At 49.7% G+C, this 57,671-nt stretch carries 51 protein-coding genes (2 of these 51 running past the window's edge); 30 read left to right on the forward strand and 21 right to left on the reverse strand.

Features of this window, described 5'->3' with window-relative positions; translation table 11 throughout:
• Positions 1-2,140 carry the beginning of an alpha-2-macroglobulin family protein gene (locus GJJ30_RS07765; RefSeq protein WP_154174588.1) on the reverse strand. Its footprint begins 3,320 nt before the window's first position, so only the first 2,140 of its 5,460 coding nucleotides appear in the window; it begins with the start codon at positions 2,138-2,140; the stop codon falls past the left edge of the window.
• A gap of 168 nt (positions 2,141-2,308) precedes the next feature.
• Between GJJ30_RS07765 and GJJ30_RS07770 the strand changes: the two genes are divergently transcribed.
• Together GJJ30_RS07770 and GJJ30_RS07775 are read left to right on the forward strand one after the other, a co-directional pair.
• On the forward strand, positions 2,309-2,980 hold the full coding sequence (locus tag GJJ30_RS07770; RefSeq protein WP_154174589.1) for a putative polyvalent protein kinase domain-containing protein: 672 nt from the start codon (positions 2,309-2,311) through the stop codon (positions 2,978-2,980).
• Between the two features lie 236 nt (positions 2,981-3,216).
• On the forward strand, positions 3,217-3,741 hold the full coding sequence (locus GJJ30_RS07775; protein ID WP_154174590.1) for a pyridoxamine 5'-phosphate oxidase family protein: 525 nt from the start codon (positions 3,217-3,219) through the stop codon (positions 3,739-3,741).
• Between the two features lie 139 nt (positions 3,742-3,880).
• On the opposite strand, the gene GJJ30_RS07780 is transcribed toward GJJ30_RS07775, so the two are convergent.
• A complete protein-coding gene (locus GJJ30_RS07780) occupies positions 3,881-5,695 on the reverse strand; it encodes an acyl-CoA dehydrogenase FadE (protein ID WP_154174591.1) in 1,815 nt (604 codons plus the stop codon).
• A gap of 265 nt (positions 5,696-5,960) precedes the next feature.
• Here GJJ30_RS07780 and GJJ30_RS07785 point away from each other — a divergent pair, with 265 nt between their 5' ends.
• Complete coding sequence (locus GJJ30_RS07785; protein WP_154174592.1) at positions 5,961-8,078, forward strand: LysM peptidoglycan-binding domain-containing protein; 2,118 nt, start codon at positions 5,961-5,963, stop codon at positions 8,076-8,078.
• Positions 8,079-8,124: 46 nt separating this feature from the next.
• On the opposite strand, the gene GJJ30_RS07790 is transcribed toward GJJ30_RS07785, so the two are convergent.
• From GJJ30_RS07790 to GJJ30_RS07810, 6 genes are all read right to left on the reverse strand, one after another.
• Complete coding sequence (locus tag GJJ30_RS07790; RefSeq protein WP_154174593.1) at positions 8,125-9,300, reverse strand: acetyl-CoA C-acyltransferase; 1,176 nt, start codon at positions 9,298-9,300, stop codon at positions 8,125-8,127.
• A gap of 34 nt (positions 9,301-9,334) precedes the next feature.
• Positions 9,335-9,730 (reverse strand): type II toxin-antitoxin system VapC family toxin, encoded by a 396-nt coding sequence (locus tag GJJ30_RS07795; protein ID WP_154174594.1) that lies wholly within the window; start codon positions 9,728-9,730, stop codon positions 9,335-9,337.
• Entirely contained in the window at positions 9,727-9,951 is a 225-nt protein-coding gene (locus tag GJJ30_RS32015) for a hypothetical protein (protein ID WP_170299147.1), read from the reverse strand. Before GJJ30_RS32015 ends, GJJ30_RS07795 begins: the two co-directional genes overlap by 4 nt.
• Positions 9,952-10,171: 220 nt before the next feature.
• Positions 10,172-12,625: a 3-hydroxyacyl-CoA dehydrogenase/enoyl-CoA hydratase family protein gene (locus tag GJJ30_RS07800; RefSeq protein ID WP_154174595.1), complete on the reverse strand. Its 2,454-nt coding sequence runs from the start codon at positions 12,623-12,625 to the stop codon at positions 10,172-10,174.
• A 96-nt stretch (positions 12,626-12,721) separates the two neighbouring features.
• Positions 12,722-13,198 carry a MarR family winged helix-turn-helix transcriptional regulator gene (locus GJJ30_RS07805; RefSeq protein ID WP_154174596.1) on the reverse strand — a complete coding sequence of 159 codons (477 nt, stop codon included), beginning with the start codon at positions 13,196-13,198 and terminating at the stop codon, positions 12,722-12,724.
• Positions 13,199-13,328: 130 nt separating this feature from the next.
• Positions 13,329-14,366, reverse strand: a complete 1,038-nt coding sequence (locus GJJ30_RS07810; RefSeq protein WP_154174597.1) for a YCF48-related protein — start codon at positions 14,364-14,366, stop codon at positions 13,329-13,331.
• Positions 14,367-14,541: 175 nt separating this feature from the next.
• Between GJJ30_RS07810 and GJJ30_RS07815 the strand changes: the two genes are divergently transcribed.
• Together GJJ30_RS07815 and GJJ30_RS07820 are read left to right on the forward strand one after the other, a co-directional pair.
• Entirely contained in the window at positions 14,542-15,204 is a 663-nt protein-coding gene (locus tag GJJ30_RS07815) for a hypothetical protein (protein WP_154174598.1), read from the forward strand.
• Positions 15,205-15,560: 356 nt separating this feature from the next.
• Positions 15,561-17,003, forward strand: a complete 1,443-nt coding sequence (locus GJJ30_RS07820; RefSeq protein WP_154174599.1) for a S41 family peptidase — start codon at positions 15,561-15,563, stop codon at positions 17,001-17,003.
• A 134-nt stretch (positions 17,004-17,137) separates the two neighbouring features.
• Here the strand turns inward: GJJ30_RS07820 and GJJ30_RS07825 are convergent, their stop codons facing one another.
• The gene (locus tag GJJ30_RS07825) at positions 17,138-17,533 is read right to left on the reverse strand and encodes a gamma-glutamylcyclotransferase family protein (protein WP_170299148.1); all 396 of its coding nucleotides are present in this window, start codon (positions 17,531-17,533) and stop codon (positions 17,138-17,140) included.
• 88 nt (positions 17,534-17,621) lie between these two features.
• Here GJJ30_RS07825 and GJJ30_RS07830 point away from each other — a divergent pair, with 88 nt between their 5' ends.
• The 7 genes from GJJ30_RS07830 to GJJ30_RS07860 all read left to right on the forward strand — a co-directional run bounded on the left by GJJ30_RS07830 (position 17,622) and on the right by GJJ30_RS07860 (position 28,672).
• Positions 17,622-19,091 (forward strand): TonB-dependent receptor, encoded by a 1,470-nt coding sequence (locus GJJ30_RS07830; protein ID WP_154174601.1) that lies wholly within the window; start codon positions 17,622-17,624, stop codon positions 19,089-19,091.
• 249 nt (positions 19,092-19,340) lie between these two features.
• Positions 19,341-20,975 carry a sodium/sugar symporter gene (locus tag GJJ30_RS07835; RefSeq protein WP_154174602.1) on the forward strand — a complete coding sequence of 545 codons (1,635 nt, stop codon included), beginning with the start codon at positions 19,341-19,343 and terminating at the stop codon, positions 20,973-20,975.
• A 135-nt stretch (positions 20,976-21,110) separates the two neighbouring features.
• Entirely contained in the window at positions 21,111-21,755 is a 645-nt protein-coding gene (locus GJJ30_RS07840) for a hypothetical protein (protein WP_154174603.1), read from the forward strand.
• A 114-nt stretch (positions 21,756-21,869) separates the two neighbouring features.
• Positions 21,870-22,862, forward strand: coding sequence for an aspartate-semialdehyde dehydrogenase (locus GJJ30_RS07845; protein WP_154174604.1), 993 nt, complete (start codon positions 21,870-21,872; stop codon positions 22,860-22,862).
• Positions 22,863-23,100: 238 nt separating this feature from the next.
• Positions 23,101-25,818, forward strand: coding sequence for a TonB-dependent receptor (locus tag GJJ30_RS07850; RefSeq protein ID WP_154174605.1), 2,718 nt, complete (start codon positions 23,101-23,103; stop codon positions 25,816-25,818).
• Positions 25,819-25,942: 124 nt separating this feature from the next.
• A complete protein-coding gene (locus tag GJJ30_RS07855) occupies positions 25,943-27,565 on the forward strand; it encodes a M28 family metallopeptidase (protein WP_154174606.1) in 1,623 nt (540 codons plus the stop codon).
• Between the two features lie 63 nt (positions 27,566-27,628).
• The gene (locus GJJ30_RS07860) at positions 27,629-28,672 is read left to right on the forward strand and encodes an NAD(P)-dependent alcohol dehydrogenase (RefSeq protein ID WP_154174607.1); all 1,044 of its coding nucleotides are present in this window, start codon (positions 27,629-27,631) and stop codon (positions 28,670-28,672) included.
• Positions 28,673-28,735: 63 nt separating this feature from the next.
• On the opposite strand, the gene GJJ30_RS07865 is transcribed toward GJJ30_RS07860, so the two are convergent.
• The 3 genes from GJJ30_RS07865 to GJJ30_RS07875 form a co-directional block, all read right to left on the reverse strand.
• A complete protein-coding gene (locus tag GJJ30_RS07865) occupies positions 28,736-29,452 on the reverse strand; it encodes a hypothetical protein (protein WP_154174608.1) in 717 nt (238 codons plus the stop codon).
• Between the two features lie 437 nt (positions 29,453-29,889).
• The gene (locus GJJ30_RS07870) at positions 29,890-30,828 is read right to left on the reverse strand and encodes a sugar phosphate isomerase/epimerase family protein (RefSeq protein ID WP_154174609.1); all 939 of its coding nucleotides are present in this window, start codon (positions 30,826-30,828) and stop codon (positions 29,890-29,892) included.
• A gap of 5 nt (positions 30,829-30,833) precedes the next feature.
• Positions 30,834-32,123 (reverse strand): Gfo/Idh/MocA family protein, encoded by a 1,290-nt coding sequence (locus GJJ30_RS07875; RefSeq protein ID WP_229313025.1) that lies wholly within the window; start codon positions 32,121-32,123, stop codon positions 30,834-30,836.
• A 226-nt stretch (positions 32,124-32,349) separates the two neighbouring features.
• Between GJJ30_RS07875 and GJJ30_RS07880 the strand changes: the two genes are divergently transcribed.
• On the forward strand, positions 32,350-32,778 hold the full coding sequence (locus tag GJJ30_RS07880; RefSeq protein ID WP_154174610.1) for a hypothetical protein: 429 nt from the start codon (positions 32,350-32,352) through the stop codon (positions 32,776-32,778).
• A 90-nt stretch (positions 32,779-32,868) separates the two neighbouring features.
• Here GJJ30_RS07880 and GJJ30_RS07885 read toward each other — a convergent pair whose 3' ends face one another.
• Positions 32,869-33,777, reverse strand: a complete 909-nt coding sequence (locus GJJ30_RS07885; RefSeq protein ID WP_154174611.1) for a sugar phosphate isomerase/epimerase family protein — start codon at positions 33,775-33,777, stop codon at positions 32,869-32,871.
• A gap of 286 nt (positions 33,778-34,063) precedes the next feature.
• Positions 34,064-35,545: a M48 family metalloprotease gene (locus GJJ30_RS07890; RefSeq protein WP_154174612.1), complete on the reverse strand. Its 1,482-nt coding sequence runs from the start codon at positions 35,543-35,545 to the stop codon at positions 34,064-34,066.
• A 503-nt stretch (positions 35,546-36,048) separates the two neighbouring features.
• Between GJJ30_RS07890 and GJJ30_RS07895 the strand changes: the two genes are divergently transcribed.
• From GJJ30_RS07895 to GJJ30_RS07940, 10 genes are all read left to right on the forward strand, one after another.
• The gene (locus GJJ30_RS07895; RefSeq protein ID WP_154174613.1) at positions 36,049-37,398 is read left to right on the forward strand and encodes a tyrosine-type recombinase/integrase; all 1,350 of its coding nucleotides are present in this window, start codon (positions 36,049-36,051) and stop codon (positions 37,396-37,398) included.
• Positions 37,399-37,408: 10 nt separating this feature from the next.
• Complete coding sequence (locus GJJ30_RS07900; RefSeq protein ID WP_154174614.1) at positions 37,409-38,323, forward strand: aminotransferase class IV; 915 nt, start codon at positions 37,409-37,411, stop codon at positions 38,321-38,323.
• 99 nt (positions 38,324-38,422) lie between these two features.
• Entirely contained in the window at positions 38,423-38,707 is a 285-nt protein-coding gene (locus tag GJJ30_RS07905) for a helix-turn-helix domain-containing protein (RefSeq protein WP_154174615.1), read from the forward strand.
• Positions 38,704-39,000, forward strand: a complete 297-nt coding sequence (locus GJJ30_RS07910) for a hypothetical protein (protein ID WP_154174616.1) — start codon at positions 38,704-38,706, stop codon at positions 38,998-39,000. The genes GJJ30_RS07905 and GJJ30_RS07910 overlap by 4 nt, the downstream gene beginning before the upstream one ends.
• Positions 38,997-40,640 (forward strand): primase-helicase family protein, encoded by a 1,644-nt coding sequence (locus GJJ30_RS07915; RefSeq protein WP_154174617.1) that lies wholly within the window; start codon positions 38,997-38,999, stop codon positions 40,638-40,640. Before GJJ30_RS07910 ends, GJJ30_RS07915 begins: the two co-directional genes overlap by 4 nt.
• A gap of 119 nt (positions 40,641-40,759) precedes the next feature.
• Positions 40,760-41,941: a BT4734/BF3469 family protein gene (locus GJJ30_RS07920; protein WP_154174618.1), complete on the forward strand. Its 1,182-nt coding sequence runs from the start codon at positions 40,760-40,762 to the stop codon at positions 41,939-41,941.
• Between the two features lie 16 nt (positions 41,942-41,957).
• The gene (locus GJJ30_RS07925; protein ID WP_154174619.1) at positions 41,958-42,443 is read left to right on the forward strand and encodes a helix-turn-helix domain-containing protein; all 486 of its coding nucleotides are present in this window, start codon (positions 41,958-41,960) and stop codon (positions 42,441-42,443) included.
• A gap of 24 nt (positions 42,444-42,467) precedes the next feature.
• Complete coding sequence (locus tag GJJ30_RS07930) at positions 42,468-45,575, forward strand: coiled-coil domain-containing protein (protein ID WP_154174620.1); 3,108 nt, start codon at positions 42,468-42,470, stop codon at positions 45,573-45,575.
• A 1-nt stretch (position 45,576) separates the two neighbouring features.
• Positions 45,577-46,017 carry a hypothetical protein gene (locus GJJ30_RS07935; protein WP_154174621.1) on the forward strand — a complete coding sequence of 147 codons (441 nt, stop codon included), beginning with the start codon at positions 45,577-45,579 and terminating at the stop codon, positions 46,015-46,017.
• Positions 46,017-48,056: a hypothetical protein gene (locus GJJ30_RS07940; protein ID WP_154174622.1), complete on the forward strand. Its 2,040-nt coding sequence runs from the start codon at positions 46,017-46,019 to the stop codon at positions 48,054-48,056. The genes GJJ30_RS07935 and GJJ30_RS07940 overlap by 1 nt, the downstream gene beginning before the upstream one ends.
• A gap of 94 nt (positions 48,057-48,150) precedes the next feature.
• Here GJJ30_RS07940 and GJJ30_RS07945 read toward each other — a convergent pair whose 3' ends face one another.
• The 6 genes from GJJ30_RS07945 to GJJ30_RS07970 form a co-directional block, all read right to left on the reverse strand.
• Positions 48,151-48,765: a flavodoxin gene (locus GJJ30_RS07945; RefSeq protein ID WP_154174623.1), complete on the reverse strand. Its 615-nt coding sequence runs from the start codon at positions 48,763-48,765 to the stop codon at positions 48,151-48,153.
• 43 nt (positions 48,766-48,808) lie between these two features.
• Positions 48,809-49,612 carry an SMP-30/gluconolactonase/LRE family protein gene (locus GJJ30_RS07950; RefSeq protein ID WP_154174624.1) on the reverse strand — a complete coding sequence of 268 codons (804 nt, stop codon included), beginning with the start codon at positions 49,610-49,612 and terminating at the stop codon, positions 48,809-48,811.
• A gap of 24 nt (positions 49,613-49,636) precedes the next feature.
• Positions 49,637-50,806, reverse strand: coding sequence for an aldo/keto reductase (locus tag GJJ30_RS07955; protein WP_154174625.1), 1,170 nt, complete (start codon positions 50,804-50,806; stop codon positions 49,637-49,639).
• 24 nt (positions 50,807-50,830) lie between these two features.
• Positions 50,831-51,271 (reverse strand): nuclear transport factor 2 family protein, encoded by a 441-nt coding sequence (locus tag GJJ30_RS07960; protein WP_229313026.1) that lies wholly within the window; start codon positions 51,269-51,271, stop codon positions 50,831-50,833.
• A gap of 61 nt (positions 51,272-51,332) precedes the next feature.
• Positions 51,333-51,797: a cupin domain-containing protein gene (locus GJJ30_RS07965; protein WP_154174627.1), complete on the reverse strand. Its 465-nt coding sequence runs from the start codon at positions 51,795-51,797 to the stop codon at positions 51,333-51,335.
• A gap of 12 nt (positions 51,798-51,809) precedes the next feature.
• Complete coding sequence (locus tag GJJ30_RS07970; RefSeq protein ID WP_154174628.1) at positions 51,810-52,661, reverse strand: aldo/keto reductase; 852 nt, start codon at positions 52,659-52,661, stop codon at positions 51,810-51,812.
• A 156-nt stretch (positions 52,662-52,817) separates the two neighbouring features.
• On the opposite strand from GJJ30_RS07970, the gene GJJ30_RS07975 reads away from it, so the two are divergent.
• The gene (locus GJJ30_RS07975; protein WP_154174925.1) at positions 52,818-53,714 is read left to right on the forward strand and encodes a helix-turn-helix domain-containing protein; all 897 of its coding nucleotides are present in this window, start codon (positions 52,818-52,820) and stop codon (positions 53,712-53,714) included.
• Between the two features lie 260 nt (positions 53,715-53,974).
• Here GJJ30_RS07975 and GJJ30_RS07980 read toward each other — a convergent pair whose 3' ends face one another.
• A complete protein-coding gene (locus tag GJJ30_RS07980; RefSeq protein ID WP_154174629.1) occupies positions 53,975-54,244 on the reverse strand; it encodes a hypothetical protein in 270 nt (89 codons plus the stop codon).
• A gap of 139 nt (positions 54,245-54,383) precedes the next feature.
• Here GJJ30_RS07980 and GJJ30_RS07985 point away from each other — a divergent pair, with 139 nt between their 5' ends.
• The 6 genes from GJJ30_RS07985 to GJJ30_RS08010 all read left to right on the forward strand — a co-directional run.
• The gene (locus tag GJJ30_RS07985) at positions 54,384-54,542 is read left to right on the forward strand and encodes a hypothetical protein (protein ID WP_154174630.1); all 159 of its coding nucleotides are present in this window, start codon (positions 54,384-54,386) and stop codon (positions 54,540-54,542) included.
• A 106-nt stretch (positions 54,543-54,648) separates the two neighbouring features.
• Positions 54,649-54,861, forward strand: coding sequence for a helix-turn-helix domain-containing protein (locus tag GJJ30_RS07990; RefSeq protein WP_154174631.1), 213 nt, complete (start codon positions 54,649-54,651; stop codon positions 54,859-54,861).
• 203 nt (positions 54,862-55,064) lie between these two features.
• On the forward strand, positions 55,065-55,682 hold the full coding sequence (locus GJJ30_RS07995; RefSeq protein ID WP_154174632.1) for a hypothetical protein: 618 nt from the start codon (positions 55,065-55,067) through the stop codon (positions 55,680-55,682).
• Between the two features lie 21 nt (positions 55,683-55,703).
• Complete coding sequence (locus tag GJJ30_RS08000) at positions 55,704-56,123, forward strand: LytR/AlgR family response regulator transcription factor (protein ID WP_154174633.1); 420 nt, start codon at positions 55,704-55,706, stop codon at positions 56,121-56,123.
• Positions 56,124-56,126: 3 nt separating this feature from the next.
• On the forward strand, positions 56,127-57,428 hold the full coding sequence (locus GJJ30_RS08005; RefSeq protein WP_154174634.1) for a site-specific integrase: 1,302 nt from the start codon (positions 56,127-56,129) through the stop codon (positions 57,426-57,428).
• A 13-nt stretch (positions 57,429-57,441) separates the two neighbouring features.
• Positions 57,442-57,671, forward strand: the 5' portion of a protein-coding gene (locus GJJ30_RS08010) for a helix-turn-helix domain-containing protein (protein ID WP_154174635.1). The gene runs 61 nt beyond the window's last position; 230 of the gene's 291 nt are visible here — the first part of the coding sequence; its start codon is at positions 57,442-57,444; the stop codon falls past the right edge of the window.

Genomic DNA, 57,671 nt, shown 5'->3' on the forward strand with positions numbered 1-57,671 from the left:
GCCCGGTGGCCGGAGGGCCGAACAGATTCGTTGCGGTCGCGGTCATCGTCACGGTTTCGCCGGTTCGGTAGGCATCGCGCTCGGTGCGGGCTTCCACCCGGATGCGGTCGGGAATGAATTCTTCGATGCTGATGTTCCGCGACGCCAGCAATACGTCGTTCGCATTGTAAATTTCCGTAATGTACGTTCCCGTAACGGCTGCCGGATCGATGGGCACGTCGGTGGCCACGGCGCCCTGTTCGTTGGTGGTCTGGCGCAATACGCGGTACTCTTTCCCGTTGGGCGACAGGACTTTAATCTTCAGCGGAATCTCGCCGACGCTCTCCCAAACCGGGTTGCGGATGATCGTGTTGAAGTGAATCGTTTCGCCGGGGCGGTAAATGTTGCGGTCGCCGTAGACAAAAGCGTCAAAACCGGTCGGATTATCGCGTTTGCCTTCTACTTCAAAGCGCGAGGTTTCCACTTTCGCATCCTGCAACAGCAGGTAATTGAAATCGTCTTCGGTTTTGGCCAGCACCATTGCGAGTTTGGAACCGGGATTTTTCGAGATTATTTTTTCGAAATGCGCCACGCCCTTGCCATTGGTCTGCACCGTCGCAATGACCTGGTTATTGCTGCTAATCAGCGAGATATCGACGTTTGCCAGCGGCTCGGCGGTTTTGATGGAATTGGTAAACACCCAGACTTCGTCAGCACCCTGTTTGGTCATCAGACCGACATCCGACACCGAAATCAGTTTGGTCGCGCTCACATAGGCATCGTCTTTCGAACTGACCGTGACGAGGTAAATCCCGCGGGGCGGATTCGGAAGGGTGGTGGTTTGGTCGGGAAGTGACAGGTTCAGCGCGGAAACGCCTTTGGCTTTGGGCAAATTGGCGGTTTCGACAGTTTTGTGGACGATGACATCGCTGTAGTTTTCCTGCTCGTCGCTGTAATAATAGTGCGTTCCCAGCGGTTTCCATTCGCCGTCGATTTCGCCGGATTCTTCGTAGCGTCCCGAACGGAGGTACTGCAAAATATTATTCTCGTAAATTTTCGCGATGGTTACGTCCACTTTCGGAACATTGACGATGTTGACGCCCACGTTTTTTGTCCCTTTCGACGAGAGATACACCGCCCGCTTGTTGACGAAGGAAATTCCGGCGGGCATTTTCCCGAAAAACACGTCTTTTGAAACCGCTTCGTCCAGTTTGGCACCCAGCACGCCCTTCATCTGGTCGGTGAGCGTCAGGACGTAGGTGTCGGTTTCGCTGAAATTACCCCGGATGATAAAACCGTTTTCGGTGGGTTCGGCGCGGGTTTCGGCTTCCGGCGCCAGCGTGTAATAGGTGCTCAACTGGCTGGCCTGCAACTCCTGCGTCGTGATGATCCGAATGACGCCTTCGTTATTCTCAAAACCGGTTTTAACATCCAACACATCAAGAGTGTACTGGGAAGGCAGCACGGTTTTTTGTTCAAAATCTTCTTTGGTGCTGAACGCCGTGTTCGGGACTTTCAGGCCTTTGCCGATCTGAATGGTCAGCGAAGTTTCGTTGCGGGCCGAGGGCGCGTTGGAAAGCACCACCGGAATCGTCTCATTGAGTGAGGTTTGCAACACCTGCGTCGTCAGCGCTTTATCGGTTTCGGCGTTGATTTTCAGCAATCCGGCGAGTTCGGCTCCGCTCACGGGATAGTTAAAATTCAGTTTTGCTTTGGCCACCGGGCGACCGGTTTCTCCGCGCGTCCACCAGAATTCGGTGTCGTTCAGTTGAAGATACGGCGTATGAAAAGCAATGGTTTCGTTATCCAGCGACAACTGTTCATCCTTCTGCTGGCGTACCAGAGTGTTGTTGAGTTCGGCTTTATATTCCGTGGCCGGTTTGAAGGCCACCGCTGGGGAAAAAACCAGTTCGTTGGGTGCGGTCCACCGGAAATTACCCGCTACCGCCGGTTCAAAAACTACATATTGCGTTGAATCCCATTCGTTTAGCCGCCCTTCTGGCACCAGATCCTTGCTGAACGTAAACACCAGATTCTGGTTCCGGGCGACTTCCTCTCCGAAGTTTTGGTTGATCAGCCGGACCGAATTGCTAAGGTGTGAACAGGTGGTGAGGAGAAAGAGAGCAGCTACGGCTGCCAACGGACGCAGAAACGTCTTCATGGTTTGGGAAGTGTTGCGGTAAAGAACGGCGTAAGGTCTTAAAAATAGTTGGAATTTTGTAAGCAGAATGAATAAATGGCCGGTTCGGATTGATAATCACCGTGATTGGTGTAATTATGAGTATTGAAAAAGACAAAGAGATTGACGAACTTGCTATCAGGCAACCGAATGAATTATGAAAGAAAATACCGACCTGAACGATTACCACAAGCAGCAGAGCGCTCGATTGAGCAAGAAAATCTCCACGCAGCCCTTGATGTCGTCAGAAGAATTCACCGAACAAGTCCAGCGATTGAGCAAGCAGAGCCAACGAGCAAAGACGAACGTTGGGCAGTCAGCCAACTAATTCGTCCAATTGAGACTGAAACATTGCGTATTTGGGCAATTAAAGATGGTTACTTACTGGACGAGGGAGAATTTACTCGTAAATGGAAAGATGGAGGAGAAATAGAAGGAGGAGAGCATCAAGTTTACGCAGAAAAAGGGCTCGTTTATAAACGAAATAATCTTCTTTATCACACTAGCTGGTTGGAATACTTTCATCGGCTCGTTTTACACAATTGGTTATTTCGGGAAACAGCCGTTCGGTTTGAAGGTTTAATGGAAGTTAATACTGAACTTCAGCCCGTAATTTCACAAAAAGCAATAACCGCAGTCCGTGGAGCAACCCGTCTGGAAGTAGAATTCGAGATGAATAAAAGAGGGTTTAAACGGGTCAAACAGGACAACTACATTCATTTGAATTTGCAGATTTTGGTTGAGGATCTACACGATGAAAATGTATTGGTTGATAGTGATGGTGATTTGCTAATTTTTGACCCAGTTATCTATCTGACGTAGCTTTGAATCAAAACAATAAAGCCGACAGCAAACCCGCGTCGGCTTTATTGTTTTGCTGTTTACGTGCAAAAAGGAATTGTTCGGTTCAGCTATTCTCTTAAACCGTTAGCTTGAGCGGTCGGTATCAACCACAAAAATGAGATGGTTTATCGGCCCGCACATTGGTCTCAATCGCCCGCAGAAACATAATGCGTATACAAGCGGTTGTTAGCACTCATCCTTTTCTCAACGTAATCATGCAAGATCCCAGACACGACGAAGACGGACATATTCAAAATCTGAGCGGGGCCGAAGCCCTCGAAAAATTAAAAGAGCTTGCCGATGGCACGTGCATGTTCACTACGTTTACGACCAGCCGCCCGGCCCCCAGCCGACCTATGGCGTTGCAGGGCGTAGACGACGCTGGAGTGCTCTATTTTTTAAGCGCGGCATCGTCGAATAAAAACAAAGAGGTGGAGGCCGATCCCGCCGTGCAGCTTTTCTTTTGCAAGGAAGGCTCTTCGGAATTCCTAAGTTTGTATGGCTCCGCGACCATCTCGCGGGATCGGGCAAAAATTGAAGCGTATTGGACTCCGTTTGCCAAAGCCTGGTTTCAGGGTGGCAAAGATGACCCGGATCTGACCGTGATCAGCGTGAAGCCCGAGAATTGCCGGTATTGGGATACCAAAAACAACCGCGCGGTGGCCCTCATCAAGATTGCCGCTTCACTGGTGACGGGTAAAACGATGGACGACGGCGTGGAAGGTGAGCTAACGGTATAATTTCCGACTGCTTTTCGCGTTCTGAAATCAAACAATAAAGCCGACCGCGAATCGCAGTCGGCTTATACAGTTTTGGTTTTTAGTTTAGAAGTTAATCGTTCGGCCGACCGGTTTTCAGAAACCGGTCGGCCTGCATTTCTTAAAAAATATATTTGTTCTCCGCAATCATCGCGTCGGCAATCCGACGGCGGGTGTCTTTCAGATTCAGGGGGTCAATTTTCGTAAAACGTTTCAGACCCATCAGCATCACGCGCATTTCGTCACTCTCGGCAAACGACAGGATGGCCGACCGGCCCGCGTTGTTGATTTTCTCGACGGCTTCGTGTAAATACACCAGCGCCAGGTCTTTTTGCAACGTCATGGCCGATTCACCCTTGCTGGCGATTTGTTTCTCAACCCGCAGCAACACCGACTCCGCAACGTAAACTTCGATCATCATATCGGCCAGATTCATCAGAATTTCCTGCTCGTCCGACAGTTTCATCATCAGTTTCTGAACGGCGGCACCAGCCACCATCAGAATGGCTTTTTTGAGGTTACGCAACACTTTTTTCTCAGCTGCGAACAGCACTTCCTCCTCTTCGGTGCTGAAATCGGGAATCGACATAATTTCTTTGGAAACCGCCATTGCCGGGCCCATCAGATCGAGCTCGCCCTTCATCGTGCGTTTCAGAATCATATCAACCGTCAGCATCCGGTTAATCTCGTTCGTGCCTTCGAAAATCCGGTTGATGCGGGCGTCGCGGTAGGCGCGGTCCATCGGCGCGTCGGCCGAATAGCCCATGCCGCCGTAAACCTGAACACCCTCGTCGACGACGTAATTCAGCACTTCCGAACCGTGAACTTTCATCATGGCGCATTCGATGGCGAACTGCTCCAGTGCTTTCAGTTTGGCGTCGGCATCGCTCGTGCCGCTGGCTTTCAGGCTTTCGATCAGATCGTCGATGTTTTGCCCGGCGCGGTAACAGGCGGTTTCGCAGGCATACACTTTGACGGCCATTTCGGCGAGTTTGTGCTTGATAGCCCCAAAACTGGAAATCAGCGTGCCAAACTGTTTGCGTTCGTTCGCGTACCGAATGGCGTTGTTGATCACTTCTTTGGCCCCGCCAACGGCGGCAACGCCCAGTTTAATCCGGCCAACATTGAGAATGTTGACGGCGATTTTGAAACCATTGCCCCGCGTCGAAAGCAGATTTTCGACCGGAACCTGACAATCGTTGAAGAAAATCTGGCGCGTGTCGGAGCCTTTAATCCCCATTTTGTGTTCCGGCTCGTTCATCGTAATTCCGCCGAAACTCTTTTCAACCAGAAATGCACTCAGATTTTTATCGACCTGCCCGGAACCGTCGTCAATTTTAGCAAAAACAATATACAGATCGGCAAAACCGCCGTTCGTAATCCACATTTTCTGGCCATTGATGACGTAATGCTTGCCATCTTCCGACAATTTCGCTTTTGTCTTACCCGAATTAGCATCCGAGCCCGAATCCGGTTCGGTCAGGCAATAAGCGGCTTTCCACTCGCCGGTAGCCAGTTTGGGCAGGTATTTGGCCTTTTGCTCCTCATTGCCGTAATAAACAATCGGCAGCGTTCCGATTCCGGTATGGGCCGAAAGCGCCACCGAGAACGAATGCCCGGCGCCGGTTACTTCCGTTACCAGCATTGAGGTGTTGAAACTCATCCCAAAACCGCCGTATTCTTCCGGTACTGAAGTGCCGAGCAAACCCAGTTCACCGGCTTTATCCATCAGCGACGCAATCAGTTCCGGTGATTTGGCCTGGTCGATTTCGTCCAGCCGGGGCCAGATTTCGCGCTCCAGAAACTCGCGGCACGTCGCGGCAATCATCTGTTGTTCTTCCGAAAACTCCTCCGGAATAAATACCTGCGACGCATCGGTTTCCTTGATCAGAAACTCTCCGCCTTTAATCGATGCTTTATGGTCTGTGGCAATCATGACGTATAGGTCGATAGGTTGTAGGAGAGGCATGCGAACACACCTTTAGAATACAAATGTAGAAAAAGTAAAAATAGTATGCAAGCATACGAAAAATTGTAGAATAGCATTTCTTTATCCGATTAAACGGATTACGAAAGCCGGGATAGTTGCTTTAATTAACCGGTTTCCGTAATCCGGTATCTATAAGGTATAAATTAATTTTTTTGTTGGTTGTACATATATTATTTTAGTATATCTTTCGTCTGCGATATGATTTGTAGTTATGAAAAAGGAAAGTAAATTCAAACAAGCGGTGTTCGGGCAATTACGGAATCCGGTGCTGGTTAGATGGCTGTTTGGATTGAGTCTGGCTGCTTTGCTTCAGGGTGGAATGGCCCGGGCGCAGGGCGTTCCCCGGATTGGCAACCGGCTGGAATTTGCCGGTGTAACGATTCTTCTAACCCCCGCAACGCAGCACCTGGTGCAGCAGGAAGCCGAATTGCTGTATGTGAACCGGGCTTTGGTGACGTCCCGACTGGAACGAATGAATTTCTACTTTCCGATCATCAAACCGGTACTGGCGCAACATTCCTTATCCGACGATTTCCTGTTTCTGGCGCTTTTCGATCCGATTTCGGGTTCAGATGAGGCCACGACTGAATTCTGGGCGTTGAACAAAACCAGCCTGAACGAGCTCAAAACCGATGTTTTTGTGGACGAGCGTCGGCATCCCATTCGCTCGACGCTGGCCGTCGTTCTCCGCTTGAAACAACTTCATGACCGAAAGCCCAACTGGGTTTCGGTTGTCCACCGGTACGATCGGTTGCTGCGGGCCGATACCACCCGTCTGTGGTCGCAGGAACCCGTCGATCCGAAAATCTACGCGCTGAACGACACGCGTGATCTTTTTTTGATCCGGTTGCTGGCTTCTAAAATTGTTCTGGAACGTTCGCTTTCGGTTTATCATCCTCAAAAACAGATGGTTCTGTTTCCGTATGAAGAATCAAGGGGGAAAAGCCTGCAACAGATAGCAACTCAGTGCCAAGTCAGTGAAACCGTTGTTGAGCAGTACAATACCTGGTTGAAAGTTCCCCGCGTTCCCGATTATGAAGATTATACGGTTTATGTGCCGACCACGCTGGAACACTACGCGGAATTGAAACACCAAACCAGTTTATCGGAAGAAAATCAGGCGGTTTTGCAGGATGCCGGTTTTCCGCTGTTGCAGAAAAGTACGGCCGAACCGGGCGATCGGGGCGGGGTATTTTATCAGATCAACGGCAAAAAAGGCATTCAGGCGCAGTTGTTCGATAGCCGGATCACGCTGGCTTATCAGGGCAAATTGAAAGTTGGTAAGTTTCAGAAATACAACGATTTGCGCAGCGATCGCCCGATTGTCGCGGGTGAAATTTATTACCTGCAAAAGAAAAGCAAACGGGCTAATGTGCCGTTTCATATCGTCAGACGCGGCCAGTCGTTGTGGGCGATTGCGCAGCAGTACGGGATTCTGCTCGAAAAACTGATTGAATACAACGATGTAAACCCGGAACAGCAGCCCGCCGTGAGCCGGATTTTGTGGCTTCAGAAAAAACGACCGGCCAATATGCCGGTAGAGTATTACCGGGGGCCGGCAAAACCGGGTCCAGCCGATCCCACGACGAAATCAGATCCGGTCCTGGCGGCTTTCAAACCAGATTCTGCGGGAACAAAACCGCTTGATCCGAACTTGGGAAATCCGGCGGAACGAATCGTGGTCGAAAAAGCACCGGCTACGGTTCCGGCGCGAAGCACTTTGGCAGCTCTGGATAGCATGATTGCAATGCTGAACGAACCTCAAATGCCGCTTCTCCGATCCAGTGCCGCGAAAATGATTCAACCCGTGAGTCAGACTGAAAAGGTTGTTCCGGCAAAACCGGCCGAAGACGAACCGGACGAAGTGAGCGGCCCGCTGATTATGCACATTGCCGAAAAAACCGATACGTATGCGACAGTGGCCCGGAAATACAATGTGACGGTTCAGCAATTATATGTCTGGAATAATTTATCGGCCCAGAAACCGCTGCGGCCGGGTCAGGCATTGTTGGTTGACCAGTCAAAATCGCCAACCAAAAAGGGCCTGGTTCCGCCTGTCGCCAAGCCCAGTCTGGCAAAACCAGCCATAGCAAAACCGGTCACGACACCTGCTTCCAAACCCGTAGTTACTAATCCGGCGGTTGCTACACCAACTGCGCTACCAGCGGCCGGTTCGGGCGACGAGCTTATTCATGTTGTGCAAGCCGGTGAAAATATGTACCGGATTGGTCTGCGGTACAAAGTAAAACCGGAGCAGGTTCGGCAATGGAATAATTTGCCGGATCTGACGGCGGTGGTTGGCGCCCGGCTGGTGATCCACAAAAAATAAAGGGAACCCGTGGACTCCCTTCAGTAAAAGCATTTAATACTAGTAATTAAAGCCGCTCGAAAATCCCGGCAACACCCTGGCCACCGCCAACGCAGGCCGAAACCATGCCGTATTTCTGATTCTGCCGTTCCATTTCGTTCAGCAGTTGCACCGATAACCGGGCGCCGGTTGAGCCGAGCGCATGACCGAGTGCGATTGCGCCACCGTTCGGATTGATCTTGCTGCGATCCAGCCCCAATTCCTGAATAACCGCCAGCGATTGGGCCGCAAATGCTTCATTCAGCTCGATCTGGTCGATATCGTCCTGTTTCAAACCGGCTTTCGTCAGGGCCAGCGGTATGGCATTGACCGGGCCGATGCCCATGATGCGCGGTTCAACTCCGGCAGCTGCGTACGACATCATTCGCGCTTTCGGTTTCAGGCCCAGTTCGTTGACGAGCTTTTCCGACATAACGATGACAAACGCGGCTCCGTCGGAGGTTTGCGACGAATTGCCCGCCGTCACCGATCCACCCGCGGCAAAAACCGGCTTGAGTTTGTTCAGGGCTTCGAAACTGGTATCCGCGCGTGGGCCTTCGTCCTTGCCAACCGTCCACTCGCGGGTTTTCTTTTTGCCTGAATCGGCATCGAAATAGGTTTCTTTTACCGAAACCGGGACAATTTCGTTGTCGAACTTCCCGGCCGCCTGGGCTGCGAGCGCTTTCTGGTGCGATTCGTAGGCAAACTGATCCTGCGCTTCCCGGCTGATGTTGAACTGCTCGGCCACCTGCTCAGCGGTCAGGCCCATGCCGATGTAATAATCGGGGTGCTTCTGCGCGATTTCAAAGTTCAGGGCGGTTTTCCAGCCCATCACCGGCACCAGCGACATCGATTCCGTACCGCCCGCAATGATGCAGTCGGCCAGACCAGCGTGGATTTTGGCCGAGGCAATGGCGATGGCTTCGAGCCCCGAACCGCAATACCGGTTGATCGTCATCCCTGGCACGCTTTTAGGCAGCGACAGCAGGGCGATATAGCGGGCAATCTGCATGCCCTGTTCGGCTTCCGGTACGGCATTGCCGACAATGAGATCCTCGACACGGGTCGGGTCAAAGTTCGGCACCTGCGCCAGCAAATGTTTAATGACTTCAGCCGCCAGGTCGTCCGGTCGGGTGAGTCGCAATCCACCCCGGGGAGCTTTCCCGACGGCGGTTCTATATCCGGCTACGATGTATGCGTCCATTTCGGTTTCAGGTTCTGTAGTTATGAATGAAATGTTACTCTTTATATAACTGAACAAAAGGATAGTTTAAAATCTTCCGGTCAGCTGTTAAAAGAGGTAAATTTTTAATCCTTGACGTCGCGACAATAAGTTGATCAGCAGGATCACTATGGAATTCACCGGGTAAATTACAGGCATCTGTAATAATGGAACGTTCCAACGAAATAACTCCAATACCAGATCGATCAATAGAAACTGTAAACCAGTCTGAGACAGATTCTGATAAAGCTATTTTATTCTTTTCCACTAGCTTGGCGAATTCCCAGCAAGAGATAACATTTATGAAAATATCCGAAGGCGATAAATTGTCTAAGTACTCTAGCGTTGTCGGTTTTAACCGCTCAGGAGTTTGAACCCACCAAATCCAGATATGAGTATCTAATAGAATCATTGGGCAGCCTCCCAGTCAGATGTTTCAGTTGCGGATCCAAAAGGGTCATCATAACGGAGCGGTTTTCCCCGAAGTGGAAAGCGGTTTTGGTTAGCAGACGTATCTTCAAACTCGTCCTCTAAAATGATAACTTCTACTTTTTTCCCCTTTTTTAAGGGTAGATTACGCAAAAGCAGTTCATAGTTTTGAGTCAGTTCTGTTCGAATCCGTATGGCATTCATAGTTCAAACATATTTTCTGGTTAAAATGCCTTTTGCCTAAGTTTGGGAGACTATTGATATCGAAACGGAAAGCAATGCTATTTAATTTCAAGAAATTTTGAAGACTTTCTTCTGCTGTTTCCCTCTAATAATCAATGTAGTATCGCTCCGTTCATTCACGTGAAAAGCCGTGCGGTCGAATTTAGGTTTTATAGTTATGATCGCTTTTTTGGCCTATAGACTAATTCCTCGGCGGTTTTCCCCCGTTCAATAACCCCTGAATCCGTTCCAGCGTTTTCTTCTCACCAGTCAAAGACAGAAAAGCTTCGCGTTCCAGATCGATCAGATAGTCTTCGCTGACGGTTTGCGGTGAACTCAAATCGCCCCCGCAAATGACGTATGCCAGCTTTTCGGCGATTTTCTGATCGTGGTCGGAAATATAGCGACCCATCCGCATGGCCGTAATTCCGGCTTTGAACAGCGCAATACCGGTTTTGCCTTGTACCTTGATGTCTTTGCGCGGTTTGGGTTGCGTGTAGCCGTTTTCGGCCAGTTCGATGGCAACCTGCTTCGCTTCCGCAATCAGGCGGTTTCGGTTCAGCACAACCTGCGCCGATGGCAACAGGTAATTCATTTCGCGGGCTTCCTGCGCCGAGGTCGAAACCTTCGCCGTCGCAATGTTCATGAAAATGCTTTGCAGAATGTTCAGTTCGGGGTCGCCGGTTTGGTAGAGATCGCTGGCGCGCGCGGCCATTTCCTTGGTGCCGCCCCCCGCCGGAATCAGGCCGACGCCGACTTCCACCAGACCCATGTACAACTCGGAGTGCGCCACCACGCGGTCGACATGCAGATTCAACTCGCAACCTCCGCCGAGTGCCAGCGAATGCGGAGCGCCCACCACCGGAATCGACGAATACCGCGCCCGCATCATCGTCTGCTGAAATTGGGCAATCATGAGGTTGATTTCATCGAACTCCTGCTCGATAGCGAACATGAACAGCGTCGCCAGGTTGGCCCCCGCCGTATACGCTTCCGACGATTCATTGCCGATCACCAAACCACGAAAATCCTTCTCCGCCAGACTGATGGCTTTGTGCATGCCTTCAATCACCTCGGCACCCATCGTGTTCATTTTGCTGCGGAATTCCAGATTTAGAATACCGTCGCCCAGATCATAAATGGCCGATCCGGCATTTTTCCAGACGATATTGTTGGACAAGCTTTCCAGCAGAATAAATTGCTCCGTTCCCGGAATAGCCTGATAACTCTTCGTCGGAATGTCGTAGTATTTTCGAACGCCACCCTCTATTTTGTAGAAACTTTCAAAACCGGCATCGAGCATGTCATACACCCACTGCGCCGGTTTGGGTCCCTGCGACTCGATCAGCTCGATTCCTTTGTGCACGCCGATGGCATCCCAGGTTTCGAAAAGCCCCAGTTGCCAGCCAAAACCGGCGGTGATGGCGGCATCGATGCGGTACAATTCATCCGCGATTTCGGGAATGCGGAGACTGGCGTACCGGAACAGATCGGCGAAGGTTTTGCGGTAAAATTCCCCGGCTTTGTCCTGACCAGCCAGCAAAACCGAAAACCGCTTTTTGAGGTCGCTGATGCTTTTGGTGCTTTCCAGCGTTGCGAACTTTACCTTCTCAGAAGGCTTATATTCGAACGTTTTCGGGTCGAGCGCCAGAATCACCGACTGACCTTTTTCGTCCTTGATCTTTTTGTAAAACCCCTGACCGGTTTTGTCGCCCAGCCACCGGTTTTCCATCAATTTCTGCATGACGGGCGGCAACTGGAACGTATCCTTCGATTCGTCGGTAGTCAGCACGTTCAGCAGATTATTGGCGACATTGGCGGTCGTATCCAGCCCGACGACATCCGACAGCCGAAAGGTCCCCGATTTCGGGCGGCCTACCACCGGCCCCGTCAGTTTGTCGACTTCCTCCACTGTCAAACCCATTTCTTCCGCCACGCGAATGGTTTGAATCATGGCGTATATTCCCAGTCGGTTGGCGATGAATGCGGGCGTGTCTTTGCACAAAACCGTCGTTTTCCCCAGATACAGATCGCCGTATTTCATCAGAAAATCGATGATCGTCGGGTCGGTCTCGGGTCCGGGAATGATTTCGAGCAGCCGCAGATAGCGGGGTGGATTGAAAAAGTGAGTTCCGCAGAAATTCCGCCGGAAATCCTCACTCCGACCCTCGGTGAGCAGGTGCATCGGAATCCCGGACGTATTGGACGTAATCAGCGTTCCCGGTTTGCGGTATTGCTCGACGCGCTCGTACAGCGATTTTTTGATGTCGAGCCGCTCCACCACCACTTCGATCACCCAATCGTATTTACCGATGTCTTTCAGGTTATCGTCGAAATTGCCGAGTGTAATCCGCTGGGCAAATTTAGGGCTATAAAGTGCCGCCGGGCTGGCTTTCAGAAGGTTCTGAAACGCGTCGCCGACAATCCGGTTGCGAACGGCGGGTTTATCGAGCGTCAGACCTTTGGCTTCTTCGGCGGGTGTCAAGGTATTGGGAGCGATGTCGAGCAGCAATACTTCGACGCCAATGTTGGCGAAGTGGGCCGCAATGCGGGAGCCCATAATGCCGGAGCCCAAAACGGCCACCCGGCGAATGCTGCGGTTTTTCGCGGCCGGAACCCGGCCTTCCGATTGTGGTTTAGAAAGGGTTGTTTGCATGGTATTGGGATTCTGAACCGTCCTGAACTCGGATTACGCAGATTAAAGGATTAACTATGATTAGCTGCCGCAATTTTTCATATCCTGGTTAATCCTTTAATCTGCGTAATCCGAGTTCAAGACGATTCCGTTCGCTTTCAATTTCGTATTTTCATCATCCACCAGCCGGTTGATGTCCTTCATGACTTCGAAGAAAACCACCAGTTTGTCCAGCGGAATGTTTTCGCGAATGGCGTTATTGAACTGAATGACGCCTTCGCGGGCAATTTCGCGTTTTTCTTTTCCCAAATCCGTCAGCAGAATCCGGACAAACCGCTTGTCGTTTTCGTCGATAAGCCGCCGAATCCAGCCGCGTTCTTCGAGGTTTTTCAGCATCCGGACGAGGCTGCGCGGTTCCATGCCCAGCAGCGGGCCGATTTTGGTTGCGGGCGTTCCCTGTTCGATGTCGATGTTCAACAGCACATAGCCGATCGACATCGTCATATCGTAACGGGCGGCATAGGCATTGTACATCCGCGAAATGGCGTGCCAACCCGTTTTGATGTGGTAATCGACGGTTTTTTCCTTTTTCATGTTCAGTCTCGATTGCGCTTGCTCTTTCTTGGCCATGGATTGTAAAGCTACTATTTTTAGTAGGTATTATGCAAGCATACTATCGAAGAAATCGGACAAAACCGGAAAAGGATTTCGGAATGGAGAAATGTTACTTCAGGTTTTCGATCATAGCGATGGTCCCTTTGGCACCGACGGCCCAGCATTGCCCTCCCGCACACGCAATGGAATGAAAAGCTGAGTCATCGATTTTGGTCCAGGATTTTCCGAAATCGGTGGTGTAACAGGTACCGGACGGGCCAACGGCAATGAGCCGGTTGCCCGACAAACGACCAACGGCTTCCTTCAATCCGGGCGGATCGGTTGGCGCTCCGGCGGTCCAGGTTTTGCCCCGATCAGAGGTGACGGCCACATTCTGCCAGACGGCTTTTTCATTTTTGTAATCTCCGCCAACGGCCATGCCGTTTTCGCCCTGCGTATCGAACCACAGGCCGAAAATTCCGGCGGTTGGCCCGGCCGGAATCGGCGTTTCGGTTACTTCCCAGGTCGAGGTTGGGGTCTGTGCCGAATACAGCCGCCCCTTACCCGCTCCGCCCGAGGCAATCCAGGCGCGCTGGTAATTGTAGGTTTTCCATTTGTAACCCCGCGTAATCAGGCTGGTTCCGCTGGCGGCAAAGGCGGCTTCGCCTTTTGGCAGAAGCGGTAATTTATCGGCTGGAATCCGTTTCCAGTTTTTGCCGCCGTTGGTCGTCGTCAGCACAAACCAGGTTCCGTTGACGGGATCGCCGAAAACCATGCCTTCCCAGCGGCTCCAGAAATCCATCGAGTCGAAAAATACGCCGGCCTGACCGGTCTGGTAGATCAATTGCCAGGTTTTGCCGCCGTTGCTGGTTCGGTACATCCGGGCCTGACCTTGTTCGGCGGGTCCGGCAGCCATCAGAATTGCTTCTTTGGCACTGAATGCCTGAACGTCGCGAAAATCGCAGGTTTCGGCGCCCGGCACCGTTCCAGCCTGCCAGGTTTTGCCGCCATTGGTCGTCCGGACGAACGTTCCCTTGCTGCCGCCCACCCAGACTACCTTCTTGCTCACCGCGCTGACGGCTCGAAAATTGGCGTCGGTCCCGCTGGTTTGGGGTTGCCATTGGGCAAATACGAGAGTGGGGAAGAGGACAAACAAAAGCAGTTTCATACGGCAAATGGGCGGTTTTAACACGATTAAATGGCAATACAGTCTGGTTGTAATTTCCGGGGCCGGTTAGTCCGGTTATTTTTGTAAAAGGCTTTTCGTGAATGGTAAGTCAATTTGTTACCGTTTCACGTATGTTTGTTTGAATTATTGATAACAGCAACTAATACACCTACTTATGAAAAAATTTTTCTCCCTTATCCTTGCATTCGGCTGGAGCGTACTGACGTACGGACAAACGCCGGAAAATACGGTTTCTGCCAAAATTAACGGGAAAGAGTGGCAGGCCAAAGCTCAACGCCTAAATCTGCCGTTTACGGGTGTCAAATACCTGGCCATTGCCGGTATGAACGTGAGTCCGGATGTGCAAACCTGGATTCGCTTCGTCTATGTCGATCAGCTCAAACCGGGCACGTATCCGGTGATTGCAGAAAACGACAGGGAAATGGAAAAGAGTTATAAGTCGTCGAATGGCAACGTGATCTGGGCGCTGGTCGATTATACGGAAGAATCCAAAGGACTTGGCCACGCTTTCCGCGATGGTGAGTCGTGGAAAGGCACGGTGACCATTACGAGCGTAACCGACAACAGCATCGAAGGAACATTTGAAGCGACACTGAAAGAAACGACGTATAAAAAACGGGCGCTGGCCACCATTTCCGGTTTTGGGCTCCGGCAAAATCTGGAAGACAAAGCCATCACGGCGGCCGGGGGCGGCATGCTGACCAAGTCGGGACCGCACGACCACGACAACACCAAGCGCACCGAAGGCAGTGGCGAAATTACCATCACCGACGGAAAATTTAAGGTGAGCTGGGGCAAGGACTCCGCCAAAAAATAACACCACCATATCTCTGAAGTACCACGTCCTACGGTTTTTGCCCCGGGCCAGCGCCCTTGCAAAAACCGTAGGACGTTTTGTTTTACAGGTCTGAAATGCCTATCGGTAGACGGAAATTCGCACTGGCGGAACCCACTATTGGCAGGAGATACTGTTCGGTTGAAAATAGTAACAATAAGTAGTTGAATACTTGATAATGTTACATTGGAAAGTCAGAAATGGTCAATTTGGCTAATTAAAATACAATTAATGGCGCTGGTTTACAGAACAATTAGGAGGCCTCTTACGTTTAAAATATAGTGTAAGCTCGGTTCGTTAGACATACGAGTTCTCTAAACCATCAACAAAAAATAGTAATGAAACTTTCTTTGAATGTACGGCAAAGTGCTTCGGTAATGGCGGTGGGCGTTGGTTTTTGGCTGGCATCCTGTACGAAAGATCCATCGATTACACCCCAGGCTCCTGTCACGAGCAATCCATCAACGGCTAGCCAAACGGTCGATGGCTGGATTCTGGAAAACATGCGGGCGGTTTATTACTGGAACGATAAAATCCCGGCTAATCCGGATACGACTGTGGCGCCCAGTCCGTTTTTTTACTCGCTGCTTTACGATTACAATAACAAAGCCAATACGGAGCGTGACCGGTTTTCCTGGATTCAGGAAAGCGCCGACGATTTGAAATCGTCGTTGAGCGGGGAAGAAAAAACAACCGGTCTGGAGGTGAAATACTATCTGCGGGCGTCGGGTTCGACCGATGTGATTATGAAGGTTCTGTACGTTCTGCCGGGTTCGCCCGCAGCCAAAGCCGGTTTGAAACGGGGCGATATCATTGCCTCGGTGAACGGCCAGAAACTGACCACCAGCAATTATGCGTCTTTAGCCGAAGACCCGACTACATTTAACTACGGGTTAGCCAAAGTGGAAAGCGGTAAAATTGTGGATACCGAGGCTGTGAAAACGGTTACTGCTCAGGTATTCCAGCAAAACCCGGTTTATCTGGATTCGATTTACACGGTTGGTAGCAAAAAAATCGGTTATCTGGTTTATAACCAGTTCATTCCCGGCCCGAATGGCAGCACGGCGGCTACTTACGATCAGAAGCTGGAACAGGTTTTCAGCAAGTTCAAGGCGCAGGGTGTAAACGAACTGGTGCTTGATTTGCGCTACAACCCGGGCGGTTACGTATCGTCGTCGGTTAAACTGGCAAGTATGATCGCCAAAGGCGTCGATAATACCAAAACGTATTACCGGATGGAATACAACAAAGACGTCATGGCGGAACTCAAAAAGGAGAACCAAACCGACGATCTGACGACCCGGTTTCAGACCAAGTCGCAAAACATCGGCGCCAATCTGTCGCGGGTTTATGTGCTGACGACGGGCGGAACCGCATCGGCCAGTGAGTTGATTATTAACGGCTTAAAACCGTTTATGCCGGTGATTACAATCGGCGAAACCACCTACGGCAAGAATGTTGGTTCGATTACGATTTCGGATGATACCGGAAAATTCAAATGGGGTATGCAACCGATTGTGTTCAAGTCGTTTAACGCTCTGAATCAGTCGGATTATTCGACCGGTTTTGTGCCAACGATACCCAAAAGCGAACCGCTGGAAGTGAAGCAACTGGGCGATATTGAAGAAGCCTATCTGAGTACGGCGCTGGCGCAGATTACCGGCAGCAATGCGCGTATTTCGGCGGATCAGGGTCCGAAATTGCCCGCCATTGGTTCGTCGGTGGAACGCCGGGCGGGAGGCAGCAACATGTTCATTGATCGAAATCCGTTGAATTTCTGACGGTTCTGGAATTTGACCCCTAAATCCCCGGAAAGGGACTTAGACGCAACTTCATCTGAAGCACAAAGTCCCCTTCAGGGGATTTAGGGGCTATTTAAAAACCGTCCTTTACCGGCGGTTTTTTGTTTTCCGGTTTATCCGAAAAACCGCCCGGAAGAGATGCGGGGCCAGGAATCAGTCGGTTGATTGAAAACATACGTCCAGCAAAGGACAAAACCGTCGGTGGTCTGGATGGGCACCACAATCCGGTCGTATTCATCGCCTTCGTAGTCGTCGAGCGTTTGGAGCCGGGTTTGATAGTCGGGGTCCGGTTCCGGGAAAAAATAGAGTTCGCCGTGAACAAAACCGGCTGCTTCGGGATCATAAACCGCAGCGGGGTACGTGCCAAGATCGTACAATCGACCGGGGAAAAAACCGGGTCCAACGAGTTTGCTATTTTGACGTAAAAACTCCGCCATCGGGTGTTTTGAAGCACTGAGCAGCGTTCCGTAAACAAAAAGATGCCGAAATAGCGTTGCAGAAGTAGGCATTCGATAGGCGATATTCGGAATGATATGTGTAAATTTAAACCAAAAGTGAACTGGCCCGTCGCATCTGAACCAGTATACTCGCCAACCTATGTACGATAAAACCATTGGAACCAAACAAAAAGGGCTGCGTATAAACCTCGACCGGCGGATTTACGGCTCTTTTGCCGAAATCGGGGCCGGCCAGGAAACCGCGGCCATGTTTTTTAAAGCTGGGGGAGCGTCGGGAACTATTGCCAAAACCATGTCGGCCTACGACATGACCTTCAGCGACGCTATTTACGGCCACGAAGAAAGTGGTCGGTATGTGGTCGAATCGCGGCTGATCAAAATGCTCAGCAAGGAATACAGCCTGATGGAAAAAAGGCTGGCCGAGCAACGGGGCGAAACGACTACGTTTTTTGCATTTGCGAATACCGTCGTAGCACTTAACTACCAGAAAACCAATGAGTCACACGGCTGGATTGGCCTGCGGTTTCAGCTGGAACCCCAGGCACCGTATAACGACGTAATTATCCACGTTCGGATGCTCGACAACGAAAACGTGTTGCAGCAACAGGCCCTGGGCATTATCGGTGTGAACCTGATTTACGGTTGTTATTATTATTACAAATCGCCGGAAACGCTGCTGCTGTCGCTGATGGACGACCTGTCGCCGGAGCGCATCGAAATTGATATGATCCGGTTTGATGGCCCGGATTTTCCGAACGTCGACAACCGCCTGATGAGCCTGTATCTGGTGCGGAACGGTTTTACGAATGCGGCTTTGTTTGGGCCCGACGGCAAAGTGCTTCAACCCTCGGAAGCGTTGTACAAACGCCATATCGTGCTGCTGCGCGGACGATTGCGCCCCGTTACGAACGTTCACATCGACATGCTCAGCAACGGCTTGAAGCAGTTTCTGGAAGAACCGGAAATCGATCCAGGCCGGGTGGTGACCGTGGCCGAATTGACGCTGCACAACCTGGCCGCCAACGTCGATCACGGCATCGACGAGAAGGACTTTCTCGACCGGGTCGATATTCTGTGTTCGCTCGGGCAAACCGTGATGATTTCGAGTTTTCTGGAATATTACCGCCTGGTGGCGTATTTGTCGCGGCTAACGCGCCTGAAAATCGGCCTGATTCTGGGCATTCCGAACCTGGAATACATTTTTGAAGAACAGCATTACAAGAACCTGCCGGGTGGTATTCTTGAATCTTTCGCGACGCTGTTCAGCCGAAAAGTGAAGCTGTTTGTATATCCGACGCTCCTGCCCGACGACGTAATCTACAAATGTCAGGATTTTCAACTGGCACCCAATCTGCAACCGCTGTATCAATACCTCATCGCAAACGACAAAATTGAAGACATCACGGATTACAACGAAGAAAATCTGCACATTTCGACCGATCGCGTTTTGCAAATGGTGAAAGCCGGTGAAGAGGGGTGGGAAGCGATGGTGCCCGAGGGTGTCGCCAAAATCATCAAAGACAATTGCCTGTTTGGGTACCCGTGCGAGGTCGATTTTCAGCCTGTTGTTCAACAAATTCAGACGGTAACTCCAACACCAACTCCCTGACAGTGGTCGAAGGCCCTGTCAACGGTGAAGGAAGACCTGCACTTATCCTATTTTTTGGGATAATAGGTTGGAAACCACAGAACCTGTTAGCGATCAAAGAAACCCTGAAAATACTCCCCGCTGACAGGGTCTTCGACCGCTGTCAGGGAGATGCCTGGGGAATCTTTACAGCGTATGATAAGGTCGGCTGTTGAAAACGAATGGAAATAGTTCTATTTTGCCGTTCTTTTGACATAGACCCACCGAGGAATGAACCACCTTGAGTCCGCCGATTACGCGGTGTTCCTGCTTTATTTTATCATTGTATCCGGCTACGGCTACTGGATTTACCGCCGTCGGAAAGCCGCTGAAACCAATACCAAAGACTTTTTTCTGGCTGAAGGCTCGCTGACGTGGTGGGCCATTGGGGCCTCACTAATTGCGTCAAACATTTCCGCCGAACACTTCATCGGCATGGCGGGCTCCGGTTTTGCGATGGGGCTGGCGATTTCGTCGTACGAGTGGTTTGCGGCCGCCGTCTTGATCGTCGTGGCGGTTTATTTCATCCCGATCTATCTGCGAAATCACATTTACACCATGCCGCAGTTTCTGGCGCAGCGGTATAACGATACGGTAAGTACAATTCTCGCAATTTTCTGGCTGGTAGTCTATGTGCTGGTTAACCTGACGTCGATTCTGTACCTGGGGGCCATCGCCATCGAGTCACTTGCCGGAATCTCATTCACGACCTGCACGATCGGTCTGGCGATTTTTGCCATTTTTATCACGCTGGGCGGTATGAAAGTAATCGGCTATACCGATGTGGTTCAGGTGGTTGTGTTAATTACGGGCGGTTTGGTCGTTACCTATCTGGCGCTGGATCTGGTGGCCAATAAAATCGGGGTTTCCGGCGTCTGGAACGGGTTGCTGTCTCTCCGGACGCAGGCCGACTCGCATTTCCACATGTATTTTCCGGAAGGCCATCCGCATTACAATGTATTGCCCGGCATGGCGCTGGTAACGGGCGGCATGTGGGTGAATAACTTCTCGTACTGGGGTTGTAATCAGTACATTGTGCAGCGGGCGCTGGGCGCGGATCTGAAAACCGCCCGCAGCGGGATTCTCTTCGCGGCTTTTCTGAAACTGATGATTCCGCTGATCGTCGTGATTCCGGGCATTGCGGCCTACGTCTTGTACCAGAACGGTACGTTTCAGACCGAAATGACCAGCAACGGTGCCGTACGACCCGACAACGCCTACCCGGTTTTAATGAACCTGTTGCCAGTGGGCATGAAAGGGCTGGCCTTTGCCGCGCTGACAGCCGCCGTGGTGGCATCGCTGGCGGGCAAATGCAACAGTATTTCCACGATTTTTACGCTCGATATTTATAAGAAATTCTTCGACAAAGACGCTTCGGAGCAAAAGCTGGTGCGGGTGGGCCGCTATGCGGTTGTGGTAGCGTTTATCATCGCGATCATCATCGCGCCGATGCTGCGGTCCTTCGATCAGGTCTATCAATACATTCAGGAGTACACCAACTTTGTTTCGCCGGGCGTGTTCGCCATTTTTCTGCTCGGTTTTTTCTGGAAACGCACCACCACGCGGGCGGCTTTAACGGCGGCTATTCTGAGCATTCCGCTCTCGGTTCTGCTCAAATTCTGGCCGGAGGTGATGAATTTGTTCGGTGTTAAAGCCGCCGAAATTCCCTTCCTGCATCGTACGATGTGGGTTTTCTGCCTCGATATTGCCCTGATGGTCGTGGTGACGCTCACCGACCCGGCTAGCCACCACAACGCAAAAGGGCTTGAAATTGACCGAAAATGGTTTCACGTCACGCCGTCGTTCATCGCCGGTTCCGTAGTGATCCTGACGATTCTGGCAGTTTTGTATTCGAATTTCTGGTAGATAAAATTTTCGTTTTCGCGGGCGAAAACGAATTATTCATTCCCGGTATAATTAAAACCATTCTAATAAAATTATAATCAAACTTTAATCATATTTGTCGACAATTACAGTAATTTTCATCAAAAAATCTCGACGATGAAAACGCTGTACTTTTTGATACTGATGTGGCCCGTCGCTGGATGGGCGCAAAAAGAGCCTTTAAAACCGATTGAAACCGCTACGTATTCGGTACCTCAATACACCCGCTATGGTTACCGACAAGGTTGTACTTCCCGCTACTCGTACGACGGCATCGAAGTCCGGCGAGTGACCGAATTAGGCAAGTACATTCTGGCTTCCGATGATCCCAACGCCATTAAAGAATACCGGCAGTTTCAAACCGGGCGGAGCATCGGCACCACGCTGATGGTGACGGGCGGGATTGCCTCCATTGTCGGAATTATCATTGCGGCCTCTCCAAAAGAGACCCAGAATACAAACGGCGTTCCCCCGGGGCTGACGTACTACAATGGCGCCTGGTACGGGAATGGTATGATTTACCTTGGGAACCCTTACGCGAATACGGAAACGAAAAAAGAGCCTCGGAAAGGCGGTATGGTTACATTTGGGGTCGGTTTAAGTGCCGCTCTGATTGGTTCATTGATTCGGATGCCCGGTTTTCACTTCCGGCGTTCCATTCAGTATTACAATAAGTCGCTGCAGACCAAAGACGTTTCCCTGCGGCTCGAACCGCACTGGGAATCCACCAATTCGGGGATCGGTTTGGTCGCGCGGTTTTGATAACGAGCGAATTATCCGCATAATTTTCGAATGCTTTCCCTGTTCTCTCAGCATTTCTCCGTATTTTTGCACCCAATTTTTAAGAACAGTTTCACTTAATTTTTTGGTACAAAAATGAAAATTGCAGTAGTAGGCTCTACCGGCTTGGTCGGTAGCGAAATCCTGAAAGTGCTCGAAGAGCGTAACTTCCCGGTAACGGAACTGATTCCTGTCGCGTCAGAACGCTCGGTGGGTAAACAGATTACGTTCAAGGGTAAACAGGTTACGGTCGTGAGCTTCGAGGATGCGATCGCGGCCAAACCGGCTATTGCAATTTTTTCGGCGGGTGGTGGCACCTCGTTAAAACTGGCTCCGCTGTTTGCTGAAGCGGGCATTACGGTAGTCGATAATTCCTCGGCCTGGCGGATGGACCCGACCAAAAAGCTGGTTGTGCCGGAAATCAACGCCCACACGCTGACGAAAGAAGACAAAATCATCGCCAACCCCAACTGCTCGACCATTCAAATGGTGGTGGTGCTGAACCCGTTGCATAAAAAATACGGCGTAAAACGCGTGGTGGTTTCAACGTATCAATCCGTAACCGGAACCGGCAAAGCCGCCGTCGATCAGTTGTTCGCGGAACGTTCGGGTGATCAATCGACGCAAAAAGTGTATCCCCACCCGATCGATCTCAACGTATTGCCGCACATCGACGTTTTTCTGGACAACGGTTATACGAAAGAGGAGATGAAAATGGTGAACGAAACCAAGAAAATCATGGGCGACGACACCATTCAGGTAACGGCCACAACGGTTCGGATTCCGACCATTGGCGGTCACTCCGAAGCCGTGAACGTGGAGTTCGAGAATGATTTTGATGTAACAGATGTCACGAAAATCCTGAGCGAAGCCGACGGTGTGATCGTGCAGGACGATCCGAAAAACTACCTGTATCCGATGCCGCTGACGGCGCACGGGAAAGATGAGGTGTTTGTGGGTCGGATTCGTCGCGACGAAAGCCAGGGGAATACGCTCAATCTCTGGATCGTCGCCGATAACCTGCGGAAAGGCGCGGCAACCAACGCGGTTCAGATTGCAGAATATTTAGCCGAAAACAATTTGGTCTAACAGCCTGTTATACAATTATGAGCCTGTCAGTGCGATACTGACAGGCTTTTTCATTTATAGGCCGATCAGTTTAAAAAGAGCCATAATTCTGCTCCAGAACTGGAAAACCGTATCAATCTTCCTCTCATTTTTCCTGACGAAACCCGGTAACTCTGGATTATCCAGTGTGACGACTTTTTAGCTAATTCAGAAAAACAGGCAGGCGTTATTAGATAGATACAATTTTCTTTTGCACACCATGAACGAATACAGAGTTCTTTTTTTGATAATTTGTCTGGGCGGATTCGCCCTCGGAACCGCCCGGGCGCAACAACCGGCCCCGGTTTCCAACGCCATGATTGAGGCCATTGGTCTGGAACCGGATACGACCCAGCCCGCAGCACCGACCCGTCCGGATACGACGCAACGCAACGTGGCCGACCGGCCGGATACCGTTCGCGCCCTGACGACACAACCCGTTGTTCAACCGGCCGTTCCGACTACTACGCAGACGACGCCCACGCAAACCGTGGTGACCGGTGCTCCCGCCGGACGTCGGGCTAATGCAAACGGGCCGGAACCGGTGGTCGGGGCCGGAAAAATCAGCGGAAAACTGGTGGCTCCGCAGGGCGGCAAAAACCAGCCCGTTGAATTTGCCAGCATCGGTCTGTTTCGTTCGCGGGATTCGAGCTCGGTCACGGGCGCGCTGACCGATGAAAGAGGCTTTTTTCAGATGGCCAATCTGGCGCCGGATGCCTATTACCTGATGATTCAGAGCCTCGGTTTTGCAAACAAACGACTGCCGAGAATCGTGATCAGCGCCGACAAACCGACCGTCGATCTGGGCAATATTATAATGACCGAAACCGCCAAACAGCTTCAGGAAGTGGTGGTTCAAGGACAAAAACAGGCGTATGAATATTCGCTCGACCGCAAAATTGTAAACGTTGATCAGTTGCCGATTGCGCAGGGCGGTTCGGCTATCGATATTTTGCAGAACGTGCCGTCGGTAACGGTGGATGTGGACGGCACGCTGAGTTTGCGCGGCAGCAGCAACGTCATTGTGCTGGTCGATGGAAAACCATCCGGTTTGACCGGTTTGGATCGGCAGGCGATTCTGGATCAGATTCCGGCCAGCAGCATCGAACGGATCGAGATGATTACGAACCCGTCGTCGCGCTACGATGCCGACGGAGCCGCCGGGATTATCAACATTGTTCTGAAAAAAGAACGCGGACCCGGTTTCAACGGCAATGTGCAGGTGAACGTCGGAACGCGGGACAAATACAATGCGTCGATCAACCTGAACTCGCGGTTTAAGAAACTAAATCTTTTCAGCAGTTATAATTTTCGGCAAAACCGGCGGTTCCAGTACCGGATTTCGGAACGACAGAATCTGTTCGAGGATTCGACCAGTTACCTCGCACAACGCAACGACGCTATTCGCCGGAGCGTGAACAACAACCTCCGGTTTGGCTTCGATTACGCGCTTTCGCCCCGCAACAACGTAACGGCTTCGATTCTGTATCGCCCCCAGTACAGTTATGATTCGGAAGTAGAGAATTTCAATACGCTGGATGCCAACCGGGTTTCGCTGGGCCAAACCGTGCGGACGACCGAGGAAACCGAACCGGAACGTGGGCTGGATTACGCCTTTGGGTACCGTCGGACGTTCGACAAAAAAGGCCGCGAACTGACGTTCGATGCTACGATGTCGAACAACAAAAGCAATGAATTTCAGAATTTCAGCAACACATCGACCTTGCCTGTCAATTTGCTGACGCCCAATTTCCTGATTGGTCAACAGCGGGCCGATAACAACCGGCAAAATCAGGTGGCGGTTTTGCAGCTGGATTTTGCGGAGCCATTAAAAGACAAGAAAAAGTTCGAAACCGGCTTGAAGCACACGTATCGCCGACTGGCTTCCAACTATGTTTTTGAGAACCTGCTGAACGAAGCCTGGACGGTCAATCCGGCTATCAGCAACAACTTTATTTACGACGAGCGAACCAGTGCAGCTTACGTCAATTTTGGCGATGAGATCAAAAAAATGAGTTATCAGGTGGGTTTGCGGACGGAATATACGGCCATCGAAACCGACCAGCGAACGACCAACGTGCAAAACCGGCGCGATTATATCTATCTGTTTCCCAGTGTTTTCCTGAACTACAACGCCAGCCAGTCGCAGAAGATGCAGATCAATTACAGCCGACGGATTAATCGGCCGTCGACCTGGTCGCTGAATCCGTTCATCGATCTGTCGGACCCGCTGAACATCCGGTTTGGGAACCCTAATCTGAACCCGGAACTGATCAATTCGTTCGAACTGAGCCATTTGCTGTACGGCAAAAACACCACGTTGACGTCCACGCTTTTCTTCCGGCAGACCAACAACGAAATCACAAATTACCGGACACTGCGTCCCGACGGAATTACCGAGCAAACCTCGCTTAACCTGAATCGGTCGCAGAATTACGGCCTGGAAATCGTATTGAGTCAGGAGATTACGCGCTGGTGGAAAGCCAACGGAAATTTCTCGTTTTTCCAGCGAAACATTCAGGCTAGCGCGGATATTCCGGGAATTTTGACCCGTACGAACCGGAGCTGGACCACCCGCATAACGTCGAACATGAGTCCGAAAAAAGGCACCGATATTCAGGTTGCGCTCAATTATCGGTCGCCGTTCATTGTGGCGCAGGGAACCATCAAGGCCATGACCAACGTCGATCTGGGCGTCAAACAAACTATCCTGAAAGGGCGCGGAACGGTAAGTTTGCGGGTCAGCGATCTTTTCAATACGATGCAGTTCCGAAACGAGAGTTTTGGACCGAACTTCACGTCCACCAGCCGTAACAAGCGCGAAAGCCGCATCGGTTTTATCGGTTTCAGCTACCGCCTGAGTCGGGAAGTGGTGCGCGAGAAAGACCGCGATCAAGAGAAAGAACGGGATGACACGCCGACGGAGAATGAATTCTAACGTATCCGCGGTCGGACGGTCGATACTGCTTTCGTTCGTAAACGTCCATGTCTCAGAAATGCTTAAATTGGGCAAAACATTTCACCAATCAAGCTTTCACGAACTGTAGTCCGTGGGTACATTTATGCATCGACTCATTGCTCTTACTAGCTTCGCACTTTTTGCAGGTAACTACGCTTTTGCCGCCCCCGACAGCGTCGCCATTGACGGTAAAGCCTTTGTCAAGCACATTCAGATTCTGGCTTCGGATGCCTTCGAAGGTCGAAAACCGTTTACGGAAGGTGAGAAGAAAACCGTTGCCTACCTGAAAGCCGAATTTCAGAAAGCCGGTTTGCAGCCGGGGAATGGGAAAAGCTATTTCCAGGATGTGCCGATGGTAAACATTGCCTCCACCCCGGCGGGGCCGCTGGTTCTGAAAGGAAAAACCGGTACAGTTTCGCTGGCCAATCTGACGGATTTCGTTGCCACCACGCCCCATGTGCAGAATCAGGTTCGGCTGAACGACTCGGAGATGGTGTTTGTGGGCTACGGTATTGTGGCGCCCGAATACAACTGGAACGATTACGCGGGGCTGGACGTCAAAGGCAAAACCGTGGTGGTGATGGTGAACGATCCGGGAATGATCGACAGCACCCTGTTCAAAGGGAATATCATGACGTATTACGGTCGCTGGACGTATAAATACGAGGAAGCCGCCCGGCAGGGAGCCGCCGGTGTGCTGATTGTTCACGAATCGAAAGCCGCCAGCTACGGCTGGTCGGTGATTCGGAGCAGTTTTGCGAAATCGAAAATGTACCTGCAAACGGCGGACAACAATAAATCGCGGGCGGTTTTGGAAGGCTGGATCACGCAGGATGCGGCCAAAAACCTGTTCAAACTCGCGGGCGTTTCGCCGGAACTGCTTCGGGAAGCGGGCGTTCGCGGTTTTAAACCCGTCAAACTGGGCGTGACGACTTCGCTGGTGATCGACAACCAGATTACAAAATCGACCTCGCAAAACGTACTGGCATTGCTTCCCGGTACCACCCGCCGGAATGAATACATCGTTTATACGTCGCACTGGGATCATTTAGGCAAAAGCGAAGCCATCAAAGGCGACTCGATCTACAACGGCGCGTCGGACAACGCTTCCGGCACGGCGGCTTTGCTCGAACTGGCCGAAACCTTTGCCAAACTGAAAAAGAAACCGGCGCGCTCCATTCTGTTTCTGGCCGTGACGGCGGAGGAGCAGGGATTGTTAGGCAGCGAATATTACGCGACGCACCCGGTTTTTCCGCTGGATAAGACCGTTGCCAATATCAACATGGACGCGTTTATTCCGTTGGGCCGCACGAAAGACGTGGTTCTGGTCGGGAAAGGCCAGTCGGATCTGGAAGATTATGCCGCGGCTATTGCGGCCAGACAGGGGCGGACCATCCGGGGCGATTTCAATCCGTCGGCGGGGAGTTATTTCCGCTCCGATCACTTCAATTTTGCCAAAGTGGGTGTTCCGGCGCTGTACCTCAAAACCGGGGTGAATTCCGTTAAAAACGGCGAAACCTGGGGCAAAGCCCAGCTCGAAGACCATAACTTAAACCGCTACCACGCACCGTCGGACGAATATTCGCCGTCCTGGGACTTGTCCGGCATTATCGAAGATATGAATCTGCTGTTTGCGGTGGGGTATCAGCTGAGCAATGAATCCACGTTTCCCGGTTGGAAAACCGGTTCCGAGTTCAAGGCGATTCGGGAAAAATCGAAAAAGTAAAGACAATTAATAAAGGCCGTTGACAGGCGGTTTTTCAAAGCCTAACTATTTGATAGTCAACTTATGATTGCAGCAAAAGGATACGCGGCACAGGATGCCCGTTCACCTCTGGCCCCGTTTCAGTTCGAACGGCGGGACCTTAAACCGCATGATGTTCAGTTCGACATTCTCTATTGCGGAGTTTGCCACTCGGATTTGCACCAGATTCGCGACGAATGGGGCGGGTCGATTTATCCGATGGTGCCGGGCCACGAAATTGTAGGACGCGTTACGAAGGTCGGCGCGCAGGTGACCAAGTTCAACGTGGGCGATCTGGCCGCGGTGGGCTGTATGGTCGATTCGTGCCGCCAGTGCGAAAACTGCCGGGAAGGGCTGGAGCAATATTGCCTGAAAGGAAATTCTCAAACCTACAACGGCCGGGAACAGGACGGCAAAACGCCTACCTTCGGCGGCTATTCGAACCTGATGGTGGTTCACGAGGATTTTGCGCTTCACATTTCCGAAAGCCTGGATCTGGCTGCGGTGGCCCCGCTGCTGTGCGCCGGAATTACGACGTATTCGCCCCTGCGGCACTGGAAAGTGGGCAAAGGACACCGGGTTGCCGTGTTGGGGCTAGGCGGTTTGGGCCACATGGCGGTGAAATTTGCCGTTGCGTTTGGGGCCGAAGTTACCATGCTGAGCACTTCGCCCTCCAAGGAAGAAGACGCCAGACGGCTGGGTGCCCACAAATTTGTGCTAACCAGCGACCGCGATCAGGTTAAGGACGTAAAAGGTTATTTCGACTTCATCATCGACACGGTTTCGGCTCCGCACGATTACAATCTGTACCTGTCATTGCTCCGAACCAACGGCGTGCATATTTGCGTGGGTGCGCCCCCAACCCCGGCCGAAATCAGGGGTTTCAGCCTGATTGGCGGCCGAAAAAGTATTGCCGGTTCAGGCATCGGCGGAATCCCCGAAACCCAGGAAATGCTGGATTTCTGCGCCGAACACAATATTGTTTCGGATATTGAATTGATTAATATCAAAGACATTCAAACGGCATACGACCGCATGCTGAAAGGCGATGTACGTTACCGGTTTGTCATCGATATGAAGTCGTTATAACTGAAAAACCGTCAATCAAGCAGGAAGATTGACGGTTTTTTCTTTCGGCTTACGTTCCGACTGCTATTTGGTCGGGAGTTTTTGCAATTTTTGAAGCGTTTCGGGGAGCAGTTTACCGGTTTCGGTCACTTCCCAGACGCCTTCCTGAACGATGTGTTGCTGCTGGTAATACGTCAGTTCATCGGTGGTTTCGCCGTGGTTGATTTTCTTATCGGACAGGAGCTGGAAAAGGTTGTTCATACTCGCCAGATCCAGAATGATCGGCTGCGGGTCGTAGCTGTCGCCGTGAGATGCTTCGTGCCGGTCGGCGTTCAGACAGTATGTTCCCAACCGAACGCGGGTCGTAGCTTTCGCGGGAAGCTCAAACCGCACCGGTTTGACTTCCAGCCCATTCTGCACCGTTAGATCATCCGAAATCCAGACCAGCCCTGCCGGTAATTCAACCGAAATGGGACTTGCCGTACTATTGGCCAGGTCGAGGCAAAACCGGACGAGTTCGCCACTTCCCAGCATTTTCGAAAGACTCAGGTCCTCCTGCCGCATGGTCGGTCGGCCCACAACCGTTACGCCCGGCGGAAAGGAAAACAGCTTGCCACCCGGTTTTTGTTTAGACGTTCCCAAACCGGGCGCAGCCGATTTGGTCGGCACCGTTGGATCCGTTTGCGTCGGAGTTTGGCCCGGATCGCCCGGTTTGGGCTGCGGCTGTGGATCCGGACTGGCCGATTTACAGGCCGCCAGAAACAGGCACAGGCCCAGGAAATAAGCAAAAAATGATTTCATGTCAGGTGTTCATCAGTGTTGTTGCCCAAAATTGGCGCACAACGCTCTGTAAACCATACCCATCCTGACTGAATTGACCAAAACCGGTGGTCAACAGGTACTGATACTGCCTAAACTGAAAACCGCCGGGCTGGCGGTTTTAGAGGAGGAACACGGGTTGCTCCAGGTGATAGCTCTGGTGATTGGTTCGGCTGATGACTACATTGAGTTTGTTTCGGAGCAGCAGATACAAGGAATATCAATACGGTGGTGAAGCGACATAGCTAATAGCATGTTTCTGCCGTAAACCGTTTAGAACTAAACTTTATATCTACAAACAATTCGGATTCGAACAGATTGAATCCGCAACCCTTCGTTATTCGGTGTTCGTTATTCAATATTCGTTATTTTAAAAGCGAACATCGAATAACGAAGGATTGCGGGCGAAATGAACGGCGTCATGCCTTAAAAATAGCATCCATTTTCTCCCGGATGGTCAGCAGGCGGGTGCGATCACCGCCGTTGACTTCGGCCGATGCCCAGCCGGAATAGCCGATTTTCTGGAGGGCGCCATTCACCGCCGGCCAGTTGCAGTCGCCTTCCAGCAGCTCAACATCGAAGCCTTTCCAAAGTCCTTCATCCTGCTGTTTTTTCAGGCTAAACTCCTTGATATCCAGCTTCAGAATCCGCTTGCCGAGGGCTTCGATCCAGTGCACCGGCCAGCCGTAACGCAGGATATTGCCCACGTCGAAATACCAGCCCACCAGCGGGTGTTTGAATTCGTCGACAAACCGGGCGGCTTCCAGCGGGCTGATCAAAAAGCTGTTCCAGACGTTTTCAAACGCGATTTTGACCCCGGTTTTTTCGGCCACCGGCAGCAGTTTTTTGATTTCCTCCCGGCAGCGTTTATACGCATCTTCGTAGCCGACGTCGGCTTTCACCACGCCGGGAACCAACAAAACCGTGGTGCCGCCGTACTGCTTGGTGTCTTGAAGTGATTTTTTCATCGCATCCACGCAAACCGCCCGAACCTTCGGGTCGGGGTCCGAGAGGGGCGATTTCCAGTGCGCCGAATTGACCGTGCCCGGCAGCTCCAGACCGGTTTTGTCGCGGGCATTCAGCACCTCCTTCATGTCGAGGTCGTTCGGCGTATCGAGTTCGACGCCGTCGAATCCCAGGTCTTTCAGCAGCTTGAATTTGTCGAGTATCGACAAATCTTCCTTCACCATGCCCCATTTGAGGCTTTTCTTCACCATCGGCTGGGCAACAACCGGTTTTTTCGCCGGGTTGACAAAGGTGCCGGAAACCGATTCAATGACTTTCGGCAGGTTTTCAGTAACCACAAAACCGCCGACAGCGGCCAATGAGCCGTTTTTTAGAAATTCTCTACGTTGCATGGTGGTCAGGAGAAGTGGGTAAAACCGGGTCTGGCGACTTCCACAACCGGGGGCGTCATTTCAAAACTATAGGTATCCGGACCTAGCTTCTCGGTCGAATTCAGGGCTTCATCCCACGTAATCCGGCGGCCGGTATAGGCGGCCATGCGTCCCATAATGCCTAGCAGCGTACTGTTGGCCATGTACTCGCCCTGATTGATCGGTTCGCCCTTCCGAATGGCGGCAAACAGCTCGTCGTGTTCGGTCTGGTACATGTCGTTCGCGACGCCGTTGTACTTCCACTTTTTCCGTCCCGTAATTTCGTGAACGTTCCGCGACACGTTCGCAACCGCCCGGCCTTTGGTTCCCAGCGCTTCGCACATGTAGCTCCCTTCGCAGTTGACCTGCTGGCGGCTGAAGTGGAAACCTTTGGCGCCGTCTTCGTATTCGTAGGTGATGGCAAAATGGTCGTAGATGTTGCCGTAAATCGGTTCCACCCGCACTTGCCGCCCACCGGTTCCGGCTGCGGAAAGCGGCAGTTTGTCGCCAAACGCCCACGACATCATATCGACGCTGTGAATGGCCTGTTCGACAAGGTGGTCGCCCGACAGCCAGGTGTAATAGTACCAGTTCCGAAACACGTATTCGGCATCGGTCCAGCCCGGTTTGCGGGGATGCGACCAAACCGTACCCGTATTGTAGGTATTATAAACCGTCAGCACGTCGCCGATAGCGCCGTCCTGGATTTTCTCAAACGTGGCCCGTTTGGGTTCGTGAAACCGCCAGCAGAAGCCCGATAACAGCGAGATTTTCTTTTCCTTGGCCAGTTTGGCCGCTTCCAGCACTTTCCGGACACCGGGCGCGTCGACGGCCATCGGTTTTTCGCAGAAAATGTGCTTACCTGCCTGAACGGCGGCCATCAGGTGTTCGGGCCGGAAGTGGGGTGGTGTTGCCAGAATGACGACATCGACACCCGAATCCAGTACTTTTTTGTAGGCATCAAAACCCAGGAATTTATGCTCTTCGTCGACTTTCACCTTGTCGCCGTGGACTTTCGTCAGGTTGGCCAGCGAATCATCCATTTTGTCTTTGAAAATGTCCCCAACCGCGTGAAGCACCACGTTCGGATCGGCTTTGAGGGCCTGGGCGGCTGCGCCCGAACCACGGCCACCGCAGCCAATCAAACCCACTTTCAGGGTGTCGCTGTTGATTCCGGCAAACGCACGTTGCGGATGCAGAATAGTAACGGTGGGCAAAACACTGCTGGCGAGGGCCATGCCGGTCATTTTCAGGATGTCTCGACGGGAAGTACTCATAACTCAGGAGGATTTAGGATGCGAATAAAAACGGTAAAGATTCGATCTGAAAGATACCAGTCAAACCGGGAAAGTCAAAATTTGGGCGATTCTCAACTCCACAAAGTCCGTTTATCCAACCATTTAACCATCTGTCGAATATATTGCAATAAAAGGTACTATGCTTTACATAGTAATCGGACGAACGAGTATATTTGGCCCGAACCTGTAAAACCAACAACTTACTATGAAAACACTTCTGGCATCTATCCTGCTGATTTTCAGTACTGTAATCAGTTTCGCCCAATGCGGCAAGGAAGTCCGGCTAACGACTATAAAAACCGAATACCTGGACGGAACCGGGGTGGTTCAACGGACGGTGGAGGAGCAAAGTACCATTGAAATTGGGAAAACAGAGATCGTCATTCTACCCGGAGGAAAGGCGGATCATAAAATGACCGGAACAATTCAATCCACGACCTGCAACTGGAGCGTTCCCTACAAAGAAGGAAAAACCGTAATTAAATCAGTTGTGACAGACCCCTCTGGTGACCCGCGACATGCTACGCTAACCATCGAAGGCAAAGCTGACAAAGTGACGTTCCTGATGGAAGTGGAAGAAATGCCGGATCGGAAAATTCTGGTCAGTGTGGATTCGTTCGGTGAAAAGAAATAACACGCAGCCGGAAAACGGGCATTAGCCGATTGCTATACCATTAAAAAACCGCCGGATTGCCGGCGGTTTTTGTAAAATCGGTAGCGTTGCTTACACCTCCGCCAATTGTTGCTTGACGACCGAAATGCCCCGCTTAATTTCGTTGTCAAAATCGGTCCAGTTGCATTCCAGCGATAAACCGCCCTGGTATTTTATTTTTTTCAAAGCGCGGAAGTAAGGTCTGAAATCGTCTCCTTTTACGCCCGGCGCCGTGCGACTTTCCTTTTCGGCAATGTGGCAATGCACGATAAAAGGAGCGTATTTGATAATTTCTTCCGGTTTTTCGTCCTCCTTGAGCATGTGGTAAATATCACATTGCAACCGAAACCAGGGGTTATTAACCGCCTGAATGATTTCGACTCCTTCGGCCAGGCTGTTGATAAAGTTGGTTTCGCCCCGGTTCAGCGGTTCGACCGCCAGCGTGATGCCGTGTTTCTCGGCTAATGGTGCCATTTTCTGGCAAAGGGCAATGTGCTGCGCTTTGGCGGTAGCCCGGTCAAAACCGTCGGGAATCGCCCGCGAACCCCCGCTGCCGAACACGATATTTTTGGAGCCGCATTCCTTCGCGCGTTTAAGCGCCAGATCAGCCCGCTGTAAAATGGCTTCGTGGTGAAGCGTTGGGCCCACCGACTTCAGGGTGCCCGGAAAAAAATAGATGTAAGAGCGAACCGGCAAGCCTTCGGTTTTTAGTGCCGACCGGTTTTTTTCATATTGCCCATCCCCGGCTTCGGGAATCAAAAACCGCCCGACACTTTCCTCGATGAATGAATAGCCCAGGCTTTTAAGTAAAGGCGCTTTTTCGTAAGCGGCACAAACGCCTAATGGCAGTTCCAATCCGGCATTCGTCGCTTCAGGAACAGCGGCTTCGGCCTGGCCCTTTGCCAGCGTTACGCCCGCCAGAACGCCCACGACATTTTGTAAAAAAGTCCTTCTCGACGTAGCGTTTTCGGTTGAATTCATTGGTTGGGAACAGGTATGCGGGAATTTAGCCTTAAAAGCGGTTTCTCACAAATATAAGGCACGCTTAGAGAATGTTTAATTATTTCCACTTTGCCCCCAACCCCCTAAAGGGGGCTTTGAAATGCCGATTAAAGCCCGGCACCGGCCGCCCGGCCTTTAGGGGGTTGGGGGCAAAGCGAAGAATGGGGAAAATCTGAATTTTAGCCAGTCTCTTAGGGTTTTTCTGGAATTGGCATGAACTTTTTTATCAATTTACCAATCGGGCGGTAAAACGGACATTGGCCATTTATCGGTTGATTACCTTAATCAACGTGCCTCTTTTTACGCGATCATCGGCTTTAAGGCCATTCAATATCCCGGCTTCCTCTACTCGATTTGCGGGCATTCCCAACGCGGTTATCACCTCACGAAACGATCCGTCGCGGGGAGACGATTTGACAAAAACCCGTTCGGCCTTGCGATTGAGTTTATCAGGATCGCTGAGCGAACGAAAGTTTTCGGCTACCTGCTTGAATGTATTGAAACTGGAATTAAAATTGGCATTGGCCGCCAGGCCATGCAAGGCGTAAATCGCATTATTATACTGAATCAGCCAGGTTCCAATCTGAAGGGCCGCTTTAGGGTCCTGTTGCTGGGGTTGCTGCTGCTGCTGATCCTGCGGCTGCTGTTGCCGTGAAATAAGTACGTAAGCCGGATTGCCATTGATTGTTGTTTTGGCATTTTCCAAAACGTTCAGGCTCAGCTCTTTTACCAAGTTCTGGGCTGCTTCGTCCAGTGAGTTCCCTTTCGCCAGCATTAAAATCATTGCGGATTTACCGTCTTTGGCGGCCATTTGAAACTGGCTTGGTGAGTTTTGCGACTCCCAACTGTTAGGGACCGGAAATTGAAAACGTAGTTCAGGATGATAAAAATAACCTTTTTCGACGAAACCCTGCCGGGGGTCTTCTCCATACATAATGCCATTGATCAGTTGGAGGTACTGATCGCGATCGACCTGGTAAGAGGCTGGATTTTTGGCCTGATAGTCTTTCGCCAGTTCATGGACGCGCGTGTAGCGGTTCCCGGGATCAGGGTGAGTGGACATAAACTGGGGGACGGCCTGCCCCGATTTGTCGGAAAGGCGTTTAAGCGTTCCGAAAAAATCAGCCATCTGGTGCGCATCGTAACCAATTTTACTGGAATATTCCACCCCGAGTTTGTCGGACTCCGACTCGTGATCACGGCTGTATTTCAGTGACAAAAGACCGAGCCCTTGTTGAAGCGCTTCGATGTTCTGGCCCACCACCTCCGGAGCCAACACGGCCCCGCCAATGAGTGCAAGTGTACTGAGCAACTGGCTTTTCTGGGAGCGTGCCGCGTGCTTGGCCGTGATGTGACCGATTTCGTGGCCCAGTACGCCGGCAAACTCGGCTTCATTGTTGAAGTGCGCCAGAATACCGCGCGTGAAATAAACGTAACCACCCGGTACGGCAAAGGCGTTGACAATGGGCGAATCAACGATGTAGAACTGATACGGAAGATCGGGCCGATGCGAAACCTTCGCCATTGCTTTCCCTTTTTCGTTCATAAAAGTCTGGAGCCGTTTGTCTTCATACAAACCCATGGTGGCGACAACCGACGGGTGAGATTCTTTACCGATCGCAATTTCCTGCTCGGTCGACATCAGGCTTATTTCGCGCTTGCCGGTAACCGGATTACGGGAACATCCGGCAATGAGTAACAGTGTCAGGAAAACAGTAAGTCGGCTGTAGTAGATAGGTGTATACATAGTAAAAGCGATAAAAAGTGTAAAGCAACATTTCGCCTGAAAAAAGGCCGTTGCCTCATTGTTTTATCCTATATAAACACAGAACTACCCACTATTTGTTTAATGTCCTTTTAATTCGGGCACCTTCTCCGGATTGAAACCACTTACAAGATGCCTTGGAAAGTCATAATCAACTTAATGACCGTGTAAACAGCTTAACAAACCGCATCCTGATTCCTTTTTCCAGGCTCCAATTTCCCGGCTAATCCGTAAAAACAAAAAACCCTTAATCGGTGGATTACGGGTTGATTGCTGTGCCGAAGGCGAGACTCGAATAATCTTAATTTATACATTTTGCATACCCTACTAAAAAAGGCTAAAAAGTGGCCTATTTTAATCAGAATGGCCGTTTTTGCTTCACTTGAAATTAGCTTTGATTAAGTGTGATTAAAATAAATTAAGCAATTCCGTACACCAATCCGTACACCGATTATCTTTGGTGTACGGAATAACTCCTTTGGTGTATGCCCCGAACTGCTGACACTCCTGTTACCTATTTACTACGCGATCCAAAGGCGAAGACGCCGACGCCGATCAATGCCGCCATCCGATTCGAGAACCAGCGGATCAACATTGGTACCGGTTTTAAGGTGTTGCCTGCTCATTGGAATAGCAAGACCGGCCGGGTTAAGAATGTCGTTGACGCCATAGACAAAGATGCCATCAATAAATACCTTAAAAATACGGAGGAAGCCATTACGGCAATTATTACAGATCTGAAAGCGGATCTTATCCCGCTAACCAAAGAAAAAGTCAAAGAGAGAGTTGATGCTTATCTGAATCCGGTTGAAGAGGCCGAAAAGCCAAAAACACTACTCGACTTTGTCCAGTGGTACATTGACACCTGCCCTACTCGTCTGGTCCGCGGCTCAAAAGCTCGAACGGGTCGCTTTATTTCTCCAGATACAATCCGGCGTTACAAAACAACCCTTAACGGCCTGGAAGCCTTCGCTCAAACCTATCCACGTTCGCTGGTCTTTGAGAATATCGATAGCCATTTCTACAAAGCGTTTACCCAGTGGCTGACGGCCCGGAATTATGCCACCAATAACGTCAGCAAGTACATTGAAAACGTAAAAGGTTTCATGAGCGCGGCCGTCGACGAAGGGTTTACAACGAACCTGGCATTCCGGAAATTTGCTAATCTTCGGGAGGAGGCTGAAAATATATACTTGACAGAAACGGAATTGCAGCGGATTTATGAACTTGATCTGAGCAAAACGCCCCGGCTGGAGAAAGTGCGGGATCTGTTCATCTTTGCCGCTTGGACCGGACTTCGCTTTTCGGATTTTTCGACCCTGCAACCTGAACACATCAAAAAAGACGAGGATGGAAACGCCTATCTGGATCTGCGTCAACGCAAAACCGGTGGCCGGGTGCAGATTCCGATTGTGCATGAGGCCATCACACAACTGCTGGCCAAGTACAATAACCATCTGCCGACCGGTATCTCGAATCAGCGGACCAACGACTATCTGAAAGAAATCTGCCAGGCGGCCGAAATCAACGACCGGATTTTAAAGCATGTTACGAAAGGAGGCAAGCAGGTTGTTCGTACGTCCGACGGTTATAGTAAGGGGATATCATCGGGAATTGAAAAATGGCAGTTAGTTACTACCCACACCGGGCGCCGATCGTTTGCCACCAACATGTTCAAGCGTGGTATGCCTACGGTGCTAATTATGAAGCTCACCGGACACAAGAAAGAATCCGAATTCCTGAAGTACATCAAAATCGATGCGGCTGAAACGCTGGATTTGATGCGTCAATACTTAGGAGGTAAAAAGAATATAGTAGGCCAATTTCCTAGCTAATGGACTCTTTATGAAATTTCAAAATTGCTCGAAAGACGAAACGTATTTTTTGCCACCAAGTTTTCGCCAGCCATTTTTAATTACTTACGAGGATGACACTTTTTTTGGTTACGGTCCTCACCACAAAATTGAAATTGGTAATAAAGAATGTATTGTATATACAGATCGCTTAAACTGGCTTTTAAGAAGCCAGTCTGTAGAAGTTGCTGATATAGTTGAATTAGACCCAATTATTATTGATGGGACAAAATATAAGGACTCCTATAAAAGTGGTTACGAAGATGGGGAGGTATATTTCAGCAATATATATAAACCTGACAAAAGTGACATTTATAAAGCATTGGATGTGGTTGTAGAAACCCTGAGAGCAAAATGCTTTGAAGACTGTAACGGATATTTATGGACGCCAGGTTGGGATGGGGTGAGGCATAGTCATATTGGACGGTTTAATCATAAAATTATTTGGGAGCATGGTTACTATGCGGGTATTTTTAGACAAATAGAAGAGCTGGTACGGCTTTATAAGCCTTTGAAGCAAATCCTATTGTCCTCCCCACTAACAGCACCTGCTTTAGATAAGTCAGATACAATTGCTTACAACTCTTTTGAAGAGCTATTTATTAATCTTATCGATATTGAAAAATGCATTGATGCACTGAGGAGGTACAGACCTGAAAAGTCTGTATTGGGCGAAGGCAGAAACTGGACGGGTGTTAATAAGGATAAAGGAGTGATTGTAGCATGGATTGAGCGAATGGAAGGGATGAGAAAACCCAAGATTCGTAGGTTAAGTAATCGCAAACGCCTGGTAATGTTATTGAACAACTTTTTTTTAGATCTAAATATGGGAAAAGATGCTAGAGTATTTAGCAATCCCGTGGATTTGAATGTAAAACAAGCTTTTGAAGCATTGATGCCCGATTGATGCGAATCGTGCGAATGATGCATTCATGCACGATTCGCACTTGCGACTTATATTTACTTACAATATTGCCCCCATGTTCAACGCTAAATAACGCGAAACATGGAAATGGTAATTATTCCCGCTGATCAATTGCGAACAATGATGATCGAAGCGGCAAGTATTGCTCTTAAATACAATCCTCCTTCTATTGCCTCCTCATCGGTTGAGCCCGACGAATTGTTAACACCTGAAGAAACAGCGCAATTTCTAAAAGTAAGTAAGGTTACCGTTTGGGACTGGTCTAGACGAGGTATTCTTTCACCTCGCCGGATTGGTAATCAAGTGCGTTATCTGAAGAGCGAATTATTGGCTGCTGCTCGACCGAAAGGAGGTAAAAAAATATGAATGCACTTCCAGGCCTTCAACTGAATCCAACAGCTTACGAATTAGGATTTATAAAGGTATTTCAACAGCATCAATGGAATATTATTAATGCCAAATCACGGTGGACTCGTCAAGAGTTCGAAATAGCTTTCTACTGTCATAACGAATGGGTACCCGAGGTTCAGGATTGGTGCTATTCACGCGAAACGGTGGAAAAATTTGCTTTCGACCCACGAACGCCTGATGATCGGGCAAGGGAGCTTCGACATGCTTTGAAACAATACGGCAACAATAAAAAAACGGAGCAGCTATGAACTACCACAGCCGCCCCGTACAGAAAGTTGAAGGACAGGGACAATTTACAAAAAGGCCGCGCTTATTTGATCTATCAGATGAAGATTTGGCGACCACATCTGAAATGGATTTCGAAGAGGGTGAGTCACAGTGGAATGAAATTATTCCATTGCGAAAAGATGAGGTAGCATTGGACCTATGGACATTTGAGCGTGATAAAGCTGGCGATTGGGTAATTAGTGGCATCTATCGTACAGGAGTCTTTTTATTCCTTCAAAGCAAGCTATTCGCTAAACGCTTCCGGCCGGATCAATCGACCACATTTTTAATTCAGGGAGAGGAGATCATTAAGCCGGTTATTGATACCCTGATGCGAGATGAGGTGAAGGCGTATATAGACTCCCGTCAATTTAATGTGCAGGTTGAGTATTTGTCAGCAACGTATGAAGGTCGATTAGAAATCTTCAATCGCCAGCAGCACCTGACAATCAATCCGAAGAACCTGGAATCATTAGCAACCCATACCCGACCTGTCCTTCGCGATACAGAAACAGTTTGTTACATTCCCTACACAAACGGCATTGTTAAAGTGACCTGCGAGACGATTGCGGTTTTGCCTTATTCATTTCTGGAGGACCGCTGTGTATGGCAGTCTCAAGTGCTGGAGCGTGACTTCGACCCGGTCGCAAAAAGTGAAGAGTGTCACTTCGCCCAATTTATCCGCAACGTTACCAACAATGAACCCGACCGTCTGCAAGCCTTCCGGACCGCCATAGGCTACTTGATTCATCACTATGGTAATCCAGCGGAAGGGCAAGCGGTTCTCTGTTACGATGAGGAAATAACCGATGCCCGAAAACCGGAAGGGGGAACCGGAAAAGGATTATTTGCTAATGCCATCCGGCAAATACGGCCGATCGCGGTGATTGATGGGAAAAAGTTTGATCAAAATGATCGCTTTTGTTTTCAGGAGGTCAGTGAAGACACGGCTGTGGTTTGGATCGATGATCCTGTGGTCAACCACCCCAAACCAGAGCGCCGTTTTACCTTGGAGCGTTTCTTTTCCCTGCTCACTGAAGGATGGTCCATTGAGAAGAAAAACCAACACACCTTTCGGATTCCTTTCAAAGACGGCCCCAAGCTGTTGATATCTTCGAACGTGGTCATGTCGAATGAAGGGTCATCCAACATCCGTCGGCAGTTCATTATTGAGTTCAGTAACTACTACAAAAGCAAAATCAAACGAGGTAATGAAAAGCCGATCCAGACCGAGCACGGGTGCATCTTCTTTAGCGATGATTGGGATGTAGACGAATGGAAACGCTTTGATCGCTATATGATTGGGTGCGTTCTGGATTACCTCCGCCTGGGTTTACAGCCCTACGGTTTACACAGCGCCGATCAGAACCGGTTACGGCAGACGGCAGGCGAGGAGTTCTTTGAATGGATCACTACCTACAAAGGTACTGGTTTGCTTGCTAATGAAGTCTATAATCGAGATGACGTTTTCAGGGATTATAAGGCGTTTGCCGGGATTACCGACAACACGACACCGACGCGGGGCTTCACCAACAACATTAACCAGTACGCCAAAAGTAAAGGCTGGAAATACACTCGTGGAACGGACACCCGGACTGTCACTTTTATGCTCAAATCATGACCAATTTACATTTAACATTTAAGGATTCCACCATGGAAGGGTATGTGTGTACGCGCACGTATACACACCCTAGAATAATAGGTTCCTTAAATGCTAAATGCAAAAGTCCTCAGAAAAGTATGGAAACGGCACTTTTGGATTTACCTATCAGCTTTTTTGAATACGACCGTCAACGCCAAGTTTTCGGTAATGTACCCACTCAAAAGACCACGCTGCGCCGAATGGTCAAAACTAAGTACTACCGGGAGAAGATCGAAGCGATCCGCAACGAGCCGAACAAGGGCAAACAGGATGAGCTTAAAAAGCACCTGCCTGCCTTTACGCCAGCCGCCCTTTTAAACCACCGAAAGAAGGACACAACGTTTGATGAGAAGGTCATTTATCAATATCCACTAATGATGGGTGATGTTGATCTGAAAGACAATGTAGGCATTGACATGACAGAATTGAAAAAGCACATTTCACGGCTGCCCTATGTGCTTCTTTGCGCCTATTCGGTTCGTGGTGGCCTCTGGTTCGTTGTAAGGCTACCAGATAATCAGACGCCGGATACGTTGAGTGGACATTTCCGCTATTTGCAAAAACTATTCACCGATTGGTTCGGTATCAAGCTGGACGGAAGTAAGGGTGGGAATCCGACAGATTTGCGATTTGTCAGTTACGATCCTGAACCGTATATCAATGAAAATCCTTCAGTGATGGCGGGAATTTATAATCCTCCTCCGCCGAATATGCGAGTATTTGATTCGTGCTACAACACCGATGACAGTCAGCTCTTAAATCGAATTATAAATGCGCTACGGATAGCTGGAGCTGGAGAGCGTCATATCAAACTTTTAAAATTAGCCAGGGTGATAGGTGGCTATATCGGAGCAGGGCGCCTTGATGAGCAAACTGCAGTTTATGCTTTAGAAACAGTTGCCAGTGAATGGCCAAACTTTACGAAGTCGCAAAAAACAATTCGTGACGGTATTCGAAATGGTAAGTTGGCTCCTATTGGGGGAAGCGATTCCAAATTACAGAATTATCGGCAGTCACATCGGCCAAAAGCATCACCTCCCAAATTGTCCCGTTCAAAATTGGAGAATCTGCCGATTGAGTACGTGTCTGTTTCATTTGAGGCAATTGCCGATTATCCGAAGGGATGGGATGTAACGGATCAAAAACCGACATTTCGTCTTGTTGTTAGTCCTCGACGAGCCGAAATAGCCGCGGCATTCAATCTGCCCAAAGAAACGTTGCCACTCTTCTCATTTGAGCCGATTTCGAGCCAATTAGAGCAAAATTTTTTACTTAAATAACCAATCAATCCACACCATGGAAAATCAAAAACAGAAAGGAGTACCCACGAAGTACAAACCGGAGTACAATCAAATTGCCCGCCAATGCTGCTTATTGGGCGCTACAGATGACGATTTAGCCAAGCAGTTCGAAGTCAGCCAAAAGACGATTAACAACTGGAAGAAACAATTTCCTGATTTTTTACAGTCAGTCAAGGAAGGGAAATTAATCGCGGACGTGAAAGTAGCTGAAGCCTTCTACAAACGGTGTGTTGGCTTTGAGCATCACGAAGTTACACGCGAAGGTGAAGCCCCATATGACTCACTTACAGGTGGTTACGACAAAAAAATGTTAAAAGTAACAAAAATCGTGACTAAATACATTCCACCCGATGCGGCTGCCTGTCTCAATTGGTTAAAGAACCGCCAACCGGAACATTGGCGTGATAAGCAGCATGTCGAACTAGCGGCTGAAATTGATCTGACGATGAATTTAGATGGTCCAGAATTGGGCGAAAATTAATTTCAATTTTTAATCCACACCAGAATGTCTCAGGAAAAAGAAAACGAAGTTCTCATCGAGATCACCATCGATGAGGCTGCTACTGAAAAGCGGATCGCCAGCCTGCGTAAATCGCTGGAAGATCTGCGTGCCGAAAAAGCCAAGATCAAAAAAGAGTTTAAGGCCGGCACAATCACTTCCGAAGAGTATGCCACTGCGATCACGAAAAATGAACGGGCAACCAAGGCTCTGTCAAAGGAGATGCGCGACAATGAACGTGCCCTCAACCTCAACGACAAAGCGAACAAAGCCGTTACCGGGTCGCTGAATGAGATGCGCGCGCGTCTTTCGCAATACAAGGAACTGATCGGCGATCTGTCTCCGGAGGAACGGGCATCAAAGGCCGGGCGCGATTTCATCAAAATGACCAATGACCTCAACGAAGAGGTGCTGGGCATTGAAAAATCGTATGGCGTGGCCGGGCGTGCCGTGGGTCGCTATGCCGACGGTATCCGGGAAGCGATCGGCGACCAGGTACCGATCATCGGCCAGCTAAAATCCATTTACGGACTGCTCACCGATGGAATTACCTACCTGAAGGAAAACCGGCAGGGGTGGATCGACCAGGCGAAAAGTATTCAGCTGTCGTCGATCGGCGTAACCGGTTTTGGGAAAGCCGCCAAAGCAGCGCTGGCCGCGACCGGGATTGGGTTACTGGTCCTCGCGTTTACGGCCCTGATCGGTTTCCTGACCAAAACGCAGACCGGGATGGATTTCATCGAACGGAAAACCAAGGCGTTCGGGTCTGTTGTCGGTTTGGTATCGCGGGGCGTTTGGTCGCTGGGTGAGCTGCTGGTCAATGTCTGGAACAAACCGGGCGAAGCCCTGAAGAAATTCGGGGATTTCATTCAGGAGAATTTAATCAACCAGGTGAAAGGATTCGGCGTGATCCTGAAAGCGATCGGGGAGGGCAATTGGGTCGGGATGGTCGACGGTATTGTACAGGTCGGGACCGGCATTACCGATGCTTCGAAAAAGGCAGGAAAGCTGGCTGATGAGTTGGAACGAACCGCCAAGGCAGGGGAGGCCGTTGCCCTGGAATCGCAGAAGATCCGTGACCTGTCGATCGAGATGGAGGCCAAATACAAGCAGATGCGCGGGGAGGCAGAAAGGTTGAAACAGATCGCCGACGATACGACGAAACCGTACAATGATCGGCTGGCCGCTATCCGGAAGGCTGGCGAAATCGAATCGAAGCTTCAGAATGAACGGGAGGCCTTCCAGAAACGCGTTGTGGCTAATGTGAAGGAAGAAGCCAAGCTGAACGGCAATAATTACGAGGATCGTAAAAAGGTGGCCGAAGCAGAAGCGGAGTTAGGCGACGTCCGGGAGGAGCGGTATGAACGGGCTACGGAGATTCAAAACACGTTGAACGGCCTGGTTCAGGAAGAGAAAGAAAAAAGCATCGAAGCGGCCAAGGAAGCCCTCAGCGCCCAGATCGCCGGGAATGAGCTGCGACTGAATGCCGCCAAAAAGTTAGGTCGGGATACGCTGGCCATCGAGGAGCAGCTGATCCGGCAGCGGGCGGAACTGGAGAAAAAGGATTTGAAGAACAAAGCCCAGATCCGGATGGTCGATGCCCAGGCAGATGCCGAAATCGTAGAACTTCGGGTCGCGCGGGCCGTCGAGGAACAAAGTCGGTTTTTCCGTGTCCAGCAATCGGGCATTGTTGCCCGGCTTGCCCTGGTGAAAAAGGGAACCGAGGAGGAAGCTGATCTGGTCAAACAGCAAATTACCAATCAGGCCCAGCAGGAGCGAATCAATGTGCTGGCCACAATTAAGAATGCTAAAGAGCAAAAGGCGAAACTGGCCGAAATCGATGCGTCGGAGAAAGCCCAGAGGCTCGCCGTCGATGCGGCTCTGAAAGCGCAGTTGGCACAAAACGACGCGGTGGCGATTCAGGCCCGGTTGAATGCCGTTTCGGAAGGTTCGGACGTCGAATTTGCCCTCCGGAAGGAACTCCTTGACGCTCAGATGAAGGCTGAACTCGAAAACATCACCTTGACGGAGGAACAGAAAAAGGAAATCCGGAGCCGGTTTGCCAAAGAACAGGCCGCGGTGGACAAGGAGTTGCTCGTCAAGCAGAAAACCGATGCGGTGACGGCTGCTCAATCCCGGTTAAACGTGACGAAATCCGGCAGCGCAGCCGAATACCAGGAGCGCCAGAAGCTATTGGCGGAGCAGGAAGCCTTGGAACTACAGCAGGCGGGGAAAAATGAAGTAGCGAAGGATGAAATCACGACTCGGTACGCGCGGGCTCGGAAAGATTTAACGAAAGAATACTTTCAGGACATCGCCAATACCATCACTTCAACGCTGCAGCAGGGCACGGCGACGCTTTCGGCCATCTATGACGCTCAAACCGCTATCCAGCAGAAGGCCTTGGATGATCAGGAAAAATCAGCCATAAAATCAGCGGGGGCAAATGCCGAAATGAGGGAGAAGATTGAGAAACAATTCCAGAAAAAGCGGGAAGATCTGGAAAAAGAAACCGGTGAAAAACGTAAAAAGGTAGCCAAGATCGAAGCCCGGATCAACCAGGCGCAGGCCATCACCAACATTCTGGCCAATAACGCCGGGCGTCCGCTATTGGCGGCTCTGTTGGTGGCCCTGACGGAAGTCCAGACACAAGCGCAGCTCCGCAAGATCGAAGCCGAGCAGTATGCCCAGGGCGGGTATGTTTCCGATCGCAAAGGGGCGTATGTGACCGGTCCCGGTACCGGGACTTCGGACAGCATTGCCGCCCGGATTAGCAATGGTGAAGCGGTGATCAATGCCAAATCGACCCAGATGTTTTATCCCGAGTTGTCAGCCATCAACATGGCGGGTGGTGGTCGTCGGTTTCCCGGGGCGATGTCAACTAGTGCACTACCAAGTTTTAATTACGGTGGTGTGGCTTTACAATCCGCTTCCTCAACCAATACATTTAATGAGGCTCGGTTAGCGACCCTGATTGGCCGGGAAGTCTCTCGACAGGTATCAGGGGCTCTGCAAAATATGCCTGCCCCTGTTGTGGCTGTTACGGATATTCACACCAAATCTGCCCAGATGACCAAAGTCCAGGTCCGGGGCGATGTAACCACTAAAGGCTAATATGAGACAGCTATTCAAAAAATACCGGCTCTTACGTCAACGACGGCAATTGATCCGGGCGATTCTGGCCGAGTATCCTCAGTGGAAAGAAGAAGCACCGGAAGGCATTATCGGTTATTATTTATCGGAGTTGGTCGCCCACTATGCGACGGCGGAAATGAACTGTCGCGAGAATAATCAACCTTTGCCGTCGTGCCCGAACCTGCTCCGGAAGGTAATTGCCTACCAAGCCCGATGGCTGGACGATCCCTTGTATTATGCCATCCGTTGCCATACGATTCTATTTGAGAAAGTGCTGCTGGAACAGGAAGTTGTACAGCTTCGGCAACGGCTGCAAACCTATAGTCAGCACACGGAAAAGCTTTGGGAAGTAACCGATGAGGTCTCCCAGCAACTCTTCGATCTTCACAAAACCACCCAGATTACAAACCGACAGAACTGATGGAAGACGGAATTTATTTGCAGGGCCCGGCGGGTTGGGTATGGGTGGCCGAATCGTCGCTGGCGCTGACGATTCAAGCCAACGATCTGACCAAGCCCGATAGTATTCAACTCACCTATTCGAATCAATTTACATTACCGCATTCTCTGGCAATCCAACGGCTGCTGGAAAATGCCGAACAATTGGATGCGGGTAGTCAACACCCCTATAAGCTGATTCCAGCCCGGTTGATTGAAGAGGATGAAATTGCTTTTGAAGGCGTGGCTGAATTACAACAATTTCAGGGCGAGTGGCAAGTTTCCCTTTATGATCCGCAGCGGGCGTTATTTGACAAGTTAGCGGAGAAAAGCATTCGAGATCTGGATCTGTCCTGGCTGGACCATTCGTGGACGCTCGACCAAATCAACGCCCGCGCCGGGGCAACCGAAGGCGTTTGTTACCCGATTCTGGATTATGGCACGATCGATGGTGGCATTGTAGCGCAGGATACGATTTTTCCGGCCGTTTTTGTGCCGACAATCCTCACCCAAATGCTTCAGGAGGAGGGTTATCGGCCCGTGGGCGCCTGGCTGGATGATCCGTTATTAAAGCAAATGGTTATCCCGTTTACGGAAGCCGAACCGCTGGCACGGGATCAGGAATGGATCGATGCTCGGACGGCTCGGGTCACGGTCGAGACGATGGCGCCGACCCCCATGTTTGGCGGAGTACTAAACCAAATTATGCTACTTTCCGTGGATGACCGGGAACTGGATAACTGGAAAGACGGCAAAGCCAATAACTTCAACACCACGACGTATAGCTATGTGGCCGATGCGGCTATGCGATTGAAAGTAGTCGCGGTGCAGCGGTTTATGGTTAAAGTGGATGTGGGGACCGTGGAGGTCAAGTTGCAATTGGAGAAAAACGGGGCTTTCGTCGAGCAGGCGTACTGGTCGAAAACGACTGGTTACAATCAGAGCCGAGCGAAGATTGACCAATTAGAACTCGATATTGAAATTCTGCTGAAGAAGGGTGATACGCTAAAAATCAGACGAATTGTACAGAAACGGTCGGCGATCGCGCAATGGGAAGGTTTTATTATGAATGATCCGGATTCGACCTACGCTTCGTTCATTCCGGACGCAACGATTCATACGGGAGATACCTGGTTAGTGGCTCAGAATCTACCCGATCTGAAATGTACGGAGTTACTCCTCAGCCTGGCTTTCAAAATGGGCGGATGGTTTGCTATCGACAACCGTCGGAAAACGGTGGAACTATTCAAGCTGACGGATGTGACTAGGAACCGGGTACAGGCGGTGGATTGGTCAGCTTATCTGGAAGAGGGAGAAGAGCCGAGTCTTTCGTTTCAGATCGATCCGTATGCGCAGCGAAATCTATTGAAGTACAAGGAGCAATCAGGCGTAGATAAAGGCTTTGGAGACGGCGTGATTCGTTGCGACAGGGCAACGTTACCAGCTGAAACAACGTTGTTTACCCTGCCTTTTTCGGCCTCTATGGAATCCGCCCGGCAGATCGGCAGCTACGGCGCACCGCTGTTGATCGAAACCCGAACGATAACCGGCAGCGGGGAAACACTTCAGATCCAGAAAAAGGCGACCGGTGCGCGGGTCATTCTAGTGGAGCCGACGAAATCGTTTGAGATTAGTACGAAGATTTTGAATACGGCAGGCGAGGTAGTTCCGGCCACGGTGACGCTAACCGGCTGCTGGTTTGGTCGGCGGCCAAAAACAGTGCTCACCAACGACAATGCTTTCTCATTGTCGTTCGATCCGGGACCGGCACAGATTTCGGAAGTAGCGTTAATTGCCCGGTATTATGACGGTTTGAAACAAGTGCTGCGCAGGCCTCGAGTCTTTACGCCTTCGATCCACCTGCGGAGCCATGTAGTCGCCAACCTCAACCCCAAATTGCCAATTCGTCTCCGGAATGTCAGGGTAGGCGAGATTGAAATAAGTGATGGCTATTTTTACCTGAATAAGGTTAATAATTACCGGTCTGGGATGACTTGCACAGCTACTCTGATTGCGTTTTAGCTGAACACGTTGAGTGCCCTGATCGGTTTGTGATCAGGGCACTAGTCAGAGAATAAGTGTATCTCGAAAAGAGCTTTTTATGAGAAAAGGTATTTTAAGATCGAGACGCAGCTTTGAGGAATTTCAGTTTTCTGAGCCAAGCTTGCACCGCTATTTCGGCCTCTTTTGCTCTGACTCCCTGAATGACCAATAATTGCCCATCTCGCTCCGAACCGCCCCTGGTGGTAAAGCCGTCTAGTATATTGCTGTTAGGGCATAGCTCTGCAACCGTCTGAAAACTACTACCAATCCCATAGCCGCCGTTGCTATTAAACGGAATGACGGTTTTACCCTTTAGGTCATATTGATGAAAAAAGCTTTTCATCGGTGGGGGCAATTGCATGCCCCAGGTTGGAAAGCCAACAAACACCACATCGTATTGCTGGATACGATCAATTTTGGTTTTTAAAGGCGGTAGAAAACCCGTTTCATTTTCGTGGACTACCTGTTGAACCGTGGACTGATAATTATGCGGATAAGGCTTCTCTAATTCGATCCCGATTACGGTGCCGCCAACCTGCTTATTAATGATTTCAGCCAAGGCTTTTGTATTAGTGGTGCGTGATAGATAAACAATCAAAATCTTTTTTGACGATACCGATTGCGCATCCGTGATGATCGAAGAAAAAAACAAAGCCAGTAATAGGATTAAAGTCAGGCTCTTTTTCATGGGTCTTACCTCGCAGCCGAGTCGGTTGAACGATAGAGATGGCTTATTTTACGCTATAAGCTATGACCCGATTTGTGCCAAAGGAGGGCACATAGAGCGTTCTGGTTCGGCTGTCGTAACTAATATCGTTGGCCATGATTCGATTGGCCCGGCTATCCAATAACACTTGGTTGGTTCCGTCCGCCATCACATAGTACAAAATCCCTTTATAGTTGCTGAGAATAAATTCATTCTGGCCGACCATCACTATGCCATCAAGTCCGCTTTCATAGCCGTTGCCAATTTGGGTAATCTCCTTGGACGCATTTACTTTTTGGAACGTAGTCGATCCCGCAACATACAGATCAGAATTTACGCACAGCAACCCGTTAGCACCGGTGATATTCTCTAGATAAAGAGTGGGTTTGTCACCCTCGATCCGGTATACTTTACCCGTGCGTGTATCGCTCACATAAACCACGCCATTGGCATCCACTGCCAAGTCATTCAACATCACCGCGCCTTCAATCGGAATGCGTTTGATTAGGGATGCTTTGGCGACATCGATCACCGCAACGGCGGCTATTTCGGCGGTATAGAATAACCCATTAAACAAGGCCGATCCTTTGTTGGCATTCAGCCTCGTTACCCAATCAGCCTTGATAATTTTCCCATCAAGACCCATGCGCACAACCGTACCCGCATTCATACTAGATACGAAAAGGGATTTTGATAGTGGATCGAAAAACGCGGACTCTGGGCCTTTCAAGGTTATCGAGTCGGATTCCCATAATTTCTTGAGCTGATGCTGAGCGAAGGATGCTGATGAGAACAACAGCATGGTGGCCACTACCAGTGACTTGTTCATCGTGATGGGGTTTAGGATTTTGTTTTACTGCTTTTTGGGAGCTTCAACGTTCGAGAAATTTAATACTCCCTGTGGCAATCTCAAACCTTTGATCGTGATAGCTGACAATTCTTGATCGAACTGCTTCCACTCATCCGTCGTCAATTTCACGTCGGCAGCGCCAGCGTTTTCCAGCATGTGCGCCATCTGGGTGGTGCCGGGAATGGGCACTATCCACGGTTTTCGAGCGATAAGCCAAGCCAGCGAAATTTGAGCAGGGGCGGCTTGTTTACGCTCAGCCCAGCTCTGGATCAATTTCACCAGGGCTATATTGTTGGGTAGATTCTCCGGGGAGAACCGTTCTTCAATCCCGCGAATGTCACCAGGAGCAAAACGCGTATTGGCATCGATAGCCCCGGTCAGAAAACCGACACCCAGCGGACTCCAGCAAACGAAGCCAATCCCCAATTCTTCGCAAAGGGGAAGAATCACTTCTTCTGGCCCCCGCCAAAGTAGCGAATATTCATTTTGAATCGCCGTAACTGGATGAATGGCATGGGCGCGTCGAACGGTTTGTGGACCTGGTTCAGACAAGCCGTAGTGCAAGATTTTACCTTGGCCAATGAGATCCTTGATAGCGCCAACAACGTCTTCAATCGGAACCGCCGGATCGACCCGATGTTGATACAATAAATCAATTCGGTCAGTACGAAGGCGTTTCAACATGCCTTCCACCACTTCCTTGATGTGTTCGGGACGACTATTCAAACCGGGCAGGCGCTGACCTGTTTTTTGATCGATGTTCCAACCATACTTCGTTTCGATCACAATTTTGTTGCGGAACGAGGCGACGCTTTCACCCAGAATCCTCTCACATTCAAAGGGGCCGTAGGCTTCTGCCGTATCGAATAAGGTAACCCCACTATCGAAGGCTTTCCGAATGATTTTAATCATTTCGGGCCGGTAGGGGATCGTTGTTTGATAGGTACGATGCATATTCTGCACGCCAAGGCCCACGCTGGAAACCTCCATTGTGCCTAGTTTACGGCGTCCAAGTTTAGCCGTTGGGACAACTGAAGCAGGCTGATTTGATGAAATTACAGCTCCTTTCGTATCTGGGGCAAGCAAGACCCCGCCTGCCAGTACTAGTCCTGTTTTAAGTAGATTGCGACGAGTTGAACCTATCGTCGCATTGGCATTAGTTTTAGGCTCCATAATGATAGCGTGCTAAACGTGTGGCTAATTTTTAACGGGCCTCATTAGCCTGGAAAATGAGAGTTGCCCTAACGACCATTTGCCGTTTTCTTTTACAAAGACTTCCGTCACCATAAAGGGATTGGTGACTTCGTTCCCACCCACAACGGCCACTAGGTCTAGATCACTTAACAGGATGGCCGTATTGCCAATCTGATGGAAGGTCGTTGAATAGATGGTCGCTTTCTTGTACCAGATATTCCCGCTCTTAATGACCTCCAGTTCCTGGCTTTTACCCCAGCTTCCACCCATGTGGACAAACATCGATTGGTCATCAAATAAGGTTGTGAGCTTGTCCACATTCTTTTCGGACATCCAGCTCCATTTATCCTTTGAGAGCGTAATGATTTCCTGTTCCTGACTGCTGGTAGCTGTTGTTGCTTTAGGACTTTGGGCGAAGGCCAGTTGCATACTGGCTATGGCCATAAAAAGACTAATAACCAAGGTTTTCATGCTGATTCATTGTGGTTAAAGAATGGGTTCAAGATCATTTTTTACCGGCGTATTCATCGTCGGTCACTCGTTTGAACCAGATCGTTTTTCCTTTCTGGGTTGGGGTTGTCGCTAGGTAGGTAACCCCACTGGTTGGGGTAGCCCCATGCCAGTGTTCGACGCCGGGCTGACATTTGATGATTTCACCTTTGCGGACGGTTTGCCGGGGTTTACCTTGTTCCTGATAATACCCTGTCCCTTCGGTAAAGAGCAGAATCTGCCCAGCGGGGTGCGTATGCCAGTCGAGCCGGGCACCTGGGTCAAAAACGGCTTGGGCGATGTTATAGGCAAATGTGCTATCTGGCCCACTTAATTCATTGAGCCAAACATTGCCCACGTGATTCGGTGTCGATGATAGCTCACCTTTTGGAAAGATAGGAGATTGCTGCGCTACCGCTCCCCATGACAGGGTGATCAGGACTAAAATTGCAGCGAATTTGATCTGGGGTTTATTGGTCATTGTTATAGTAGTTTAACTCGTTATTTTTCGTTCGCCCAACCATTTCACCATCGCCGGATCACGGTGATCAAAAAACAAACTGGCGTTTGTATCCAGGGCTTTGATGGCTTCCATGTCATCCGTGCTTAGCTTAAAATCGAGGCTAGTAAAGTTCTCCTCTATGCGCTCTTTATGAACGGATTTGGGTATGGCCACCACGCCCCGTTGCGTAAGCCATCGCAAGACAATTTGGGCAATCGATTTATTGTGCTTTGTGGCGATTGAACCGAGCAGATCATTCTGAAACAGATTGTTTTTTCCTTCCGCGAACGGTCCCCAGGATTCGATTTGTACCTGGTTGTCGATGAGAAATTGCTGCGTTTCCAATTGTTGATGAAACGGATGAGTTTCTATTTGATTTACCGCCGGAACGATTTCGTTGTGAACGATTAGGTCGATCAGACGATCAGGCCCAAAATTGCTGACCCCAATGGCCCGAATCCGGCCTTCTTGATAAAGCTCCTGCATGGCTCGCCACTCGCCGTACACATCGCCCATTGGCTGATGAATAAGATACAGATCCAGGTAATCGAGTTGCAGTTTTTTCAACGAAGCATCGAAGGCTTTCTTCGCGCCCTCGTAGCCATTCGATTGAATCCAAAGCTTGGTGGTGATAAACAACTCGTCGCGGGCTACGCCACTTTTTTTGATGGCCTGGCCAACGGCTTCTTCATTTCCATACGAAGCCGCCGTATCGATGAGCCGATACCCTGTAGAAATGGCATCCAATACGCTCTGTTCACATTCGGTCAGATCCGGCACTTGGAAAACCCCAAATCCAAGGATGGGCATTGCTACCCCATTATTCAAAACGACTTGTTGCATAGGTATTTACGAATAACAGGACAAAGGTCTCCCCATTTATTGGCCTGATTGGTATACAGATTACGGGGATTACTACCATTATTCCTGATTCCTGGTTTTGCATCAGGTAAGCCGGTCGGAAAGCGGTAAGTTTGGATTCGAGAAACCGACTATATGATGGATACGCTTCGCCGATTTGAGACCATAAGCGACTACAACGCTTTCAATAAGAATGAAACACTTCACCCGCTAATTAGTGTGGTTGATCTGTCAAAAGCCGATCCCCGGCAAGGCTCCCGCATGTATTTTGGGTTTTACACCATTTTTCTAAAAGATGTTAAATGCGGGGATTTGGTCTATGGGCGGCATACCTATGATTACCAGGAGGGAACCTTAGTGTTTATGGCTCCTGGTCAGGTAGCCGGTATGAATAGCAATGGCGAAACCTATCAGCCCAAAGGCTTTGCACTCGTATTTCATCCCGATCTCATCCACGGGACTTCGCTAGGGCGAACGATTCAGGAATACACGTTTTTTGGCTATCAATCTTATGAATCTCTTCATTTGTCCAGCCGGGAGCGCAGTATTGTGATGGACTGCTTTTCTAAGATCGAATATGAGCTGGAACATGCCATCGACAAGCATAGTAAACGCTTGATTGTGGCCAATGTCGAATTATTCCTAGGTTATTGCATTCGGTTTTACGACCGCCAGTTCATCACCCGTAATACGGTCAATAAGGGGATTCTTGAGCGTTTTGAGCATTTATTGAATGACTATTTTCAGACCGATAAGCCCCAACTGATTGGCTTGCCTTCGGTCACCTACTGTGCCGGGGAATTGAATTTGTCAGCTAAATATTTTGGTGACCTAATCAAAAAAGAAACGGGTAAAACCGCTCAGGAATATATTCAGGCAAAAGTGATTGATGTAGCAAAAGAACGGGTGTTTGATCAACGCAAATCGGTTAGTCAAATCGCTTATGACTTAGGATTTAAGTATCCCCAGCATTTCATCCGTTTCTTTAAACAACGGGTTGGCCAATCACCTAACGAGTACAGAATGCTAAATTAAAGCGTATAGGTGTGTCATCTATCCAAGAATGTGTGTGACTTGCCTGTTTCTTTGAACGCCCGTTTCCACGAGACAGTAGCCTACCCTGCCACGTGGCCCTCTTCGGCTAATCCAACAGTCTCAAATTGCCATCTCTTGAATCAATGTTCCATTTTCAGCAACATAGATGAGTTCGTGCGACAGTTTACAAACGCTCGACTAACCTAGTAGGTAAGGTGAATTTGCCGGGCTACTTTCAATGCATTGTAGAAACATCATGATTAATTGCAGGGTATTGCTTTAATCAGTTTGAGGCCTTTCAAAACGGGAATTTCGATAATATTCTTAGAAGGGATGGTGCCATTGTTGATCCACCCCAAAATCGTGTTGGTATCGTCAATACGAAACAGTTTGGCGTACTCGGAGATCGAGACCCACTCCTTGATATTGTACTGAATTCCGTGATCATCAAGTAGAGGTAAAATCTCCTGAGTTGAAGCCCGCATTTCGTCAATGAATTCTTGAGTCGATTGTTTCTTCCCGGTTGCCATCGCGAGGTTTTTATCTTCAATATACGTAAAATATTTCGCTCACTCAATCGGAATATTTTGGCAGAAATCTCGGTTTTAAGTTTGACATTTATTTGGTATATACCGTATAAATGGTAAATTTTGCTTCAAACAGCTTGCCATGAAATCTATCAATAAACGACCTGGTAAAGCCTATCCGCTCCGTGTTTCGGACGAACGGTTTAACAAGATGAAAGAGAAATGCCAGGAAAAGAAGATTCCCATGAATCGCTATATAAATACATTGATAGCTGCCGACCTGAAAAATGCAGATGCGTAAGTCGGCTTTAATAACCGCTTACTTGAAAGTATGGCCGCTCGCTAAATAGGTAATTCTGACAAAATCTTGGAGTTACTAATATTGCCACTCAAATAACATCTTTATCATGTCGAATACACCGGAAGAAATCGGACAATTAATCAGAAACACTCGGAAGAATAGAAGCTTAACACAAAAAGAGCTCGGAAGACGGCTTGGAATAAGTGAATCAGCCGTAAATAAATATGAGAGCGGAAAAGAGAACCCAACTCTTCAGACTCTATCAAAAATCGCTGACGCTTTAGATATGAAATTATCCATCAACTTTATTGAAAGCTAAATTTTTTTGTCTACAAACTTGCCTTATGGGTTAAGTTTTTGTAATATTGTTTAAACTATGATGGCAGATACCCAAAAACTGCATAGTACCGATGAGGTTGCCCGGAATAGTAGGTAGAGAATCCATCATATAATAAAAACCCCAACGCTGTAAATCTTGGCGGATCGAGCGAAGGGGTTTGAGAACCCAAAACAATTACTGTTATGAGTCGGGAGCAAAGCTACATCCCTGTAGCATCTGGCGCAAGTGCGCCCCAACAATCTTCACGAACGGTCAGCCAGATCCTCAGCCGTTGTCCAGAAGTGGATAGCCTGAGCTTGTTGCCCCAATTCAGGATTGAATATGTCTATCCTGAAAATTACATCCCAATCTGCATCGAGACACCCGCAGATGCCTTGATGTTGTTCCGGGCTCTATGGGAGCGCGAAGAATACAAAGGATTGGATAAGGTATATGTTCTATTGCTGCAGAGGAACCAGATTCTAACGCTGCAATTATTGGACATATCGGCCACGTTGAGCCGCTTTTTGCGGATCTCCCAGGTAGCAAAGTTGGCTTACTTTGCTGGAGCGGACAATGTCATATTGATATCAACGCATAGGGAGTCAGAAGTCGAGGATTTTGAACAGAGCGAGCTAGACTTTTTACTGTCATTACCAGAAGAGTTTGAATCATTTGATCTAGCATTGACCGATTGCATCCGCGTTGGGGAAGATCGGAATTACTCACTGTTTGCGGAAGGGTATTCAGAGTTTGCAGGATTTACACCTCCGGATTACTATACCTGGCATCGAAATTACAATCTTTTATACGGTACCTGAAATCAACAACACTCATGTAAAATGGCCCTCGATATCGAGGGCCAAATCTCTCCTATGCAACAACTTCCAAGTTATCCCTTGAAAATTCCGCCGTTGATAAAGGCGTCAGACCAATTTCTTATCTGGGTAAAAACTCAGAAGAAATCGATCCAGACAAACACCATTGTCCGGATCGAGGCTCAGGGAAGCTATTCGCTGATCTGCACGTTCAATGGGGACCGGTATCTGATCAGCGGCAACCTTAGCCGACTGGCGAGCCGATTTCAGGGCTTTGTGCGTATCCATCGCTCTCATTTGATCAACCCTGACTTCGTTGATCGATCCACGCCCTGGTTAACCTCAGGGAGCTTGCATTTTATACAACTGGCCAATGGCGAATCAGTTCCGGTTTCGCGCCGGGTGCGTAGAAACACCAAGGTAATTTCAACCACTAATCGTTAACTCATGGAAATTTCACGCTACCTCCGCCAGGACCGGGCGGATGAAAATGGAGAATGTTCTATTGACTTTCGAGTCTGTTGGAAGCAACAAAAAATTCGTTTCTCGTCGGGTTATAAGGTTCATCCGGACGATTGGATCGAAACCGTTGAAGTGGTCGTCGATCCAGCGACCGGCCGCCGGCGGAAACGTAAGAAGTTCCAAACCTTGGACCGCGCCGTAAACCGAAAATTGGATGTATACTCCTATGGACTCGAAGAATACTTTGATAAACTGGACTACTACCCAACGATATCGGAGGTACGTGCCGAGTTAACTAGAATTCGGCAAGCAGAATTGGGGATTGAGCCAAAGCAGCCCGAAAAGAAGAAGCCGGAAGAGACTGCAGCTATAGGTCCAACGTTTTTTGAGTTTTGGGATCAGTATATGGCTGATCATGCCGGTCTGAAAGCGAAACACTACGTTCGCCACTTTAAGTCAACGAAAGATCATCTGTTACATTTTGCTCCTCATGCCGACTTTAAAGACATAACTTTGCCTTTTGCTAATCGCTTTTTACAATACATGATGAAGCAAGGAGTGCAGGACGAAACTGCCTATAAGCAATTGAAGCATTTACGCGTTGTGATGCGGTATGCCCGAAAATGTGGCATTGCTATCCCGAATGACTTCGAAGATTTCCCTTCCTATCGGTCCATTATTCAGCGGGAAGCTTTGAAGTGGGACGAAGTGGTAGCTCTTCAGAATGTGGATTTACCAAATAACTTAGTCCGGCAACGTGACATTTTTCTATTTCAATGCTATACCGGTTTGCGCTGGAGCGACTTAAAGCATGTTCGGCCTGGTAATATGATTGAGATCCGGAGCGATGGGAATGAAATGGAGCCAGCGCTGCGACTAATTCAGGAGAAGGGAAGACGAGAAAATCTGGTACCGCTCACGGATCAGGCTGTTGGAATTCTTAAAAAGTACGGTGGCACCTTGCCGATCATATCAGGCCAGAAATATAATGTGCTAATTAAAGAGGTGGCCAGGAAAGCCGGGTTGAATCGCCGGGTTGTCCTCACAGAGTATTATGCTGGCCAGCGCGTCGACGTCGAGAAAGCATTGCATGAAATCATCTCGTCCCATATGGGCCGTCACACGTTTGCGATGATCATGCTCGATCGGAAGGTAGATATAACGGACCTGAGTGATTTAATGGGTCATGGGTCAATATCTACCACGATGATCTACCGGACCATCCGTGGAGAGGATAAGATCAAAGTGATGCAAAAGGCTTGGGGTAAACAATCGGCGAAAATTTAAAAGACTACCCAATATGGAGCCGACTTTTGAAGAGGAAGTTCGTGCGATTTTGGCGCGAATCGAGCAAAATACGCAAGTCGCAGCAATCAGAGCCAAGGTTTTATTTGACGTAAAGGATATTGCCATTTTAACGGGATTTTCAAAAGACAGTGTCTATGATTGGATACGCGTGGGACGTTCTATAAATGGAGCGAAGAAACGAGTTTTCCTTAAACCGGCTTCCGGGCTCGATGACCGTGGTTT

It is taken from the genome of Larkinella terrae, assembly GCF_009668025.1.
Taxonomy (GTDB): domain Bacteria; phylum Bacteroidota; class Bacteroidia; order Cytophagales; family Spirosomataceae; genus Larkinella; species Larkinella terrae.

Bases quoted from the DNA above. Each gene is read 5' to 3' on its own strand.
- GJJ30_RS07835 (WP_154174602.1), top strand. From the start codon at position 19,341: ATGAACCACCTTGAGTCCGCCGATTACGCGGTGTTCCTGCTTTATTTT.
- GJJ30_RS07870 (WP_154174609.1), bottom strand. From the start codon at position 30,828: ATGCAACGTAGAGAATTTCTAAAAAACGGCTCATTGGCCGCTGTCGGC.
- GJJ30_RS07895 (WP_154174613.1), top strand. From the start codon at position 36,049: ATGCCCCGAACTGCTGACACTCCTGTTACCTATTTACTACGCGATCCA.
- GJJ30_RS08005 (WP_154174634.1), top strand. From the start codon at position 56,127: ATGGAAATTTCACGCTACCTCCGCCAGGACCGGGCGGATGAAAATGGA.
- GJJ30_RS07815 (WP_154174598.1), top strand. From the start codon at position 14,542: ATGAAAAAATTTTTCTCCCTTATCCTTGCATTCGGCTGGAGCGTACTG.
- GJJ30_RS07825 (WP_170299148.1), bottom strand. From the start codon at position 17,533: ATGCCTACTTCTGCAACGCTATTTCGGCATCTTTTTGTTTACGGAACG.
- GJJ30_RS07955 (WP_154174625.1), bottom strand. From the start codon at position 50,806: ATGGAGCCTAAAACTAATGCCAATGCGACGATAGGTTCAACTCGTCGC.
- GJJ30_RS07810 (WP_154174597.1), bottom strand. From the start codon at position 14,366: ATGAAACTGCTTTTGTTTGTCCTCTTCCCCACTCTCGTATTTGCCCAA.
- GJJ30_RS07985 (WP_154174630.1), top strand. From the start codon at position 54,384: ATGAAATCTATCAATAAACGACCTGGTAAAGCCTATCCGCTCCGTGTT.
- GJJ30_RS07920 (WP_154174618.1), top strand. From the start codon at position 40,760: ATGGAAACGGCACTTTTGGATTTACCTATCAGCTTTTTTGAATACGAC.
- GJJ30_RS07800 (WP_154174595.1), bottom strand. From the start codon at position 12,625: ATGCAAACAACCCTTTCTAAACCACAATCGGAAGGCCGGGTTCCGGCC.
- GJJ30_RS07950 (WP_154174624.1), bottom strand. From the start codon at position 49,612: ATGAACAAGTCACTGGTAGTGGCCACCATGCTGTTGTTCTCATCAGCA.
- GJJ30_RS07860 (WP_154174607.1), top strand. From the start codon at position 27,629: ATGATTGCAGCAAAAGGATACGCGGCACAGGATGCCCGTTCACCTCTG.
- GJJ30_RS07910 (WP_154174616.1), top strand. From the start codon at position 38,704: ATGAATGCACTTCCAGGCCTTCAACTGAATCCAACAGCTTACGAATTA.
- GJJ30_RS07980 (WP_154174629.1), bottom strand. From the start codon at position 54,244: ATGGCAACCGGGAAGAAACAATCGACTCAAGAATTCATTGACGAAATG.
- GJJ30_RS07975 (WP_154174925.1), top strand. From the start codon at position 52,818: ATGGATACGCTTCGCCGATTTGAGACCATAAGCGACTACAACGCTTTC.
- GJJ30_RS07960 (WP_229313026.1), bottom strand. From the start codon at position 51,271: ATGGCCATAGCCAGTATGCAACTGGCCTTCGCCCAAAGTCCTAAAGCA.
- GJJ30_RS07990 (WP_154174631.1), top strand. From the start codon at position 54,649: ATGTCGAATACACCGGAAGAAATCGGACAATTAATCAGAAACACTCGG.
- GJJ30_RS07855 (WP_154174606.1), top strand. From the start codon at position 25,943: ATGCATCGACTCATTGCTCTTACTAGCTTCGCACTTTTTGCAGGTAAC.
- GJJ30_RS07900 (WP_154174614.1), top strand. From the start codon at position 37,409: ATGAAATTTCAAAATTGCTCGAAAGACGAAACGTATTTTTTGCCACCA.
- GJJ30_RS07945 (WP_154174623.1), bottom strand. From the start codon at position 48,765: ATGAAAAAGAGCCTGACTTTAATCCTATTACTGGCTTTGTTTTTTTCT.
- GJJ30_RS07830 (WP_154174601.1), top strand. From the start codon at position 17,622: ATGTACGATAAAACCATTGGAACCAAACAAAAAGGGCTGCGTATAAAC.
- GJJ30_RS07995 (WP_154174632.1), top strand. From the start codon at position 55,065: ATGAGTCGGGAGCAAAGCTACATCCCTGTAGCATCTGGCGCAAGTGCG.
- GJJ30_RS07865 (WP_154174608.1), bottom strand. From the start codon at position 29,452: ATGAAATCATTTTTTGCTTATTTCCTGGGCCTGTGCCTGTTTCTGGCG.
- GJJ30_RS07880 (WP_154174610.1), top strand. From the start codon at position 32,350: ATGAAAACACTTCTGGCATCTATCCTGCTGATTTTCAGTACTGTAATC.
- GJJ30_RS07850 (WP_154174605.1), top strand. From the start codon at position 23,101: ATGAACGAATACAGAGTTCTTTTTTTGATAATTTGTCTGGGCGGATTC.
- GJJ30_RS07905 (WP_154174615.1), top strand. From the start codon at position 38,423: ATGGAAATGGTAATTATTCCCGCTGATCAATTGCGAACAATGATGATC.
- GJJ30_RS07820 (WP_154174599.1), top strand. From the start codon at position 15,561: ATGAAACTTTCTTTGAATGTACGGCAAAGTGCTTCGGTAATGGCGGTG.
- GJJ30_RS07915 (WP_154174617.1), top strand. From the start codon at position 38,997: ATGAACTACCACAGCCGCCCCGTACAGAAAGTTGAAGGACAGGGACAA.
- GJJ30_RS07970 (WP_154174628.1), bottom strand. From the start codon at position 52,661: ATGCAACAAGTCGTTTTGAATAATGGGGTAGCAATGCCCATCCTTGGA.
- GJJ30_RS07845 (WP_154174604.1), top strand. From the start codon at position 21,870: ATGAAAATTGCAGTAGTAGGCTCTACCGGCTTGGTCGGTAGCGAAATC.
- GJJ30_RS07770 (WP_154174589.1), top strand. From the start codon at position 2,309: ATGAATTATGAAAGAAAATACCGACCTGAACGATTACCACAAGCAGCA.
- GJJ30_RS07775 (WP_154174590.1), top strand. From the start codon at position 3,217: ATGCAAGATCCCAGACACGACGAAGACGGACATATTCAAAATCTGAGC.
- GJJ30_RS07805 (WP_154174596.1), bottom strand. From the start codon at position 13,198: ATGAAAAAGGAAAAAACCGTCGATTACCACATCAAAACGGGTTGGCAC.
- GJJ30_RS07790 (WP_154174593.1), bottom strand. From the start codon at position 9,300: ATGGACGCATACATCGTAGCCGGATATAGAACCGCCGTCGGGAAAGCT.
- GJJ30_RS07840 (WP_154174603.1), top strand. From the start codon at position 21,111: ATGAAAACGCTGTACTTTTTGATACTGATGTGGCCCGTCGCTGGATGG.
- GJJ30_RS07925 (WP_154174619.1), top strand. From the start codon at position 41,958: ATGGAAAATCAAAAACAGAAAGGAGTACCCACGAAGTACAAACCGGAG.
- GJJ30_RS07935 (WP_154174621.1), top strand. From the start codon at position 45,577: ATGAGACAGCTATTCAAAAAATACCGGCTCTTACGTCAACGACGGCAA.
- GJJ30_RS07780 (WP_154174591.1), bottom strand. From the start codon at position 5,695: ATGATTGCCACAGACCATAAAGCATCGATTAAAGGCGGAGAGTTTCTG.
- GJJ30_RS07890 (WP_154174612.1), bottom strand. From the start codon at position 35,545: ATGTATACACCTATCTACTACAGCCGACTTACTGTTTTCCTGACACTG.
- GJJ30_RS07875 (WP_229313025.1), bottom strand. From the start codon at position 32,123: ATGAGTACTTCCCGTCGAGACATCCTGAAAATGACCGGCATGGCCCTC.
- GJJ30_RS07785 (WP_154174592.1), top strand. From the start codon at position 5,961: ATGAAAAAGGAAAGTAAATTCAAACAAGCGGTGTTCGGGCAATTACGG.
- GJJ30_RS08000 (WP_154174633.1), top strand. From the start codon at position 55,704: ATGGCCCTCGATATCGAGGGCCAAATCTCTCCTATGCAACAACTTCCA.
- GJJ30_RS07930 (WP_154174620.1), top strand. From the start codon at position 42,468: ATGTCTCAGGAAAAAGAAAACGAAGTTCTCATCGAGATCACCATCGAT.
- GJJ30_RS07965 (WP_154174627.1), bottom strand. From the start codon at position 51,797: ATGACCAATAAACCCCAGATCAAATTCGCTGCAATTTTAGTCCTGATC.
- GJJ30_RS07940 (WP_154174622.1), top strand. From the start codon at position 46,017: ATGGAAGACGGAATTTATTTGCAGGGCCCGGCGGGTTGGGTATGGGTG.
- GJJ30_RS07795 (WP_154174594.1), bottom strand. From the start codon at position 9,730: ATGATTCTATTAGATACTCATATCTGGATTTGGTGGGTTCAAACTCCT.
- GJJ30_RS32015 (WP_170299147.1), bottom strand. From the start codon at position 9,951: ATGAATGCCATACGGATTCGAACAGAACTGACTCAAAACTATGAACTG.
- GJJ30_RS07885 (WP_154174611.1), bottom strand. From the start codon at position 33,777: ATGAATTCAACCGAAAACGCTACGTCGAGAAGGACTTTTTTACAAAAT.